Consider the following 56,125-nt stretch of genomic DNA (forward strand, 5'->3'; position numbering starts at 1 on the left):
TCAAATCCGCAGCTGTCCCTGCAACTGTAAGCGGCGAGCGCGATGCACATGTGCGGACGGGAGTACCCGAGCCGCCAACCACTGGGCCGGACGCTAAATCCTGCGAGGCCTGGGAAGGTCGTGCATCAAGCTTTGACCCGTGAGCCAGGAGACCTGCCAGCGCACCGGTCGCTCTTGCCTTGGTCCAGGGGATGGTCACGGCACGGTAATTCTCCGTCTGAGCGACGAACGAGCGGTGGAGGCCGCATCGGTTCGCGTGGTGGTCGCCTCGGGCGTCCGGCTACCGGCGCACGCCGACCATCGTCGATCGTCGGCCAAGGCCTCCGGTCGTCTTTGGGATGTCTCCGCCGGAATGCCGCAGACGCCGGGGGAACGACGATGACATCGAACACACAGACCTTGGCTCTTGGCATGATCATTCTCGCCGTCACGGGCACACCCGTCTTTGCTGCCGACGATGGCGGCGCACCCGCTTCTGGGGAGGGTGCGAACGTCGCAAGCGAGATCGTGGTCTTCGGGCGCGGCGAGGCCAAGATCGGCACCGCCCATGCCGCCAGCGAGGGCAGCGTGGCCGGATCGGATCTGCTGGTGCGTCCGCTGCTACGCGTCGCCGAACTGCTTGAGGCGGTGCCCGGCATGGTTGCGGCCCAGCATTCGGGCAGCGGAAAGGCCAACCAGTATTTCCTGCGCGGTTTTAACCTCGATCACGGGTCGGACTTCACAACCTACATCGACGGCGTGCAGATGAATTTTCGTACCCACGGCCACGGTCAAGGCTACCTCGATCTCAACGGTCTGATTCCGGAGATCATCGCGCGCGAGGATTTCCGGAAGGGGCCTTACCGCGCTGACGGCGGCGACTTTGCTCTGGCCGGCGCGGCTTACATGACCACGATCGACGGGTTCGACCGACCTTGGATCGCTGTAGAAGGCGGCTCCTACGGCGCGCGTCGGGTGGCGGCGGGCGGCACAATCAAAGGCCTAGGAACGGGCGACCTAACCCTTGCTGGGCAGGCGAAACGCTATGATGGTCCGTGGCAGGAGGCCGAACACCTGCGCCATTATTCGGGCTTCGCCAAGTACACAATGCCTGCGGGCGAGGGTATGGTGGAAGCTACGCTTCACGGCTATCGCGCAACCTGGCGGCCGACCGAGCAGATTCCCGAACGCATCATTGGCTCCGCTCAGTGCCCAGACCGCTTCTGCTCGCCCGATCCGTCAGCACGCGGCGAGACGACGCGGTTCGTGGGCAACTTTGCTGTTCGGCAGCCTGACTGGAGCGCCAACCTCTACGCTCAGTACTACGACTGGAACATGTATTCGAACCCTACATATGCCGACCCGGACGGGACGAGCGCCCAGATCGACCAGTATGATCGCCGTTGGATCGTTGGCCTGACCGCCCGTAAGCAATGGGACGTCTCGCCCGCCCTGCAACTGAGCGTGGGCACCGAAAATAGATACGATCACATCGGCAACGTCGGCGTGAAGCGAACCGCCGACCGGCAGGACCTGTCCTCGCTCGGCCGCTATCACGTCGAAGAGCGCTCAGGAGCGCTCTATGGCGAGGCGACATGGAAGCCGGTGCCGGGCCTGCGCCTGACCGGTGGCCTACGCGGCGACTACTATGATTACACGGTCCGCGCCCGCGACGCCGCCGCCGTCCTCTTGGGAGAAGGCAGCGGGCACGATTCCATCGTCTCGCCCAAGGTCTCGGCCGCCTACGAGGTGACTCCGCAGTTCGAGGTCTATGCCAACTGGGGCCGGGGCTTCCACTCCAACGACGTACGTGGCGCAGTGAACGAGGAGACTCCGGTTCCGGTCCTCGTGCGCGGCACGGGCAAGGAACTGGGCGCGCGCCTGCAGGTCGGCAGCTTTTCGCTGACGGGGACTTACTGGTGGCTCGATGTCAGCAGCGAACTGCGCTTCGTGGGCGATTCCAACGCGGTCGAACCCACGGGCGCCAGCAAGAGGCATGGCTACGAGATCGTCGCCTTCTGGCGCCCGCTATCTTGGCTCGCACTCGACGGCAACTACACGGCCAGCCATTCGCGCTACGACGATGGCGACCGTATTCCCAACGCTTTCGAGAACGCCGCCTCGGCAGGCGCCGCGATCGTGCTCGACCCATGGGAAGCAAGCATCCGCCTGCGCCATCTCGGGCCCTATCCGCTAATTGAGGACAACTCGGTACGCGACCATGGCAGCACCGTCGTCAACGCGCGCGCAGCGTGGAAGGGCGACCACATCCAGATCTACGGGGAAGTGCTGAACATCTTTAACAGCCGGGACAAGGACATCGCCTACTACTACGAGTCCTACATCCCGTCCTACGACACCGGCGGTCCCGTCGAGGGCAGGCTGAGCCGCGTGGTCGAACCGCGCACCGTGAAGGTGGGCGCCAAGTTTACGTTTTGATTATGGGCCGCCGCGCGGAATTATTCCCGCGGCGGTTAAAAAGGTGCGACAATCAGGTGTTGGCGTCAGGCCGTGCCGCGAACGCTGGTTCGGCTTCGCCGGTAAGCGACCCTGTTTCTAGCGCAAACAGTTGCATCGCGTAACGCATCGCGATACATTGGCGTCATGATAATTGGATTCCGGCACAAGGGGCTTGAAGCCTTTTATCGCACTGGCACGACGCGGGGTGTTCAGGCATCCCATGTGAAGAAGCTGCGCAACATCCTTGCGCTGCTCGAAGTCGCGATAGGTCCGGACGATATGAATTTACCGTCCTTCAAGCTGCACCCGTTGAAGGGCGATCTGAAAGGCCATTGGTCCGTTTGGGTCAACGGCAATTGGCGTGTCACATTCCGGTTTGTCGGCAACGATGCGGAACTGGTCGATTATCAGGATTACCACTGAGGCTATGATGATGATGCACAATCCCCCCCACCCTGGCGAACTGTTGCGCGATGAAGTCATTTCGGCGTTGGGCTTGTCCGTTACCGAGGCGGCCAATCGGCTTGCCATGTCGCGTGTTGCTCTGTCGCGCGTGCTGAATAGCAAGGCCGCGATCAGTCCCGACCTCGCGGTTCGGCTCGAACAGGCTGGTGCCAGCACGGCGCGGGCCTGGCTCTCGATGCAGGCGAATTACGACCTGTGGTGCGCTATGCAGCACGAGCAGCCACCCGTTCGGCGCTTACAGGACGCAGCGTGAGGATTGACAACAAAACGGTGGTTTAGTTGTCAGGAAGCCCAACCTCATCAAAATAGCCCTGAGCTGACACTCTCAGTTTGATGTCAAAACCGGGTAAATCGGGGTGTCCATGTGTTTAGAATCAAGCGATCTTTTCAGGGCAGTCAGTAGCGTAACTGGAGGATCAGTGGATATCCATAACAGATATCATCACGCAGAACGTCAATAATATAATCAGGAATATATTTTCTCAAATGGTTTGAACTTCTCAGAAACATAATTTGAGAATCCGCAAATATCATTCTTAAATAATTCTTCATAAGAATGTAGTTCGTATCCGAACTTATAGCGCATAATAAAGGAATTATTCTTCGCGGAAAACATAACGTCGGAACCATTATATTCTCCAAAAAAAGACGTAAGTCCATGATTATCTGCTAAAGTCTCTCGCGAAAATTTTTCCATTCTTTTTGAAATTTCTTCAACATTGGAACGCAAATTTTCCGTTTCACCATTCTTCTCGATCGCATTTTCAATTTCATTGTTAAGTGCATTTCGTGAAAAAAGCTCATCAACAAACGATGATTTTATGCAATTCACGTTGATCAAATTGTTGAGCCATAGCTTTCCCTCCGCGTTTTTAAGCCTAAAATTGGCGATTGAAAGCGTTTCATGATAATTTGTTACAAGCTTATGCGCCTTTGCGTCGCTATTAATCTCTTTACTTATAATTATCTGCATTCGCTCTTTGCTGGCTCCAGAAGAAAGCACGGCGCAGATCCGATAGAAATCGTACAAACCAATCCGGTCGGCGTGCTCATAAAATCTATCATGATCCACTGTAGTGCCGGACTGAGCAATATCTAGCAAGGATTCGGACAAACGTTGTACTTCTACCTCGTAAAATATGTCTTTGATGATATCTATAGGAAATCCACATCTAGACAAAATGTAAATTCGCAAATTCCTTTCATAGCATTCGTCAATGTAATTACATATTTCTATTGACTCTTTCCTGATATTCATTCGCTTGCATGAACTGTTATATTTTAGGGAGTAGTATAATATGTTACATATAGAAACATGTAGATTTCTATATTCGCGCCACATCGAGGGCTTGAATGATGCAGGCAGGCCAAAGGTATTCATGCCCGTTACACAGCCCAAATCCATCCAACGGGAATCCAGCGCGATGTTTGAGCCTGTCAATGCGCCATGCATGATCCTTTTTGCGGAAGCTGCGGCAGATTGCATGGCGATTCTCTGACCAATGTTCCGCAGCCCCTCAATAACCGCTTCATTCTGGTCCGAGTAGCTGGAATTCGACGATGCTCCCTTCGTCAATTCGTCAAATAGCATGGCTGACGGCAGAAAATTGATCGCACTTCTCGTACGCTGCACATCTTCGAGTGATGGCTTATTTATGAAACCTTCGTCGGAGTTCCACTTGGGCTTAAAGTAAATAGCGCGCTCAAAACTTGCTAGTCGAAGGGTAGCCGCCCTGATCAATAGGGCGCCCGGATGCCCCTTGCGCGCACCGCCGCGCTCACGCGTCCAACTCATCCTCCCAGTTGCAATTACAGCTGGCGTATCCACCGCGCCGAATGGCAGGGCATGCTTCAGAATTTTGGCCCAGATCGCTTCCGCCACTGCATCCACCAAAGGAAGGGTCCCATGCCCATACCAAAAATCCGAATCGACCCCTAGCAGTTGGTTGGATCCCATTCCCTTTACGAGATACTGACCATCAGTTCCGCACCGAGCCCCCCCGCCATTCGAGCCGATACCGACGCCCCCATAGCGCTCGGCATAGAATGTCTTGCGTGGAGCCGATGATGATAAGCCGTCCAACCCATTCGGGCCCACATAGGCGTAATTTTGGAGAAGAGCCTCTTCGTTCATCTCTGAACCATCATCATCAAAGAATATGACGCATGGATTATTGAGTTTTCTCGCTTCAAACGAATCTAATAAAAACTCAGGAATACTCATCGTCAATACCGCCAAATTTGTTTATTATTTGAATGTCTTGTGGTTCACGATGTGAGTTCGGGCATCGTCATATTGCTCGGTCACGTCCGTCAGTCGGCCATGCGCAAAGGCCAGTATCCGCTTGGCCGCAACGATAGTTTCCAGTCGGTGGGAGATCACGATGCGCGTGATGCCAAGTGCTGCAATGGCGGTGTTGACCATCATTTCGCGTTGCGAATCAAGTTGCGAAGTCCCCTCATCCATCACCAGCACCTTCGGTTGCCGATAAAGGGCGCGGGCCAGCAGCAAACGCTGCTTTTGCCCGCCGGACAGGGTTGAGCCCATGTCGCCAACCAGCGTCTCATAGGCCATAGGCATCGCTGCGATATCCTCGTGCAACGCCGCCGCCTGAGCAGAGACGAAGATGCGGTCCGTATCGGGGGTGTCGTCGAACAGCGCGATATTGTCTGCCAGCGACCCTGCGAAAAGACTATCCTCCTGCAGCACCGCCGCCACCTGCTCCCGATAACTGCGGTAGCCGAAGCGGGCGATCGGTTTGCCGTCAATCAAGACTTCACCTTGGTCAGGCTCGATCAGGCTTAGCAGCACCTTCACCAAGGTGGACTTGCCCCCACCCGACGGCCCGGTGATGGCGATATGCTCGCCAGGTTCGATGGAGAGATCGACGCCATTCAGGACAGGCGGGTCGGTGGGGCTATAGCGATAATGGATGTTGCGCAGTTCGATCCTGCCCAGTAATTGCACCTCTGCGCGGCCCTCTTCGGCAAGGCAGCGATCGGGGTCCGTAAGCGCGATATCGGAAAGGCGCTCGAGGTGTAGGCCAAGCATCCGGAACGCGATCGTCTGATCAACCAATGAGGCGGCGCGCTGCAGAAACTGCGTCTTGTACGCCATATATGCGAATACCATACCCAGGCTGAAGCCGCCGTCGATGACGGACCCGACCGCCAGCCAGATTGATCCAATCGTTTCCAGGCCGAATATCATGGTGTTGGCCGTCGACTGCCAAATGCCGAGGCGCGAGAGTGCGACATTGGCATTGGTAGAGTCGGTCAGGCGCGTTTGCCACTGCGCCAAGCGCGTCGCCTCCCGATTGAACAGACGCAAGGTCACGATGCCACGCAAGGTTTCGATCATCGTCGATTGTTCCTTGCCGCCCGTGATTATGGCATCTTCCTCCGCCATACGCTGAGCGGTGAAGCTTAACGCGCGGGAAGCGCCGTAAAGAGCAAAGGCCAGCAGCGCGAGGAAGGTAAGAAGCGGGGAGTAAAAGAACATTACGGCGAGCGAGAAGATAGCCAGCGTTCCGTCGATGATGCCGCTCACCGCGCCCTGTGTGAGGAAGTTCTGGATCGGTGCCACGGACTGGAAGCGGGAGAGGATGTCGCCGACCTGTCTCTTCTCGAACCACGGCACGGGAAGGCGGAAAAGCCGCCGCGCGACATTGACGACCACGGCATAGCCAAGCGCGGTGCCCGCCGAGAGCAGCACGAAGGAACGCAGCAGCGACGCCCCAGCATTGATCAGAGTGAACAGCCCGAACCCAAGCGCAAGAACGCTCAGTAAGTCGCGATCCAACGCGGGAACGGCACTGTCGATGGCCGTCTGCATGTAAAAGGGCGATGCGAGCACGAACGCTTCCAGCACGACACTGAGTACGAGCGTCTGAACAAGAGCGCGCCGGAGCCCGGTGATTCGCCGCCAAAGCTGCGAAAGGCGCAATCGTTCGCGCTGGTCCGACGATTCGAAATCGTCCGACGGACGAAGCTCCAATGCGATACCCGTGAAATGCGGCGAAACCTCCTCCAGAGTCAACCATCGCGATGTGCCGGCGGGATTGTGAATCAGCGCCTTGCCACCCACCACCCGTTCCATCACCACATAATGGTTCAAATCCCAATGTAGGATCGCGGGGACGTGAAGTCCCTGCAGCTTGGAGAGAGGCAGTTTGACAGCACGTGGCGTCAAGGCGAGCTGGTCCGCCATGGCAATCAGCGATTTGAGTGTCGCGCCGCGCATTGCAGGCTGGAAACGACGACGCAACGTTCCGAGATCGACATCAAGCCCGTGAAAATTGGCAATCATTGCCAATGAGGCCAAGCCGCATTCGGCCACCTCGGTCTGTCGAACCAACCGAACACGCTGTCTGCTCCACAGGCCGAGATCTAACAGCGCGCTCATCGTGCGCGCACCGCAAAGAGCGGTTCGAACAGCCACTCGATCAGGCTGCGCCTTTCCGTCACGATGCGTGCCGAGAGCGTCATGCCAGGAAGCAGCGGTTGCCGGTGCCCAAATGCCATCACCCAAGGGTGGGACAGGCTGGCGGTCACCAGATAGACAGGCAGGGTTCCGCTTGGCGCCAGGCGCGGGATTGCTGCGCGTGAGATGCTGGTAATTCGCGCATGCACCGTTCCGAACGTCTGATAGGGAAAGGCGTCTATTGACAGGCGCACATCCTGCCCCACCGCCATAAAGCCTGACGCGGTGGTTGGCACGTATAGCTCAACCCGTGTCTGCGAATGGCTAGGCACCAGCAACATCAGCTGCTGTTCGAGTGATGCGGGTTGGCCAAGGCGCGCCGTGAGCGCCGTGACCATTCCGCCCACCGGCGCGACAAGCGCGTAGCCGCGCGCGAGATCGGACTGCGCATCCTGTTGCAGGAGGGTGGCGCGGTCGGACTGCGTGCTGGCGACCTGTGCGCGAGCCGCCATGTCAGACTGCGTGATGGCCCGGCGCGCCTGCTCAATTTCGGAACGCTTGCTCGATAGGGACTGTTCCATCTGTGCCAGCTGCTGCCTACGCGTCAGCAGTTCCGCTTCCTGCCGTTCCATGTCGCGCTTGCTGACATAGCCTCGTTTCGCCAGTTGCCTCATGCGGCTTTGATCGGTCATAGCGGCACCAATCAGTTGCTGCTGATCGACGATCTGCGCCTTCAGCGAGAGCAAGGCGGCCAGCCCCCCCTCAATTTGCGCCTTGAGCCGGGCTTGGTCCGCGTGGGCCGCGCCCAGCACCAATTCCGCCTGCTCCATTAGGCGAGCGTCCTGCGTCGCGAGAGCTTCGCGAATGCGCTGCGGCGCGGTGGCGCCTGTTGCCATGTTTTCTTCGGAACGGATGACAGCAAGCCGTTGTCCTGCGGCGACCTGCTGTCCTTCTGTCACGTCAATACCGACGACAATGCCAGCGCGAGAGGGAACGATAGTTGCTACCCCCCGGTCGAGCGCGACCTGCCCCGGCACGGTCTCGACTCGCGCATACGTAGCGGTGGCAAGGAAGGCGATCACGGTAATCAACGCAGCAAATAGCAAAAACCCGATGACCTGCCAGGACATGGGCGTGGCGATGTTGACGTTGCCGTGGAGCCGCTCTGCCCTGTGGGCGAGTGCCTCCTGTCGGAAGAGAGGCGAATGACTCATCCGGCCTGTAGCCCGGCCACAAGCGGTTGCAGGGTAAGCGCCAGCCTTCCATGCAGAGGGATAATGAATGGGGAAAGCGACACCAGAATGGATGTTCCAAAGGCCGATTTATAGATTTCATAGGCCGTACTGCGATAAAGCAAACCGCTGCGCCCCCCCCCGAATATCACAGGCCATTCAGAAGGGCGGTGCGCAATTTACGCCCCAACATTCAATTTACAGCGCCTGCGTGATAACGCCTTCGCTCCACAACTTTTCCATTTCGCCAATAACTTGGATGGGATCCATTCCATCGCCAATGCATTTCTTCGCGATTGACAGAGGCGTATTCGTTCCGACCGATAGATCTGCGCCGACCCTTTCAATGAAGGCGTTCGATATCTCGATCCGTCGAAATCTGACGGCATCTGACCGCACGTCGGGGTCATAATGACCGCCGTCCGAAATCTGCACCGCCTTGCTGCCAACGAGATTTGTCTGCATGCAGTTGGCGGTTATGTCCTTCAACACATCCGCCAGATCCACCGCATCACGATAATCCCGCTCGGCATAGATGATATATCCATCGGGCCACTTGTCAGACGGCATGGTGGGACTGATCAGTTTGACCGTTCGTTCGACCACGTTAATCAGGAAGCCGGTGACACATGCTATGGTGCCTTCGAGCGAAGCCTCCTTTTTCGCCTTACCCTGCACGTTCCGGCCCGCGGCAAATTTTGTGATCGCGCCTTCCGTTGCCATTTGCAGCACGATCTCGACGCCGAACAATTCTTCCGGCGTGAAACGTTGGTGGATTTCCAGCAATTGCCGCTTTGTCATGACTGAAAATCTGTTCGGCGTGGACTTTCGTTTGTCCCACTCAGCCAGAACGCTCTTGGTAAGGTCGATGTTTCGCAGCGGGATGGCGGTCGTCGTTTGCGGAATGACGCCTACAACATCCTCGAAAATCTCAAGAAAGCCGACATATTCAGGATTGTCCAGAGGGTCGGTGGCCCAATAGCAGAACCCGCACTGCATACCGAGACCAACGATGGCCTTTACGGCCTCAAGCGTTTTCCGCCATTCGACATCGCCACCATCCGCAAGGGTCGCATCGCCGGCGAATTTTTTAGCGGATACACCGCAGAACCAGCAGCCAACTGAGCATCCTGATGACAGTTCGAAGGCCACAGGCGGATGAGTGATGCCAGCTGCTGCCGCGTCGAGTTGAAAAGCCGCCCTACCCATATTACGCATCCGCCAAAGATCAAACTCCGGTGTGACGCCTTGGCTGCCGCCGTAGGAAGCAATGGAATCACGAATTTTCAGATGGTTCGCGATATGCTGATCCCAGAGATAGGTGAGCGGCCAGTCGTGACTCGTCGCTGCAGATCTGAACAGGCGATAATCAGGATGAAACACCGGTAGCAAAGTGTGAACGTCGATATCACATCCACAGGAATCTTGCGCATCCTTAAGGGATAACTTCCCATCAATGACCGAATTCTTGAAATCTACATCACCGATCCAGCGTTCCAAAAAACGTTTAGAATGACTTAGTACACGTTGGGTTTCCTGATCTACGGAATATAATGCCCTGTATTTATCCGCAATCGACATGCTTGTTTCATGTGAAAGTAGGCCTAATGTTTCATGAGTCATCTGCGGTACGCCACTTTGCAACTGCAATTGATCGCTCATTGAGCAACCAAATGTGCTTTGATTTCGGCGGATAATTTGCGGGGCTCCTGCGTGCCAAGGTAAACTATCTTCCCCGACGAAAGCGAAAGCTTGAGAGCTTGAGAGCCTCTCATACTATAAATTTTACCGCCTAGCCCATAGCGGATGCCCCAACCTCCGAAATCGGCCATGGGACTATATTCGATCTCCTCTACCTTCCGGATGTCGGTATATTTCAATTGAGCAGCCGGAAAAGGCCATATGCGGACAGTAATCTCGACGTCATCAAGGCTAGTTTTAAGCCGAAGGGACATTATTAGAAATGTAATAGCGATGGGCGCAATTATAACCCAAAACATCCCTGGGGAAAATCGGCCCGCGTGCCACGCGAACACCAATGGAGCGATGAAGACGCTGGTCGACAGTACTATAACCAGTATCAAAAGCGGCAAAGGCAACATCTGATCTTCATTGTACATCGTTAGCGCCTCTTAACTCGAACCACCACCGCCGCCGCCCCATAAAGAAACGGTAGCCCAGACCGCTAGAGACGCTGCGCCTGCAATGACGACCACGACAGCTGCAGCGGCAGTGACAACAACTGCCGCATAGGTAACGACCGCGATAACAGCCGCAGCCACCGGCACTGCCGCAACGCCACCAACGACGTAATCAATCTCGGCCTCCGTCAGATCGGTCATTTCATTGTCGTTACCTGGATGAATGTAACGGACCTTGCTTTTTGACAAATTAATGTCGGTGAAATAGCCACCCCACTCACGATCCGAGATGTCAAACCCATGACTTCTAGAAAGTTGAGCTACAGCAGAAAGGCTGAAATTATCGTTCAAAAGTTCTTGAAAATCATCCCAGGAATTTCGGATAGAATCCTCATAAAGGTCGATTTTTTGGCTATTCATTCAAACCCCCTATTTGCGCCGACGATCGCCTGCTGAGCAGCCGCATGCCGCCCATAAACTGAAAGCGTTTCCCTGCGGGAAGGGTAGCGTCTATAAGTGGCTCTATGCAATGCAAAATTCACGATATGTTCAATCTGGCGTATTCTCTCGCCGTGTCAAATTCGAGATTGCGCGCTTCCCACAGCAACCGAGAGCCAGCGTCGCGTCATCAAGCTGCAAGCGAGGTGCCATCTTGGAAACTCCGTAGCGAAGGTGAAAATATAAACTAATCTACATTTTGCTTTTGAATGAATAATTGAACAAATAAAGTAAATAGGATTGGCAAATTGAATAGGAAAATTGAGCAACTTGGCTTGGCAACAAAGTTAGTTTCTGAATCGGCGTTTCATAGAAACAGACCACCAATTTTTATATTCAATTCTATCATAATGCCGGCAATAGAGCATGGGAATATCCATTTTGCATTTTCAGGAGGAGGTGATCCTATTGCATATTGGATTTGGGCGTATTTGGCACCAGACGTTGAGCAACGTCTACTGAAAAACCCTCACGATGTTTTGCATATCAGCGAATGGAATGAGGGCGAGAATTTGTGGTTTCTCGACTTCTGCGCGCCGCACGGGCACTTGAGCGATATTATTTTGTTCATCCGTTCTGAAATGTTCCGAGGAATTGACCGGGCTCGATCACTAAAATTCGCCAAATTTGGCGGCATCAGGAAGGTTTCAGTTTGGAGGCGGGCATCATCGTTACAAAGAAGATATCCCCGTTCATCGCGGGCTTTACCATTAAATGCGTTCTCGAGTACTCAAACTGAGTACCAGGGTAACTTGGATTTTTGATTTTTACATCTCTTTCGCTTTTGGGTTCTGTTCCGACAAAGGTCTGCCGATCCTAGATCCGACGGCGACGGCAAAGCTGATGTTGCTCTGAGCGCCACCAGGCCCCGGGCTCTATGGTTCGATTTGCGTATACCTTTTAAGGACCGCCGTTAGTCCGGTCTTGTTATTGCCGTTTGACAACGTAAAAAGGACTGCACTAAAACGGATTGCCTAAAAGAGACCAATCATGTTCGTTCGCGCTTATCTTCGTGCCTCAACGTCGCAACAGGACGCTTCTCGGGCGAGAGGTGCCCTTGATGCGTTCGCGGCCGAGCGAGGCTTGCGAATTGCCGCCCGCTACATGGAAAACGAGAGTGGTGCGAAGCTTGATCGGCCAGAGCTGTTTCGTCTTTTGGCAGATTGCGAACCTGGCGACGTTCTTTTGGTGGAGCAGGTCGATCGCCTGTCCCGCCTCACTGCCCCGGACTGGATGAAGCTGCGATCGGAGATCGACGCTAAGCAGGTTCGGATCGTGGCGTTGGATCTGCCCACGTCATGGAGCCTCGCGGCCCCTGGCGACGAGTTCACCGCGCGCATGTTCTCTGCCGTCAACAACATGATGCTCGATGTTCTCGCTGCGGTTGCCCGAAAGGATTATGATGATCGGCGTCGTCGCCAGTCCGAAGGGACGGCGCGTGCCAAAGCTGCGGGCTTGTACAAAGGGCGGCCAGAGAACAAGGCGCGCAATGTCGCTATCGCATCCATGCTTGGTGACGGGCGCACTTGGCGGGAAGTCATTGACGCCACCGGATGCAGTCGAACGCTCTTAGCCAAGATTGCCCGTGAAGTGCGGCAGCGACAGGTCGAACGGCAAGAGGCCCCCTGCCCTACCCCGTGAAATGGTGGTTTAGTTGACTGACAACCACATCGCCGGAAACCCGCAGAAATGCGATGCTGAAATTGGCGATTTTGACCGCTGACAACTTAATATGAAAATAATCCGATTAAGTTGACAGATGGTACTCCCGCGTTAGTGTGAACATAACGGCAACGCGGAGTAGACCATGAAACGAACGAAGGAACCGCCCAGCGCCGTTTCGGCACTTCGTCGCTGGCGCGATCGTCAGCGCCATGAACGCATAGCCCAGGACCAACAGAGGGCGAGCGACACGCGCAAGAGCGGTCTGCGCCGCGAGCGCGCTGCCGAGCGGCAGGCAGAACAAAAGGCTGTGGCGATCAATGAGGCGGCTTCCGACTTGGCACGCGAGGAACGCTATTTCAGCGCGAGCAAAGAAGCGGCTGAATCTCGCCGCATCCTTGGAATAGCATCGGGCAGTTTGATGGCGTTCGCGGCGATCGGCTTGATCGGCGCATCGCTCACAGTCTACCACCTCTCGCACCACCCCATCCCGCGCGACGAGAACGCATTGTTAGTCGCCTTGTCGCTGTTGGCGGCATTCGTGATTGCGTTGGCGGCGCTGTATGGTTGGTTCCTCTTCTGGTGTCAGCCTTGGCTCGAACGCAAGCGCGATGCGGCGGAGGCCGCCAAGCAGCTCGAACGGATCGCAAACAAGCGTCAGGCGCTAGAGAATGGCGCTTTCACCGTCGCCAAGTCCCGCCGTCCCTTCGGCGGACCTTACGAGATCCGTTTCACCGATCATAAGGCGTGATGGTATGAAGATCGGCTATGCCCGCGTCAGCACTGGCGAGCAGAACCTAGCGTTGCAGATCGACGCGCTGCGCGCCGCTGGTGCCGAGCGGATCTTTGAGGACAAGGGCGTAAGCGGCTCCACCGTATTCAAGCCAGCCTACGGCGATATGTTGCGCCACGCGCGAGCTGGTGACGAAATCATGGTTTGGCGGCTCGACCGTCTAGGCCGCTCTCTCCCTGGCCTGATTATCGAACTAGAAATGCTGGGAAGCCTTGGCGTCGGGTTCCGATCACTCACGGAGCAGATCGAAACGGTGACACCGGCAGGCCGGTTGTTTTTCCATATGGTTGGGGCATTTGCCCAATTTGAGCGTGATGTAATCCGCGAGCGCACCAACGCGGGGATTCAAGCGGCGCGCCGCGCTGGTAAGAAGCTGGGGCGGCCTGTGTCGATCAATGAGGATCAATGGAAACAGGCCAAGACGCTGCTGGCTGAACCTCACAAAATGAGCGTGGTGGCAGTCGCGGGCCTGTTGAATGTCACCCGCCAGGCCATCTATAAACGGCTCAGCGCTGAGAAACTGGCCGAACCAGTCGAGGCTTGATCCATGGAATACCCCCCTGCCCTTCCCTTCGATTAGCGCACTCCCCTTAAGCGTCGCCTTTCCTTGGGCAGCTACCTAGGCCGGTGATGATTGTGCGAGCGAGCATATCCCCTCGTGCTCGTCACTGCTGATTGACGCACCTGGGCGGCTCCCCCTGCCTCATGCGGGAACGGACCTTCGGCCCCAAGCAGAAAACCACCGCTACGCGCCTACGGTTTCCGCAAGCGGACCCTCCGTTTTTCAGCTTGCCCGCGTCAGGGGGCCGCCCCTCCAAAGTGCGTCAGCAACGACAGCACGAAGGAACGGACATGCAAAACATCGCTGAATTTCGCATCATCGGTCGCATCGGTAGCACGGAGATCAAGGAAAAGGTGGCGACGCTCGACGTTGCAGCAAACTACGGCCGCAAGGTCGGCAACGAATGGGAGGACGATACCCATTGGAACCGGGTCACCTGTTTCGGCAAGAATATCGAGCGCGCAGCCAAGATGGCCAAGGGCGACTTGGTGCATATCACTGGTCGCATCCGCCAATCCCGCTACGATCGCGAGGGCCAGACCGTTTACGGCGTTGACCTGATTGTTGATCGCTTGGCCGTGATCGCGAAGAATGGCCGCCCCGCCGATGACGATCGCGACGGCGGCGAGGATTGAAGCGTGCGGGCGGCGCTAGGCGCCGCCCATTACATTACATGCAAATCAAATTACATGCATATACATGCAATGCTATGTGCAGGCATGTAAATGGCTTTGCAAGGCTGTCATTGCCATTAAATGGCTTTCCAAGGCTTTCAAGTGTCAGTATGATATGAGAATGCCTTTGCTGTCTTGTGCAGTTTTGGGGCATCCTATGAATGTAAAGGAAAGCAAATGGCAGTCATCGCCTTGGCATCCCCGAAAGGAGGTTGCGGCAAATCCACAACGGCAATCGCGTTGGCCGGTGCATATGCCGAGCAGGGCTATACCGTCAGGATCATAGATGCCGATCCCCGCCAGCGTGTCATGCGCTGGGGCGAGGCGGGGCAAACTGGTCCACAGATCGCGGTCGTAAGCGCAAAGGCAGAAACGATTGTTGCAACGATCCGTGCCGCCGAGAGCGAGGCGCAAATTGTCATCATCGACGTGGAGGGAAGCGCGAACATGGTTGTTCCGTTTGCCATCGCCCACGCCAATTTCGTCATCATCCCGGCTAACCCATCAGCGGCGGACGTTGAGGACGCTATCGCAACCGTGCGCGTCGTTCTGGACACCCCAAGCAAGCACGGACGCAGTGTTCCTTACGGGCTGCTATGGACGCGCGTTTCAACAGGGTTCCAGTCTCGCGAGTTTGCGGCGCTTGCTGGGCAACTCGCAGAGGCAGGGGTGCCGGTGATCGGCCAGTTTGTCGAACGCACCGCCTACAAGTCACTGTTTTCATACTGCACCACATTGGATCAGCTCCCGCGCGACGAAGTGCCGGGCACCGACAAGGCGCGGGCCGAGGGGGCCGCGCTTGCGAACGCAGTGGCCGACGCGATTTTGGCCGATCAGGAGAAAGCCGCATGACCGAGCCGCAAAAGCCTCAGAGGCGCAACCTGGGCCTGCCTCTGGCATCGGTGCGTAGTACGGCAACGGAGACGCCTGCGGCCGACGACAGCGCCAGGGAGACCGCGCTGCGTCACGGGTTCGACAATGTGCCGATCGCGGCGAGCGAGGTAGATCGCCTGAGAGCCAATCAGAACAGCGAACCACCGCGCCGGAAACGTGGGGCAGGGCGGTCGATGCCCTTCTCGGTGAAGCTCTCGCCCGCCACGATGGAATACATATACGAGATGGCAAACTCGCGCGACATTCCCTTGGCACAGGTGATCGAGGAGCTTGTGGAGGCTCATCGAGCGGTCGCAAAGTGATGCGCCGTCGATGACGATCAACGAGAACGGGGAGGGCAGGGCCAACCCCTAAATTGGCGGGCGAGGCCGTTGGCTGGAACCAGCGACCCCGCCCTAATCACAACCGCAAAATTGGAGCTTTGCGAATCATGACTGACACCACCCTACCGAATCCGCATCCTGCGAGCGATGCAGCTTGGACCGTTGTGCCGCAGTTACGAGCTTTCATGCCGAGGTGAGCCGCGCTGCCGCTGCCGGTGACGACATTGACCAGGCCACCGCCGATGCTCACGCATTTGCAGCCGTCGCGCTTATCGGGACGCCGACAACGCATGTCGTGCAGATCGGTCAGAAGATCAGAGCAGCCGACAATCTGGTAAATCTCGGGCAGCTCTATCCCAACCTCGCAGAGATCCTTCTGAGGGACGTGCTTGGCTTGATCGGGATCACGAGCGGGGATGATCGACTATTGCCGTATCCCCTTCACTGAGACGAGGGCGGCCAGCGCGATGTGCTGGCCGCTACGCTGCTCCGGTGAACCTATAGCAAGGCGACTGTGACGCAGAGCCGTTGCAGAAACCAACCAGAAGGATCATGACCGGGGCGCGTGCCAGTGTCATTCGGCTCGCTGATCCTTCCCCGTCATCGCAGCGCCCGTCTGTGGTGAGGGCGAAGGCTGACGGAGAAGAACATGACCGCATCGACCATCATTGCCGACATTCCTACCGGCCTCATCGTCGTTACCGGCCTTGTGATGCTGATCCTGGCTGTTCGCTTCCGTGGCCCTATGTCGATCGCTTTCGCAACCCTCTGCCTGCTCGGAACTTGGAACGCGGGAGAGGCACAGCCCGTCCTAGCGGCTATCATGGGCATTGTGCTTTATGGCGGCCTAGCCATCATCGGAAGCATCTTTGGAGGTCGCGGCGAGCTGGACCACGAAGCCCGATCCGGGGGCTATGACTATGCCGCCGAGCAAGCGCGCCTCGCCAGCGAGTATCATCGCCGCGACCGGGAAAGCCGCTTTTAGTCTCCGGACAATCCGCCCAACGCCGCAGCCACTTTCGCCGCACCATGCTTCGCTATGGCGGCGGCAATGGCGCGTGCGTCCGAGCGATCCAGTTCAGGAATTTTGACACGTTCTAGTGCCGCCAGAAGCACAGGGCGGCCCGCATCGCGCAATGCGTCCTCAGCCTCCTTTTCGCGCTGAACAACGGCCGCCAGCGCAGCCTCAAGTTTGACGCGCTCTTGCTTGATGCTTTCAAGGGCAGGGGACTTTGCCATGAGATAAATTCCTTCGTTGTGGTCGAGCTATAGGGTGGTTTGAGCTGGGATTGTGTCGATGGGATCAGCCATCATCACCAGACTATCAGCCTATCACGGCGACACATGCGGAGGCCGAGTTTGCACCTAGTCCGCCTTCTCTAACTGACATTTCAGGATTGTTCTATTCTTGTCGCGAAGAATGTCCAGACGGTGTGCGATGCGTTGAATCTTGAAATCCTAATTCCAGAAACGCGCGGCGAAGCCGCTCCTTTTCTCTCTGCGACGATCCAGCCAGGCGCTCCGATCGGCTTTGGTCGGATAGCGGCTGCCAAAAAGTGCATCCCCCCCGGTCCACGTCTTTTTGGTTTTGCTTGAGGGAGGGGAATGCGAGTGGTAAGGAAGGGATAGAGGTTGAGGTTCGCAGGATAGCACCATCGACAGCATTGTAACACAATGCGCTCTATGGTGTCCGCTGCACGGGGCTTAAGAATGGCGCATCTGACGTTGCGAGTTGAAGACGACATTGCGGAAGCCATCGACATGCTGGCGAGGGCGGCAGGCATGACACGCAGCAAGTGGATCAACCGTGCTATCCGCGATGCCTTGCCTGCTCGTCCCGACGAGGTGCGAGACGTACCGACAGTTGCAGGCGCCTCTAAAATGCTATCGCTTCGTTTGCCCGCTGACGAGCTGGCGGCCATCGATATGGTCGCGGCCAAGGGGGGCATGACCCGTTCGCAATGGGTCAAACGTACATTGCGTTGGCAACTCTGGACGAAGGCCGGCGAGCTGCGCCTCGCGCCTAGCAGCTATCGTTCGATCATGAAGATCGTCGGCCAGGTGCGCGCTATAGGCTATTCGCTCAATCAGGCCGTGAAGGCGATGAACGCTGCCAACCGTCCAGAAAGTCCGCTCTTGATCGAGCAGGTTGCACCCCATGTCATCGCCATGGAGGGGCGACTTTCGGCAACCATCAAAGAGGCGAATGCTACCCTTACTGCTATCGTGTCAGGGGAGGTTGATTACTGGACGGGGAGGGGCACCACGTCCCCTATCGCCGATGAGGTTCAGCCGTGAACGGTTTTGAGTTTTCCGATCAGACCCTTGAGGATTTGGAGCGGGTGCAGGGTGCGCGCGGGGCTGGGCGTGGCAAGGTTGACCATCGGGGAAACCGTGCTCTCTCTCGCGACTTAGGAAGTCTGATGCGCGCGCCGGGGCAACTCGCTTCTGGTGCCGCCCGTGCCGCTTCGCGCAGCCGTGGAGATCGAAGCGCACGGGCCATTGAACAGCTTGGTCGAACTGCCGAGCGCGCGCCTCAAGTCGTCGTGAAGATCACTAGCCGCATCCATGGCGCGGCCAGCACCGTTGGCGCGTTTACCTACGCCGGTCGCATCGGCATGTCCGATCAGGAGCCTATCGGGATCGAAACCAGCGAGGGCAAGGAGCTGATGAGCGCACAGGATATGATGGTCTTGGCGCGTGAATGGCAACAGTGGGAAACGGCGGACGAAGCGCGCCGCAATGGTGCGACAGCTATCGCCATGGTGTTCTCTATGCCTCCCGGCACTGACCCCGAAAAGGTCCGTGAGGCGGTGCGCGATTTTGCGGAATCCGACCTTTCAAATCGTCGCTGGGTGATGGCCCTCCATACCGACGAGGCGCATCCTCATGTCCACCTTATCATAGCTGGCCGTGATAATGACGGACGCCGGTTCAACCCTAACCGCGAGTTCCTGCAACAGTGCCGTGAACGCTTTGCGGAGAACCTTCGGGATCGTGGTGTTGAAGCCGACGCCACCAAGAGGATGGCTCGTGGCTACCCGCCCAAGCAAGACCCCACGCCCGTTCTAAAGATGCGTGAACGTGGCGCGGAGCCAGTCGCGGATAAGGGGAGATTGGCCGTCATCGGTGGACAGGTGCCCGATGCCGCGCAGCGCCTTGGTGAGCGCGAGAGGGAGCGGAGCAAGACCGTCGCGAACCATGTTTCGGTACGCGAAATCTATGTGCGTGCGGCGGCAGAATTGGAGGCTCATGGCGGTTCTGCCGAGGCAGATCGAGCAAAGGCGCTTCGCGCATTTTTGGAGGCTATGCCGGCGCCCGCCAACGCCCGCGCGGAGATCATCGAGCGCCTGCGTACCGGCAATGCGCTGCCTAGGGACCTCGCGCCCGATCGCGAGCTTGAGCGGCTTAAGGCTCGCGTCCAGCAGCGTGACGCTGAACAGCGAACCGCCGCCCTGGACAGGATTGAGCGGGCAACCGGGAGGATCAAATCTGTTTCTGCCGAGCTGAAAGGGAGCGACAACAAAGCCGGGGCAGGGGAGGGGGAGCCGACCGTATTCGACCGTATTCGTGCCAAGTCGACCGAGCTGAAGAACGACAGCGTACCTCCCAACGCCGCACCCGATCGTGCGCTTGCTAGCGCCCGTGAGCGGCTACAGGCTATGCAGCGCAAGATGGATAAAACCATCAAGGATCGCGCGCAGGATAAGGATCGAGATCGCAGCCAGGACCGCACTCGCGATCCCGATAGGGAAGGGCCGGGCCGGTGAATGACGACGAACTATTGGGCGCTTTGCTTGAGCAGATCGGGACGCTGGCCGAAGGTGTGCAGGCGGTCATGGAGAACCAACAGGCGCTATCCGCGAAGCTGGATGAGCAGGCGTCGAGCTTGGCCGCTATCGGCGTTGCAGTGGGATTGACCTACCTTGCAACGGGGACTGAGGCGCCGCTTCCCGTCGATGTTCTTGAGGATCGCGCCTTCGCGCGTTTCCTCGACAACTACCCGCTTGATGGTCCCCCGATCATGGGCAAGGCGGCGATGGATGAGCACCTGGCGCGATTGGATCAGATCGACCCGACCCGCCTTGCAGCAGGCTTCCGCGACCTTGAGAGGCAGACGCACCTGTCTTTGATTGAGCGCGTCCGCAACAGGCAGATCGAGCGTATAGCGCGCGAGAAGTATGGCGATCTTGAGGCCATAGAAAAGGGGCGTGCCGTCGCCGGCACGCCCCTTCGTGAGACAGATCGCGGGGATCAGGGTTAAGGTTCTTCGATCATGCCCTGGCGTAAATAGATGAGCCGTGGTTTGGCGCTTATGCCGGGGTCGTTACACCAACCCTCCACATGCTCGCATCCCAATGCAGTGTGCAATTGATCCATTATCTTTCGCCAATTGGGATCGGTGTCACGGACCATAACCACCCTTTCACTGTCGATGCCGACACACGCGACCACTACGGGGTTGAAGCCGAATGAAACTCGGCCAACCGTCACTTCATCAATCGCCGCCCATGGCTCGCACCATTGCTCATTGCCGTTGCTCAGCACGATCCCTTTCGTCTCCGCGCTGATGATACGGAGCGGTCCTGAATCGGCATGGTCAGTCGGTCGCATGACTATCGTTCGAGATCTTTTGAGGTCTTATCAGCAGCCGTGCGGTGCTGGTCGCGCGTTTCGTCCCGGCGCTGTTCGACCTCTCGAACACGAGGCGTCCGAATTTCCCCGCCGCGTTCCATCGTTTGAGCAACGGCTTCCCGTGCCGCAACCTTCATCCTCGCCGCCTCTGGCGTGGCCTGGCCGTACTTCTTATCAATGGCCGCATCCATTGCGGCTACCTGTTTGGCGGCAGGATTCAGGCGCTTATCGTCCAATCGCTCCGCTTGCGACATTTGCCTGAAATCGGATGCAACACGCCGATCGCGGTCCTCTCGCGCGGCATCGCGTGACCCATCCAACCTATCAGCAGGCTTGCCGGATGATGCAGCCCTTTCGGTTCTATCGTCGGCCATTATCCCTTAGCTCCTTTCAGAAATGATAGTGCGTCGTTGTCGCCCTCTTCTTCGGCAGGATCGGCGGACCCGACCTGATCGAAGTTCATGCCCGTGAGATCGGCCCGCAATCCCAGCGCCACAAAGAACGCTGTCGCTTTATGCGGATCGCCATCATCGGGAAGTTCATCAATGGGGAAGCCGACCAGGCGCCCGTAATCGACGCCCTGCAACGCTTCCTCGTCCGTCATTTCGGGGGATTCTGCCCGTTCGATCAGGGCGAGCGAACGGCGCGCTATGGAAGGATCGAGAGGCCGCGGCCGAACCGGTGGCGGTGGGACTTTCGACGCTTGCAGCATCCACTTGTCTTTGTAGTAACGGATCTTCCCGCCCTTGAGCGGAGGGATACCGGCGCGAAGCACAATCACCTCTTCCTGAGACAGCAGCAGCAGCTCTTGCGGCAGCATCAGGGGCCGTCGCTGGTCGGAGGTCGATACAGACCCCTCAAACGCATCCCACACCCGCTTGGAGCGGGATTTTGCCTCGTAGGTGTAATTCCCGAGGCGTTCGGATACCTCCTTCGCCACATCGACGTGCTTTGGCGTAAAGACCAACTCGACGCCGCAGTTCTGGACGATTTCGCTGGTCACGTCAGGCCCGTACACGTCGCGGAGCTGGCCGCGTGCCTGAATGACCGGCACAAGACGAATGCCGTAGCCGGCGACGTAGGAGAAGCCCGAGGCGATCACACTGGCGCGACCAAGCCGGGCAAACTCGTCCAAAAGGAGCAGCAGCTTGAGGGGGTGCCTGCCCTTCTCCGGATCGGGCAGCTCGCGCACGTTCAGGTCAATGAGTTGCTGGAACAGCAGATTATACACGTCTGCCATGCGTTCCATGTTGTCCGGTGACACGCCGAGATAGAGCGAAATCGGCTTCGTCCGGAAATCTCTCAGGTCAAAATCGGATTCCGATGTGGCGGCGTCCACATATGGGTTGATCCAAAGATTGATCTTGGCCGAAACGGATTGCCGAATGCCGGTGAAGGTATTGGCCGAGCTGGAAATCCAGTCGTTCAGGGCCGAAATGCAGGCTTCTGACAGGGGATCGCCTGCGGCCTGTCGTTCCTTGATGATCTTCGGAAACCGCTTCTTCGCGTCGCCCCCGCTGAAATTGCGGTATATCTCCCCCATCGTGAAAGGGAGATCCTGTGTTGCTGCGATATACGCCGACACTCCGAGAAACGCGGTGCGGGCGCTGTCCATCCAGAAGCTTTCGCCGTTGGCGGGCGGCGGCCAAAGCATCGCTGCGATCTTTTGCAGCTCGTCAATGACCTCTACCGGATCGGTGCGCTTGATATGCGCGAAAGGATTATAGCGCGCGGTGCGGCCTTGTGGATCGAGCGGATCAAAAAGGAGAACCTGATGGCCGAGGCTTTTGCGCCAACCAGCAGACTTCTCCCAATTCTCCTGCTTCACATCGAGGACGACAACAGAGTCCGCCCAGGTCAGCAGATTGGGAATAACGACGCCTACGCCTTTACCGGCGCGCGTCGGAGCTTCCAGCAAGACATGCTCAGTGCCGCTAAACTGGATGAAATCTCCACCACGCCCGAATAGCGACTGGAAGAAGGTTTTTGGGCTGCGCCCGAGCAGCAACCCTTCATTGGGGTCCATCAAGCCCGCCTCGCGAGCCTCGTTCCTGTTGGCCCAGCGCGCAGCGCCGTGAAGGGATTGCTTATGGTTGAGGAACACCATGAAGGCGACCAGCGCGCCAGCGGCGGCTACACCGCCCATCCCCTTGGCGAGCCATCCCATGACGGCGGGATTATGGCGGTAGAACCAGAAATATTCGGGCATTTTGAAAATGTTCAGATCGGTCCTGAGCTGCCCCAAGCCTATGATCGCTACCAAGCCGCCCAAGGTCAGGACCGTGATGGTGCCGATTAGTACGTAACCGATCAGTTTCCGTCGCTCCATGAGCCACCCTCCTACATGCCGGTCAAATCCGGCTCGAAATAGATTTCAGTGACGCGAAAGCGGCCATCGACCTTTTTGCATTGGACAACGACATCAACGAGCAGGTGCAGCAGATCGAGAATGTCTTTGCGTTCGAGGTCGCGACCGCCTTCCGATTCCTTCACCAGCAGCGACAATTGCTCGAAGGCCAGCGCTGCGGAATCAGCGTGAACGGTCGTGATCGAACCGGGATGGCCGCTGTTGACGTTTCGCAGATAGAAGAACGCGGTCCCGTCGCGCAGCTCTTGCAGCAAGATACGGTCTGGCCGCATTCGCAGGCTCGCTTCTAGGAGGTGCTTCGCGCCGACCTGGGCTTGGCCTTGCCCATCCTTGGAATAGATCATGTGCACCGCATTGCGGTGCGGCACGATCAATTCGCGCGTATCCTCGATCGTCAGCAATCGCTCTTCGGACGGGATAAGCTGGATCAGCGCCTTGGAAAGCGTAGTCTTACCGGACCCGGTTGCGCCGGAGATCAGGATATTCTTGCGGGTTTTGACGGCAAGTTCGAGGAACCCTGCCCATTCCTGCTTTTCCTTGAGCGCCACCAGTTCAGCGTCGGCCGCCGTGGACCTGCCCCGAGCTATCTTCGTATGCTCGAACAGGCCCCCGGCATGAAGCTCACCCAAGCCGAACGTTTTGACCGAGGGCTTGCGGATCGTGATCGAATAATTGCCGAGGTCGCAGGCAGGGGGTGCGACAATCTGGACGCGCTCGCCAGTCGGCAAACTGGTGGAGCATATCGGCGTTTGCGGCCCGACCTTTTGCTTTGTGTAGTTCGCCATCGAGTTCGACAGTGTTTCAAGCCATTGAACGGACAGTCGATCTTCCGTCACCCACTCCCAGCCCTTGCGCCCCTCGATGCCGACTTCACCGGGCTTGTTGATGACGAGTTCCGTAACCGCGTCGGCATCGAGCAATGCGCGCAGCGGCTCAAGGTGATGAGTGAGAATGGCTTGATCGAACATCATCGGCGCAACCTCAAAGAGTAGACGCTGCTGAAATCCACGTCGCGCGCGACCATGATTGTCATTTCCTTGCCTTGAGGAGCGCGAAGGCGTGGACGGATGCGTTGCGAGTCCTGCGCTGCGATGCCCGCCGCAGCATTTGGCGCAGCGATCGTCTGTTCGACGCCCGACACGCTATTGCCGAGAGCGTTGCCGGCGTCCCCGACGATCGACAGCAGCAGCGCGCCGCCGAAGCGCTTCCAGAAGAAGGTTTCCACCTGGCCGCCCATACCGGCGCGGCCGAGCTGATCGGCCGCAGGCGAACCCAGCGTGACCGACACACCCGCAGGCGTGATGGCCCGGTTCCACAGGACAAAAATGCGGTTCTGCCCGGTCGAGAACCCGCCCTGATACTCACCCAGGACGCGCGTTCCCTTCTCCATCAGGATCACGCTGCCATTGGCCGACCATATATCTTGCGGGATCAGGCAGCTCGTCAAACCGGGCTGGGTCGAATCCATCGCAGTTTGGAGGACGCACGGAATCTGCATTCCTGCTGTGATGAGGAAATTGCGGTTGCCAAGCTGACCGGCAGACACTTTGGCTATGTCCATCCCGTTCAGTTTCTGAGCCAGTTCGTTCGGGGCTTTTGCTCCGGCCTCGTCATCGCCAGATCCTCCAACGCGCAAATTGCTGAAAGGCCCTGCATTGGGGTTGCCGCCAACACCCGGAACGCCAGCGGCGGGCGAAACCGCCATGATCGGCGCACGGCGCATAGCGTCCTGGCGCGCTCGCTCGCGCTCGATCGCGGCGAGACGCGCCTGTTCGGCCTTCTCCAAACGCTCTGCTACCGGATCGCGGGGACCACCCTGCACCGCAGGGACCGCCGCACCGGACAAATCCTGGCCGGGAGCCATGATCGGGTTGCCGAATGGATCAGTCCCCACCTGTGCGAGCTTGTTGGGATCGGTCTGACCCACAACAACCGAGGCGGCCTGGCGCGCCGATTTCTCGGCCGACACGTCATCCCCGAGCTGGAACGTGCTATCATCCCGCTTTGGCTGGCCCTTGTCGCTTTGCGAGGCCATTGAGAAAACAATGAACCCGACGAATGCCGCGCCGCAGGCCACGGCTACGCCTGTGCCCTTGCCCATGGACTGCAATCGTCCGCGAGGATTGAACGCCTTGCGATCGACCTCCGGGGTTGTGCTGTTCGCTTCATTGAGCGCTTCCGCATTCACGTCCGTCTCGTCGTAAGTCGGACGCTGGCGCGGCGCGCCATGATCGGCGCTGTTCTCAATCTCACTCATCGGGGGCTGCTCCCGTCCAATTTGCGTTGCACTTCGGGCGATGCCGTTCCCGATGAATTGTCCGGCCCATATCGGTCATAGGCATTGTTCCAGATGCACGCGATCGACAGGCCACGACGCAGCCGGAATTGCTTTGCGACCTGATGAATCACGACAAATTCGCCGCGAACGTCATAGGGTACGACCCCTTCCGATCCGTCAGGGCTGACCGTGAAGATGGCGGGGAGCTGTTGGTTGCGCGGGAACCGCAGGATCGTGAATTGCCCGTTGTCGGTCACTTCCGACGGGGCGAGATCCGATGAACCCGCAATCGAATAGTCAAGGTTGCGCTTCCCTTGGACCGCAGCCGCATCCAGCGCGACCCTGACCCCGCCAGCTTCGACCATGAGCATTTGCATCTGCAACCGCTGCATATCGGCATTCTGGCGAGCCGCCGCTTCCTGTTCAGGATAGCGGAAACGCACGACGAATTGGGCATCGGTGCCGGTTGCTATGTCCCCGCTGCGCGCAGACAGAGCAAAGGTATAGGTACGAACCACCCCAGCTTTGCGCGTTACGACGATCAGATTTGTCGGCGGCGCTTTCTCGCGAGGCTTGATGAAAAGGATATTATCAGCCGGGGCGACTTCCCAACTTACGGTATCGCCTAGCGCGACACTCGAAATCGTCTCCCCGTCCCCGAAAACAATCTGCGATGCAGCACGGAAAACGCCTTTGATCCGCACGACTTCATCAATGTTGTAATTGATATATCGGATGCGGGTATCTTGCTGGCCCGAGCGAGGAATTTCCTCAGCAAAGGCGGGGTTCGTGATGATCGCGGCGACCAGCGCCCCGCTCATGAGGACATTGCGAAGCGCGTTCATCGGCCAATCTCCGGATCGGCGCGGTAGCTGACCACTTGGAAGCCTAGCGGGTTGTCGAGCCTGCCAGCTTCGGTTGTCGGCTTATCCACGTACTTGAAGTTGATCGTGGCAATCCATTGCACCTGTTCGTCAGGGACGTTCCCCGGCTTCGCCACGGACTTGACGAAACGGACCTGCGCCACGCGGTTGTTGATGAAAGTGATGTTGCGGACGGCGGCAGCGACCAGTTCGCCGCCCTGGTACACGTTGACCGGGGCATTGGGGTTGGTCGCGCGGCGGGTGCCTGCAAACTTCTCCTGCTCTTGCGGCACCGACAGAGCCAGCACCTTACGCTCTGTGTCGCGCGAGGATGAGGGGTTCCAAGACTCCCGGTTGCGAACGTAATCGGACAGGAAGTATTTGTTGACCGCTTCGTCGGCGGTGATGTTGCGCGTATTGGTCAGCCGCGTCACCACGTCGATGGCGCCGGTCTGGCGATCGACGCGGATCACATAGGGTTCCACCGATCGCAGCGGTGCCGCAACGTGCCATGCCAACATGGAGAGGCCGAAGATTACCCCGCCAGCGCCCACCATATAAGCAATGCGCTTTTGCTTGTTCGCCTCGCGAACGCGATCAAAATCCCAATCCTTCGCATCCGCGAAATACTGGTCCAGATCGCTCTTTTTCTTGACGCCCAGGGCCATCGTCAGCAGCTCCTATATGCGAGTTGAGGGGTTGCCGGCGCTTGCATCATGGAGAGCGGTTGGCCCGGCGCGGGCTGGTCAGGTGCGGGCGGTGGCGCGGGCACCACTGCGCCGTCAGGGCCATCGGCTTTCCCAGCATCGCCCTCTTTGGGGAACACCATCACATCGCCTTGAGGCGCTGTGCTGACCACCGGGGCGGAGAGGACCGATCCATAGGGATTTGCGGGGCGCGCGTCCGACCGACTGCACGTTGAAGGGGGATTGCGACTCTCCGAAGTCGTCGCACAGGCCACAACACCGCAGCTTGCGACCCCGACACAGAGAATCCTTCCCCAGCGGCGCGCAACCAGCGCACCGTGATTATTCAACCACATTGCCATTACTCCTACCTGTTGCCGGGGCGGGACGATGCACCGGGCATCGAAGTGCGACCCGAAGATGCTTGAGCCTGTTGAACGAATGCGGCCCGGTTGGCGGTCTGCCTGTTGAGCGACCAGCGGGCCGTGTTGCCGACCGCGTTCGCTGCGCCCTTCGGCGCGCGAAGGGTCGAGTTCATGATTTTGCGTTGGAGCATTGACGGGTAGATCGCGGACAGGAAGCCCGCGCCAGATGATCCGCCGCCGCCCGCAAATGAACCGATCGACTGCGCCTGCATGATAATGAAGCCGCCGACCAATACCGCGACAAGTTGCAGCATCATCGCCGCCAGCGCCGTCCACGTATCGCCACCAGCGCCAGCGCCGACAGAACCGGGGATCGCATTCACCAGCGCCACCACGAAAAGTAGCGCGATCGAGACTGCCGCCGTTTGAATGGCGTAGTTCAGCACCGCACCGAGCCAGCTAAAGAACAGGCCCGAGGATGACGGGAAAATCAGAGCGCCGACAAAGATCGGCATCGTGGCGATCGTCACGAAAAGGCCGAACTTTATGAACAGGACGATTGTCATGGCGATAGCCGCGATGATGTAGGCCATCACCATAATGAGAATGACCATCAAGCCGGTCGCAAGGTTCGGGATCGTGTACGGGAAGAATGTGCTTGGCTCGATCCAAGGCTCCATCTGGTTATGGATCGAAAGCGCAGGCTCGACGGCGTTTTTAACGAACGCATCGAACGTCGCATTGAGCGCACCACCGCCCAATGCGTTCGCGAGCTGGTCCGGAGCTTGTTGGGCTGCTGCTGCAATTTGCGGTGCGATCGTGGACGTCGCCGCCAAGATCACGAGGTAACATTTGAGCCAGGTGCCGAGATAATTGCCGAATGGCTCATTGGACACCCCGCGCATGACGGCGAAGCCGACGATCACCAGATTGATTGCCATAGCGGTTTGCAGTGGCGCCGACACCAACCCCATCACGGCAGCGTACTTGCCGGAAAGGGTGCCGGTAATCTGGCCTTCAAGCATGTTATAGATCGCGTCGAGCATGACCTATTTCCCGTTCCAGGTCGGCCAGATCGAACCATTCTTGAGGTTCTTTTCCGTCCGCGCGCGCTCACGCTTGAATTGCTCTTCGGCATTGCGCTTGATGGCTACAGCGGCGTTCCCGCAGTTGACTCCCGCGTCACCATTGCTTTGGCAACGCGCGGTCTTTTCCCGCGCCTCGTCCAGATGCTTCAAATAGTAATCGACGGACTTTTCCGCCTCACCGCAGGCGGCCAGCGGAAGCGCCGCAGCCGCAAGTATTGCAAAGCACTTCCGCATGGCCCGATCCTCCATTTTACTTAGTTGCCGTTCCACGTCGGCCACAGCGCGCCGCTGTCGATGTTTTCCTGCGTCTTGCGCTGTTGATTGGCGAAGTCCGCAGAGGACTTCACCGCCAGCGCACCGCGCGCAGCCTGTTCCGCCGCTTGCATCTGCAAGAGCCGGTTATTGATCGCGGCGTTTTCGATGTTCGCTCGCGCTGCAATGTCCTGCGATTGACGCGCCGTTGTTGCGGACGCGAGGCCGGTGCTGAGCTCCTTAAGGCCGTCACCGCTCGCCGTGGTGGCTTCCAGCATATATTCGCCATAGGCTTGATCGCGCGCGCCTCGCGTGGCTGCGCCGTTCAAGATGCCCTCGGCATCGCCAAAGTCGCCACTCAGTCCGGAAAGCGAAAAATCGCTGGTATCCATGATCCCCTTGGCGCGGTTGCCGAGCGCGCCCAGGTCAGCCAGATTGCCGGAAATCAGATTGATTGAATCCTGCATTCCGTCCGGCAAGGCCGTCTGCAAAATCTCCGCTTTCAGCGATTGAGCGACATTCGAGATTTGCGAAAGGCTGTTCATCGTGTTGTAGAGTTTCTTTGCCTCTTCCAACTGATTGAGCGTGTTTTTGGCCGTTTGCAGGGCTTGCGCGATCGACTTAACATCAACGACCGCCAATTGGGCATGGGCCGATCCGGACATGCCGCCGAGCGACAAAGCCAGTGCTGCGAAGGTGAGAATTTTCTTCATATCAGGCACTCCATTCCTTCTTGCCAACTGAACGCCAGCGGCGCTTGAACTCGGGCAACCAAACATCGGGATCATCCCCGAACTCGGCCCGCAGCTCGTCAAGCAACTGGACCGTCCCTTGGCGGCCCGAGAGCACCGCCAATTCGTCAGCCATGCCGTTGAGGTCCAATTCGACCACAACGGAATCATGACCCTGTTTGATGAGGAAGCGCCGACTTTCCGGCGATAGATCGACCTTGATAAGCCGGAACTCGGCTTCGGTCAGATTGAGGCCATCGATGTAGTCGCGGGCCTGCGCATTCGGGTTCGGCAGAAGGATTTTCGTTGGGCATTGCTCGATGATGGTTTCGGCAATGTCCGAGCGCAGAGCGTCAGCCGGTGACTGCGTTCCGAACATCATCATTGCGTTGCGCTTACGATAGGTTTTCAGACCATCACGGGCGAAATGCCGAAATGCTGGATCGCCCAAGGCTTTCCAGAACTCGTCAATGTCGATGATGACCGGGTTCCCGTCCACGATGTCATCAAGCCTGTGGAACAGGTAGCTCATGAGCGGCGGACGGATCGCGTTGTTTTCGAGAAAGTCCGTCATGTCGAAGCCCATAAGGCGGGCATCGAGCCGCAACGTGTCCTCGTCATTATCGAAAACCCAGCCAAATTCGCCAGATTTGGTCCACCGTTCCAAACGTGCGCCAATGCCTTCCACGCTGGTTTGGTCGAGCTGCGACCGTATCGCCGCGAGGGACCGAAGTTCTTGCGGCAGTCGGGCCACGGCATCGAGCGCCTGATTGATCTGGTAAAGCTCCGGGGGCGTCAGCTCGCCATTGTCAGGGGTGACGAGCTGACGCAGCCACGATGCAAGGAACTCACGGTTGCGGGGGCTGTGATCCAGCGCCTTGAGCGGCGCGAAGCCCGATGGCTGGCCGTTCTTGAGAGCAAGGTAGGTGCCGCCCGAAGCGCGGACGAAAATCTCCGCGCCGCGATCCTTGTCGATGAAGGCCATGCGCGCGCCGGTTTTTTCAGCCTGCGACAGAAAGAAATTCTGGATGACGGTTTTACCGCCGCCAGATGGTCCGAGAATGAGGGTGTGACCTACATCGCCAAAATGGAAGTTGAAGAAATAGGGCGAATTGGCCGTTGTCTTGAGCAGGGCAATTGCATTGCCCCAATGGTTTCCTGTCGGCTGACCGAGCGGATAGGTGTGGATCGGCGCCAGTGCCCCAAAGTTGCGCGATGTGAGCGCCGCAGGCCGCGTCCTCCATGCGAAGTTGCCCGGCAGCATCGACCAGTAGGCCGCTTCCAGAGCCAAATCCTCACGCGCCGCGACAATGCCGCTTTCGGAGAGCGCCGCACGGGCAACGCTCATGTTTTCCGCGAGCTTTTTCGGCGTCTCGCCAAAGACCGACAGTGCCAGATGATGCTCGCCAAGGACGAAGCGATTGGACTGCAAATCGTCCATGGCTTCATCCAGTTGGGATTGCTGGCTGAACGCCACGTCATCGGTGGCACTCAGTTGCGCGCGTTTCCGCCGCGCCGTCTCCATACCCATTTGCTTGCCGAGGAAAGCGAAGCCCTGGCCCAGCACAAACTCAAATTTCGATTCCAACAGCGCGTTGAGCTGGCCGGGGAACGTGCGTGCAGCATGTTCGCGCACCGCCAAAATGCCGCCGTACCGCGAACCTCCCGGCTCCCGAACCTCGAACAGTTCCTGTCCGAAGATGACCCGATCCGAGTAGACCGCACGGCCCAAATGGCCGCGCACCAACGGCACCCGCCGCTTGTCGGCGGTCATAATCCGCTGCATCAATTCCATAGGCTCGCTGAATTGCAGGCCATTGAACTCGTACACGCCCAAGATGCGCGGATTGACGCGACCGAGCAGCTTATCCACGTCACGCAGAATGTCGGTGAACGTCTCGATAATATCCTCTTCGGCTTCCGCAGCGCTGGCCTTGGAGAACATTGAGAATACCGATGACGCGGCCTTGTCGGCTGCGCCCACCGCTGGCCGGTAGAGGACGGTCAGATAATGCTCGTTGACGAACATACGCTTGGCGAGGACGCGATTGCGATAGGCGGCGTCGAGATCGCGCGCGAAGGCAGACCGGAACTCTCCTTCGGGATAGCCGCTGTCGATACGCCGTATCGTGTTGACCATGACCGCGACCCGTTCGTGCGCGATAGTGCGCCAAGCGGTATTCAGCTTCTCGTGCCAATCGTTGATGGTGGACACATCAGCCGTCTCGAACGCGATCCCGTCGAGCGCGAAAACGGCCATATATTCGCCGTTGTCGAGCGCGACGATGTTGTCATTCACATGGCGCGCGTAGGGCAGATACAGCGACGGGTCGCGCTCCAGCTTGATAGGGGGCTTGCGCTTAAACACGATCAAATCCTTTCCGCTTCACGCCCTTGACCGGCAGCGGCGAATAGCTGGACCCGCCCCAAACCGACTTGTTCGGCGCGGGCGCTTTCGTGCGGCCGAAAAGGAAGATGATCTTGAACATATTGTAGTCGGCACGGACGATGAGCCGGGCTGCGCCCAGGAGCGCGCCACCAATTGCCAGCGCCCAAATCGGGTTGCCCACGACCATGAGCGTGAACACCGATGCCATTCCGATTGCCAGCGTTGCCTCAACAGGGACGCCGAACCACAGCGTCGGACGTGTCAGGGCCAGGAACAGCGGATCTTCGGTTAGATATTCTGGCTCAGACACCCGGAACCTCTCTTTTGCCGTCGTGCGGCTTCATGTCAGCAAAGCAACGATGGCCGGGGCACACAGCAGCACGATTAGGCCAGCAGCCCACAACGCGAGCGACTGGCGATCACCGTGACCGGCCATGAAGAAATACCCGGCGATTACGAGCGCGAGCGTCCCGATGGCAGCGCCAGCGGCCATCATCTTGGTTGCCATGGAAGAGGCTTGGGCGGAGGCGGAGGCGACTTGCGCCGCCCCCGGAACCGACCAAGCCACCCCAGCAAGGGTCGCCGCAGAGAGACGAACCCTGCGCATCACGTTCCCGAAATGGTATCGACGAGCCAACCGGCGCCGAAAACGATGAAGCAGCCGACGATGATCGAGCCGAGCAGCCCCTTATTGCCAGCGCCGAAGAAGAACATGATGCCGGCGATGACCAGCGCGATTGCGGCCAGACCCTTTGCGATAGGCCCGGTCAGCAAATTGAGGATGGAGTCGACCATAGACGCCACCTCTGTCTGGTTTGCGGCCTGCGCCCATGCGGGAACAGGCAGCATCGAGAGGACGGCACCGGCGAGCGCGTAGTTGGTCGACCACCGCCCTTTGATGTTGGAAACGAGCTTTTTCATCAGAAGAAACCTCCACTTGCTACGATTGCGATGCCCACGCAGAAAGTAATGAACACAATAAGCGTCCCTCTTCCTGTCATGATGAGAATGCCTAGCCAAATTACGCCAAGCATTATTGCCGGTCCTACGAGAGCTTTTAATTCGTTGAGGACCGTTGTTGCTATCCCGTTCACATCAGCATGAGCGGGAGTTGTAACGAGGCCGAGCACAAGCGCGACCGACAATCTCTTGATGATCTTCTGCAAGATGCTCACAGGCCGCCCTCCGCCGAACCGGAGGACTGGCGTTGCCGCCAACTGGCCTGTGCGAAAACGTCCCACGCGGGGGGAGGGCTTGCGCCCTCCGCACCGTCGCGCGTCTCGGAATTGAGTGAAGCGGACACCTGATAAGCGCCTGCCACCGCCTGTTGCGGCTGATATGTCGCCACCGCCCAAGGCGCTTGAGCATCGCTAGGCCGTTCGAGGGGAGAGCCTGTGTCCGTCCCCCAAGCGACGTGCCAATGATCCGAATGCTTCGGATCACCTGGCCCAAGCAATTCTACGATCCGAACACCATTGGCCGCCATCACGGCGCGAATTTGATCACGGGTGATCGCGCCAACGCCGCCACGCGGAACGAAATCGACCGCACGACCGACCTTATGATAGCTATGGACGGCTCCATAGGTCGCGTTGATTGGGCGCAGCGTATCGGTGATCCTGCCGCCGAATGCCGAAAGCAACAGGTTCCCAACCGTGTCCGCCGACACCGAGCCATAGGAGAGCTGCACCACCGCAGGCCGCAGCGCAGGCGTGCGACCAGTCGCCGCCGCGTAGACCTTACGGACATATCCGTTGGATAAGCCCCTGGCCCGCGAGCCGGTATTATACTCGCTCAGGGCGGCGCGGAGGGGGTCAGCGTGCCCCGCCACACGAGCGCGGCTGTAATTGTCAGCAAGAAGCGCCGCGCCTGCGCGCAGGTTTGTGCAGGGGTCGAAAACCGTGTCGGCCGTCACACCGAGGCGCGCAAAATTCGCGCTGTTGATTTGCATGAGGCCAGCGTCGAAGTTGGCACCTTTGCGCAGGAGGCTCCGGGCAGTGGCGCTTGCATCGGCTCCGTTGGCCGGTTGGCGTTGGAGCGAACCGCCCGAATTGACGCCGATCCGATAGGGATCGCCCTCAGATTCCACCTGTATGATTGCCGTCATCGTTGCAGGCGCGACATTCGCCGCGCATGATTGCAGTAACGCCGCCAAAACCGTAGCATCTAAAGGCATTCAGCGCACCTTTTCGGAGAGTCCGGTTTCTCTGGTACACATATCCGACACTACCGACAACACGCTTTCGGCTTGTGGGATTCCGCGATGCGATGAACGGTTGATCGTCTTTTTGGCCGGAGCTGAACCCGAACGCGCTTGATGGAGACGCCACCTATGGCTTAGCTCTTGCTCCATATTTCGGCTGAATGCTGTTCAGCTTCACCTACGAGCCAAAGCGGAACCGCATTGCCAAAGACGATCCTATTTCTGTCGGAAACGGCTCATTCGCCATCCATTTCGGAGCAGAAGGCTCTCTGCATGGAGGACAGTGATCTAGTCGCGAACGAAGCGCGGATGGATCTCAATGATTTGCCGAACAAGCTCGCGGAGGGCGGCATGCCGCTAGAAAGCGGCGACAGCATCAAAATCTACGATTTCACCTGTCTGCCAATGCACCCGCAGAACCTTCTTCGTTTCATGCGGCAAATGCTGAAAAAGGGTGTCAGCATCCAGCTCGCCGCCCCTGGGATCGTTATCAAACCCGAGGAAGGCAACGACCTATTCAAGCTGGTCGCAGGACTCGACAATCACTGGCGCCTCACCCACGGCGTCAGAACTCGCCCGACCGATTCAAAGCCGGGACGCAAGCCCAAGCTGACCGAAGATCAGCTTCCCGCCATCAGGCGCATGCTTGACGATAGCGGCGCAACGGTGAGCAGCGTTGCGAAAGATTTGGGCATCGGCCGCACCACATTATTTGATTTTTTGCAGCGATATCGGGATTCCGAGGCGGTGACTTCATGAGTCCCCGAGCAATACTGACAGCGACGTTCCTAGGCCGAGGGCTAAACCTGCGATTTCGCGGAGCGTAATCTCCGACGCCTTGCCATCCATTATTGAATGAAGCCGCTCAACATCAATGGCGCTGGCGTGGGCAAGTTGGGCGACTGATATTCCAGATTTCTTGCATTCGCTTGCAGTTTGATTGGCGAGGGTCTGAGTGAGACTTGAACCCTCGCCCCTATTGTTTAGCATGTTCATTGTCTCTGCTGCCGTTGAGAGGCCGATTATCCTAACCCTCCCTCTCCCGGCATGTCCAGCTAACAATAATCATTAGCAGACCTACTTCTTCTTTATCGTATCGCTCAGCAGCTCAATCACGCTGCACTCCAATCCCTTTGCCAGATGTTCGATGACCTCCAGCGTGGGATTCGCCTTCCCGTGCTCGATATACGATAAGTGGGAAGCGGCGATGCCGCTTCGCTCCGACAATTCGGCCTGCGAAATCTTGAGTTTCGCTCGGCGCGCTCGGCAGTTTTCACCCAGCCTTGTGGCCAGCTCAGACGCCGCTTGGTCTAGTTTTAGGTATTGCGGCATTGCGATCCCGATTTCCTTTTCTGGCTGTTAATCATCCGATATGGACACATATAACGCGGTGGCGGCTAACGCGACACTATCTCTGATTAACTACCCGAGGGGCGGTCAAATTTGACAACCCCCCGTATTCGCAATAGCCAAGGCACCATGGGCCAACCCGCTGCACAGAATCGAGTCGTGACTCCCGCCGCTTGTATGAGACGCAAGCGGCAGGCGCTCTATGATGCTGACTTTGTTCAATGTAAGTTGCAAATCCCAATTAGCTTTGCCGAACACCTAAAGGAGCTGAAGGCCCGCCATAAAATGCGCGGCCTTGACCATGTTGTTTCTGCGATGATTAGAAAAGCTATTCTTGCTTACTCTGCGGCTGAGCTGGTTCCACCGCCACCGCCAGACGATCACATGAATATGAAGCAGATCGCCGTGCATATACCGCGCGAGCATCATGCCTTCCTTGAAGCCATCGCACATCGAAATCGTGGCATCCCGCTAGGGGCCGCGCTCGAAACCATTGGTGCCTACGTCAAGGATTTGACGCCGGCACCCGTGCAACTGCCACTGATTGAAGAAGGGGGAGCCGTGAGCGGATAAACGAAGCCCGGCACGAGGCCGGGCATCGGGGTTGCTATCAGGTGGTTGGCGCCACTTAAATCGCAAATCAGTCATTCAAAGCTAGCGATTAGATAGACCTCCCCGAACCCACTGTCAAGAAACAGCGCGTCTCGCGCCACGCTATTGCTTTGCCTGCGAACGGCCTTCCGCACGGGAGGACGAACGATGCTGCTTACCCTTGAAACAAGCCTCGCTGACGTGCCGACAAGCGCAGTCGCGGAGCTGCGCGCCTTCGGCATTGTTGACGCGGACATTGCCGCCGCGTTCGCGCTTCAACAGAAGCAGCGATCATGCGGCGTACCCGTCCTGCCCCTCGCCGTTATATGTGGCGCGCGCCCGCTCGAACGCGGCATGAAAACCGGGCTTAGTCATACGGCCTCGCGCCTGATCGGCACCAAACCCCGCGCCCGATCAAGTCGGGGCGGCACGCACATCACGGGACGGCCCGTTTGGGCGAACAGCGTCAGGACCGGTGATGCGGCCGAGGCCGAATTTGTCCGGCCCGTCTCATTCGATCAACTCAAAGAGCTTCGCCGCGCCATCCATCTGATGTTCGATCGCGCGCGAGATCTAGCCGCCGAGGCAAGGCAGGGCGGCGAGCTGACGCCCGAACAGCATAAGCTGACGCTCTTCACGCGGTCTTGTCGCGATATGCTCCTCCGGATCGTGGACGAGCTGCGCTATCGCAAGGGCTGGTGCGTACCTTCTTACGAAACGCTCATGCGCTGGACGCGGCTTGGCCGCCGCACTGTGAAATACTCTCTCGATCGACTGCGCGAGCTGGGCTTGCTGGAATGGATCAGGCGGTACGACTACACTCGCGACAGCCAGCATGGCGCACGTTCCGAACAGACCTCCAATCTCTACCGCTGCCACGTCCCTAAATGGATCGGCAAGATGGTCGGGCTTTACTCCCCCGTCCCCGAGGATGAGGCGCAGCGCCGGGCTGACAGCCTGGAGGAACACGCCGATATGCTCGCGTCAGTCGGAGCGATTGAGCGCCGTCGCCTCATGCCCGATGACCCAGCCCAGCGCGCCGCACTGATCCTAGCAGCCGAGAGATCCGCTGCACGTCATGCGCCTGATGCTTATCCCCGTGGGTGCAAAAACGGCACTGCTCCTCATACAGTTTTATATTCTATCTCTACGGAGAAGCGGAGTTGCCCTAGTCGGGCAACGATTCAGCCCTGACGGGCCACCGAAACGGCAAGCTCACCGCTTCAATCTCTCCCACAGCGCGTCATTGAAGGGCGGAACCGTCGGCTACGCCGCCGGAATGCTCCCCAGGTGGAGCAAGCGGCTATGGCAGCTTCATTTCGGTGCCCTTCGTGTTTGCTGCACGCTCTGAACGGTTTCTGCGTCGATATTCGGCTCGCCTTGCAAGGAACTCGACCCGATTTTTCAAAGGCTGAAACGAAATCGCAGCCGGTTTGCGATTGTCCGCTTTTGTATAATACGCTATTATCGGACTATGAGATTGACGCCGACCGCCGCTGCTAAAGAGGCTGTAAAGCGCCTCAATGGAACGTGGCATGGGTCATACGGCAAGGCGCGTTGCCCCGCCCATGAGGATCGCAGCCCGTCGCTTTCCGTCACACCTGGGAAAGACGTGGTGTTGTTCCATTGTTTCGCCGGTTGCAACCAGGCCGAGATAATGGCTGCGCTATCCCGGCATGGCGGATATGTCCGCCCTACAGAACGCGACACCACGCCGCCTGTTGCCCGCGACCTCGCACCGCTGGCGCGCGAGCTATGGAGCAAGGCGTTGCCGATCGCCGGCACCCCTGCCCAACGCTATCTTGAAATGCGCAAAATCGGCCATTCGACAATTGGCCGATATGACCCTGCATCGCTTGTCTACGAAGAAGGCAAAAAACTGCGCCTGCCGGCGCTGCTCTTGCCAATCACCGAGCGCCGCCAAGTCGTCGCTCTCAAGCGCATCTTCGTGGACCGGGCAGGAAATAAGAACAGCAGTTTGGTCGACCCCAAACGCACCCTTGCTTTACCGCGCGGCGGCTCAATTCAGATCGGCCGCATCGAGGCCGACCATCTGAATCTGGCCGAGGGCTTTGAAGATGCCGAGTCCGTCATACGCATGTTCGGTTTGCCGGGATGCTGGTCTGCGAACGGCATCGAGCAATATGCCCACCTCGTAATCCCCGATCATGTCCGCACGATCACAGTCTATTCCCAGCACGGATCAGCCGCGACCCGTGGCCTCACCAAAGGTGAGGCAAACCTGACCGCAAACGGGCGCCGTCTATCCGTCGAATTGCCGCCTATCGGCGGCGATTGGAATGACGCATGGCGAGCCGCCGCGTGAAAGCTCAGATAGGTATTTTGCTCGCAGGGGCCGTCATTCTTGGCGCGGTTTTCGTGCAATCTCACCCTGATTTTGTCGCGCATCCTCCCCGTAGCTCGCGCGAGGCCTGCGGCCAGTTCTTCGATCCGGCGAATTGTCAGGCAGCGGCGACCTTCGCCGCAATCAATGCAAAACAGCCGATCCGCCAGATCGTCTTGCCCTCGATCCCCGACCCAGCTCGCACACCTGGCGCGATCAATCCCGCGATCACCCAAGACAATATCGCCGCTACCATCTGCAAAGGCGAGTACCAGGCCGAAAAGTCGCCGCCGCCTTCGTGGCAGGCCGCGGCGACCCGCCGCCTTGTTGAAAGTCTCTATCCCGGCGAAAATCCCAACGATTTTTCACTCGACTATCTGGTGCCAATCTCTCTCGGCGGGGCGGTGGCCGATCCGCGAAATCTATGGTTGCAGACGTGGACCGGGCCTGACCGCGAGCTGAAAGACCATCTCGAAATGCTTCTGACGAAGATGGTCTGCAACCGCCAGATTGCGCTTTCGGTCGCGCAGCAGCGGATCGCTAGCGATTGGCGCGACACGTATCAGCGCGCGATGACGCCGAAAAATCTCGCTCAGTATCAAATGCCTTTGAAATGGGCCGTGTCGCCCGAGCAGTTTCCCCCGTTCACGTCCCCTAATGTCGGCCAGATCGAGGGGCAACGTGTCCAGGTCGCAGGGGAACCGCTGATCTTGCAAGCCGAGCTGGTTGACCCGGAGCCATACGAGGTGCCGGCGATCCCGACCGAGCCACTTTACCCGCAACAGTAGGAGTGCTGGAAATGCCAAGGAATATCGCTGAATTTCGTATTATTGGACAGGTTGGCGGCGTTGATGAGAAGGAAAAGGTCACGTTCGTCAATGTTGCATCGAATTATAATCGGCAGGTTGACGGTGAATGGCAGGAAGAGGTTCATTGGAACCGGGTGACTTGCTTTGGAAAGTGCGCTGAATATGCCCAAAACTCCGCAAAAGGTGACATGGTTCATGTAACGGGACGGGTAAAGCAGACCTCATATGATCGTGATGGACAGACAATTTATAACACTGATCTAGTTGCTGATTCATATTCCGTTCTTGTTCGGAAAGATGCCGGGTAACATGGAGCTGGGGGCGGCCTTCGGCACGGCTCTATCTCCGCTCCGCTCCGACCGAACCCGCAAGCGGTTTCGTCCCATTCGGGTGACGATCCTCGCCTTGAAATCGCCGCAGGATCTCGAACGAGATTCTTGCGGTGTTTTTGTATCTGGCACGCCGGAATACCGGCGCGATCGAACAGGAGGCGGCATTGCCGCCGCGTCACTGATCCAGTTCCGGGGCCTGTTCCGGCCCCCTGGCGCAAGGGCTAGACCGTCTCGGCCGCTGCGCGACCTCGCTTGGCGATCAGGGCGGTATCCCCATCCTTCCTTCGCTGCGCTCTGTGCAGGACGGGCGATCCCCCTCCGCCCTGATCGGCCCTCACTGCGCCATTCCCCGACCCACTTCGCCAGCGGGCAGAAGTCGATGGACGCCATCGCCTTCGGCTCCATTTTAGGAAGGGAACAGCACATGCCACGGAACACTGCCAAGACCCGCAAGACCACCGCTGCGCGTGTCGACGTTTACGAGGAAGTCACCAACCAGATTGTTGCGCTGCTAGAGGCAGGCACCCGCCCATGGTCCCCACGCTGGGCATCGGGCGCGGCATCGCTTCCGCTTCGCCATGAGGGCACCGCCTATCGTGGTATCAATATCCTCCTGTTGTGGTCCGCCGCCATGGCGCACGGCTACACCAACCCGCATTGGATGACCTACCGGCAGGCGCATGAGCTGGGCGGGCAGGTCCGCAAAGGCGAGAAGGGCAATCTTGTCGTTCATGCTGGCACTTTCACCCCCAAGGATGGCGAGACAGGCGAGCCAATCACCAACAGCGAGGGCGAGGAAACGAGCCGCGCCTATCTGAAAAAATATGTCGTGTTCAACGTCGAGCAGATCGAGGGCTTGGACATGAGCAGGTTTCCCGCGCCGCAGATCGAAATCAAGAACCGCGACGAGCGCGACAGCGAGCTTGATGCAGCCTTTGCGCTTTGGCCGGTTCCCTATCAGGAAGGCGGCAGCAGCGCCTATTACGACCCTCGCGCCGACCGTATCCAGATGCCCGCCTTTGCCGACTTTGTGACCGGCAACGCCTTCTATGCCACCCTTGCCCATGAGGCGATTCACAGCAGCGGCAGCGCCCACCGGCTCGACCGTGAAACCCTGCGCGACTATGAAAAAACAAAAGAAATCAGGGCCGCAGAGGAATTGATTGCCGAGATCGGCGCAGCGATGCTTTGCGCGCAGCTTGGCATGGAGCCGACCGAGCGCGAGGACCACGCAGCTTATGTTGCCTCCTGGCTCACCGCCCTTCGCAACGACAAGCGGGCGATCTTCCGCGCCGCCACCGCAGCACAGGCGGGAAGCGAACTGATCCTGTCCCACATGGCAGCGCCCGCCATTGCTCGCGCCGCCTGATCCGAGCGAGGGCGGCCAGCAGCGCCGCCCCCTCTTCCCCGTTCCCGAAGGATGGACCAATGCCCAAGAATCCCCCGGTGATCGAACTTAGCTGGCGTGATGAGAATTATGGTTCCGTCTGCGCCGTCGCGGCCTTCCGCAACTATGCGGGCACGCTCGATTGGAGCGAGCGCACCCACCAGCGCTTTCGCGGATGCCTGAAACGTGCGGCCTTCGATTTCCACCAAGGCCGATGCAGCTATATCGCTACGAAGGGCACGCGTGAGGATCGGCAGCGCGCACTTTGCGACGAGCTGGACCGGGCAGGCTTCCGCATCACGAGCGGCGACGTTCGCGCCAAGGCCGCAGCGGAGGCGGCATGAGCCGCCGCGCGTTTGAAATAGGGAGATTGAACCAATGACGCCCTTACGAGACCTCGACCGCGACACCCGGCGCGCGCGCCTGTTGGCAGCGCGGACCCGGCCCATGGGCGGCATCAACCGCAAAGGCATCCTGCGCGGCGATTGGGATGGCGGCACAGTGGTCCGCCAGTTTCGCGCGGGCGAGGGCCAATGGCGCGGCCTGGCACCCTATGCGACACCGCCGCAGCCCGAGAGCGCGTAAAATTCGCGGCGCGGACCCATCGGCCCGCGCCCCATTTCCACTCATGAAAGGAATCGACCATGGCAACATCATTGGTCGCCGCAGGGCTTTTGTTCGCTTGTACCCCGACGCTCGTTGCTGATGGAGACGGGCCGGTTTGGTGCGCCGAAGGTCCGCGCATTCGCATCGCCGGGATCGCCGCGCGTGAACGCGACAACAGTTGTCGCCCTGGACAGCCCTGCCCGAACTCGTCGGCCGACGCAGCAATGCGCGCGCTGGTCAATGTCCTTGGCGGATCGCGCGGCTCAGTCCGCTTTCGCGGCGCTCGATACGATCATGTCCGCGTCCACGCCCCCACGATGAAATGCTTGTCCACCGGCAGCGCCGGGGGCAGCCGCACCGGAGCATTTTGCCAAATGAGCGACGGTCGCAATCTCAGTTGCGCGATGCTGGCAACCCGCACCGTCCTGAGATGGGATCGGTATTGGCGCCGGGATATGGTTTGTTTCGCGCGAGATCTTCCGTCAGATTCCCAGCGTGGACGGTAGAAGCATGAGGCACGCGAGCTGCCCCGCTACGTTACCCGCCATTTGATAGCTGCTGTCGGAAAAGCCATCGTCCCCGCCATCCATGTCGCGATCAAACCAGCGGCCCAGCCAACTCCTGGCAGAACTAAGACTTTCATCACTGGCTGCGAGATTGCCAATAGCGCGGGCGTTTCAAACAAGCCGCTAAAGCCCGCCAGTGATGAAATCACATGGAGAGAGACCGCCACGCCGACGAAGATCATTTGAGCCAGCATGATATACTGGACCGCCAATAATGACGTTTCATTATAGGCGTACCGGGTTTCCGTCAGCATGATCTACTCCCTTTGCCCCCAGCATATCTTTCTCGCCTTCGAGGGCAAGAGTTACGCGGCCCAACGCGGTACTTGCACCACGCACGGATAGCCAGGTAGGCGTGATTGTGGCGGCAAAGCCGCCGCGCTGTTTGCAAGACCGGGGCCTGTTCCTGCCCCCTGGCGCAAGGGCCTGGCCGTCTCCGCCGCTGCGCGGCTCCGCTTGGTGATCGCGGGGGTTTCCCCGCCCTTCCGTCGCTTCGCTCTGTGCAGGGCGGGTGATCCCCCTCCCCCGCGATCAGCCCGTATTTGCGCCATTCCCCGACCCAGTTCGCCACTTGGCAGAAGTCGATGGGGCCATCGCCTTCGGCTCCATTTTAAGAAGGGAAACAGCACAATGGCTAAGACTTCAAAGCCCACGATCCTGCACCTGACAGTCGATCAACTTCACCGCAGCGAGCAGAATGTTCGCAAGAAACCGTCCAGCGCCGCGAGCGATGCCGAAATCTCCGCTTCCCTGCTGTCCGTTGGTCTTATTCAACCCATGGTCGTGATCCAGCGCGAGGCGGGCGGATATGAGGTAATCGCTGGTGATCGCCGCCGTCGCCTTCTCACCGCGTTGGCCGAGGCCGACGCGACCCGAAAGGCACTGACTTTCCCGTGCATGAAGGTCGAGGACTTGAGCAAGGTCACAGAGATCAGCATGGCCGAAAACCGCGCGCGCGAGGCAATGGCCTTGCCCGATGTGTATATGGGGTTCGCTGCCATACGGGCCGAGCGCCCCGAAGCGACCCTAGAAGAGCTAGGCGCGATGTTCGGCTATGATGTGGCCCGAACGGCGCGGATCATGCGGATTGCGAATCTGCACCCGGAAATCATGGACCTCTACAGTGCGGGCGAAATTGATGATGCCCAGGCACAAGCCTATGCGGCCACCGAGGATCGTTCGCTACAGATCGCCGTCTATCGTCAGTTAGAGAAGGAGGCGACCCGCCCGCACGAGAAGAATGCGAGTGCCATCCGCAAGGCAATGAACTCCGGCAATCACGAACTGACCAAGCTAATGTGCTATGTCGGCGTCGAGGCTTACCGCGAAGCAGGCGGGCAATTTGAGGCTGACCTGTTCGCGCAGGATGGCGCTGGCATCGTCCAAAGTCCCGATGTGCTGCACCAGCTAGTCGAGCAGCGCATGACCGAGGATAAGGATCGGTTCGAGCATAATATCTCCCGCAATGGCCGTGTGCTTGGCGAGAAATGGGGGCTTGCCGACCTACAGTTTTCGTGGGCGGCGACACCTCCGCAGATCAAGCAATACGGCTATCTTTCGACCGACCATGAGCTTCGCATTCGCAATCCGAAGCGGGGCGACCTCCCCAAAGACCTCGCGAAAATCTATGCGTCGATGGAAACGCGCCTCGCTGCGATGATCGGGGAGGATGACGAGCCGCTGGCCGATCAGGAAGAGACTTACGAGAAGTTGGCGAGCGAAATTGCCGAGCTGGACGCGCAGCGCACTATCATCCTGCCCAAGAAGGGCGCGGTCGTTGCCGTCGCGTCCATCGAGAACGATGGCAGTTTTGACGTAGAGCTGTGGTTTGCAGATCGCGCGGCGAAAGGTGCGGAACTGCCCAAGGGCGCGACCGAGCAGCGCGAAACCAAGCCAGCGCCGACACCGGCAGAGGCCGAGCGCGCGCGTTTCGGGCTATCGAAGGACAACATGCAGGTCATGATGTTGATCCGGCGCGACATGATCCGGGCCGAGCTTATGCAGTCCGCATCCGCCGGTTCGTCACTTGCGCTCGACTTCATGCTGTTCACGCAGGCCCGCACGATCCTAACCCCGGCGCAGGGCTATGGGAACACCGTCTATTTTCATGGCGAGCATCAGGGCATCAACGATCTTCCGCACGATGAGGACGGCACCACCAAGATTCACGATCTAGTCGGGAGCCGCCCCGAGCGTGTCGCATGGCGCACCACCAAGGAGGGCTTGGCGTCGGGCGAATGGATGACGGCCCGCGATCCGATTGAGGGTTTTGCGCTGTTTCGCAATCTGCCCGATACGGACAAGAACAAGGTGGCGGCGATGATCGCCGGTCATATGCTCATGGCGACCACTTCGGTTTATTCTGATGGTCGCACCCCGCGCATGGTCCGTGAGCTTGCCAACAGCATCGAGGCCGAGGCCGGTTTCGGACGCTGGCGCGATACCGTCGAGATGGACGAGGCGTTTTTCAACACCTTCTCCAACAAGGCCCGGCTTGCTCTTCTCGAAACGTGGGGTCTGGCAGATCGCGCCAAGGGCATGAAGGGCAACGAAACCGCCGCCCTCTGTGCCCGCATCGCGAATTGCGACGAAGAGGACGCCAAGTTGCTTGGCCTTCATCCCGACGATGTTGCCGAGGCGGTGAACTGGCTCCCCGACTTCATGGAGAGCGCCACCGTTGAACCTCTCCCCGCCAAGGAGGAACCGGAGGCCGATGAAGCCGACGAGCTGGGGGACGAGGATCAGGACGACGAGGCCGCTTGATCCAGAGCGGGGGGCTTCGGTCCCCCGCCCATTCCTACGCAGAAAGAGGGACCACCATGGCCCGCCATTGCATCCGCGAACCCCGTTATATCCCGCCTGTCCACGTCATTGGCGAACAGCCTGACTTGTTCGGAGGGCCTACGATCAGCCACGCAACCGAGCGGAAACCCGTAGGGGCGAAGGCGCTTCGCGCTATCACGAAATGGGCCATCACCCCTTGGCTTGGCGACGTGGACCGGAAAACCGTTCTCGGGGAAGCACCGGCCCCCCTCCCCGTCTATCTCGTCGCTTGCGTTGCCGCAAAGATGGATCACGCCGCCGAGGCGCGCGAGCTTTATATCTCCCCGTGGTTTCGCAAGGCTCGCGCCTATGTCGAGCGCAACGGATCGCCCTGGCTGATCCTTTCGGCAAAGCATGGCCTGATCGCCCCCGGCACGGTTATCGAACCCTATGATGCGACCCTTGGGGCGATGGACGCTCCCGCTCGCCGCCTTTGGGGCGCTCGCGTGCTGGACGAGCTGGCCCGGGTTGTGGACGTGGCCGCCCCCCTGATCGTTCTTGCTGGCCGCAGCTATCGCGATCCGTTGTGGCCGAGCATCGCAGCGCGCGCGACTGGGGGTGACTGCACGAAAGTGACTTTTCCGTACGCCAAGGGAGAACGGATAGGGAACGACGGGAGTAGACGTGCACAGAGGATCAGCCGTCTTTCCGGTTTTTGAAATTCGCTGTGGCAACGGCTGTCCACGAAGCTTCGATCATTTCCGTCAAGCTGCTATCGGGAAGATCTGTCCATAGGAGGCGCGTCCAGCCCGTCCCCATTCTTGTAACGACAGGGGCAGTTTGAGCAGTGCGGTCAGGCCATCGGACGAAAGTTGGGCGAATATCTTTCCACCGACACGGAAGGATGGAGAACCGTGGTGAGGCTGTTCGATCGCACCGGGAAGTGCAATTGTTGCTTCGTCTGGAACCGTCTCGTCGATCAACCGTGGCGGATCATGTCCATCGACCTACGAATTTGGGCAGATGGGTCATGATCCGCCGAACTTGGTATTATTGAGAATGCGGTTGAAGGTCGTGTCGACCTTCCGATCGGGCGTTTCCTTGCAGCGACCAGGCCCCCATTATTCGGACATCATCCATCGCGCGCAATCGATGCCAAGTTCAGCAATCGCACGCTGTTTAAACTTGGCATTAGCCTTGGGCGGGAGCATGTCGATCCACCTTCCGTTTTGTCCCTTGTTGAAGAACGCCTTGCCATCTTCCTTCCACAGGCCCGTTCCATGAGGAACGTACCTGCCAGCATGCGCCCTCATGTAGTCGAGGCCGCAGTTGCGCAAGATCAACGGCAGCCTGTCTTGGGCCAGCGGGATTTCTACAAAGGCTGCGATCCTGCGGACTTGTTCGTCCAAGTCCGCGATCAGATCAGAATAGTGCACGAACAGCACATTGGGCAGCATCCGCGCCTGCCACCAGGACTGCACATTTTCCCAAAAAGGCCAGAACGGATGGCCATCCTTCTCGAGCCAGGTGTCGAAATAATCGAGGATCGAGGGCGGCGGCGGAGCAACCACCCGCAGACGTCCGGAGGAACCCGCGCCCGTCTCCAGGGGCAACCGCGCATCCTGGCTGACCGCGACCTGATGATCGTAAAGGCTCCAGACGATATCCCGGCCGTCACGTCCAACGTAAATATATTTGGCATTCTGCGAGAAGACCAGCGCATCGATGGGCAGGTGTGTCTTGAAAACACGGCGGTGATCTTGCGCCGCGATCAGATCCAGTTTTACTTTCTTTTCCGGATAGACCGAGTCCAGCCACGGCGAAATATTCGAAACAGACACTTCCTCGTCCATGTCAAAAATCAGCTGGGCAAGGATCTGCTGAACTAAGGTCGTTCCGGCCTTGGCGTAGCTTGCAACAACAACGTCATCATCGCGATATCTCAGATCATTCCAGATCGTGGAATCGAAAAAGCGGCTTGTATATTCCTGTTTCTTGCGAGGGCGGTAGCTTGTGTCCATGTCGGCCTCCCCGGGCTCCATGCGTCAACGAAATGTGGATTCGCGAAGGTCGTCGAGATAGTTGCGGACATTGCTTTCAAGCTCGTCGGGCTTCTGCTCCGGCATTGACCGCCTGCGGAACGCCATCCAGCGCGATTTCTTTTCGCGCGCGTGCAGCCAGGGATAAGCGGCATCGGGGCGGGCAATGCCAAGAAACGCGCAGAGCGGATCCCATCCGTCTTTTGCGTCGAACACGAGCAGGCGGTCGGCGGGAGCTTCCTCGATGACCGCCTGATTCCAGCGCCGGAAATAGTCGGTCATGAATGCCCGGTCGCCGATGTGGTCGCCGAAATCCCTGCGCTGAAAATCGCTGAGCGCAAGGCCGTCCCTGCCCAGCAGCGTTCCTTTCCGTTTAACCGGAAAGATCGTTTCGGTGACCGATTCGAACCAACTGTCCGGGTCGCGCGTTGTCAGAATGACTTTCGCCTGCGGATAGTGTGCCATCAATTCGCGCCAGAACAGGCAGCCCGGATAGTCAACGGTCGCGCGGTATCCGGTGAAGATCCGGTTCCAATCCGGCGCGCCCCTGATGGCGTCGTTCCAAAGCGGCAGAGCGGTGCGCACCATCGCGGCGATTTCCATCGTGTGATAGCAGGGGCTGATCCCGAGTTGTTCCAGCGCGAGCTTCAGAGACAAGGTGCCGGTCCGCCCCAACCCGGCACCGATAACGCGAAGGCTCATGTCATTTCCCCTATCTGGTCTATGGTAGCCAACGATGGGCGGTCAGGGTTTCCGATATTCCGAGATCACCGTGCGGCTCGTGGAGACGAAGGCGTCCTCCTGCCAGTTGCTCCATCGCCCCTGCAGCGCGAGCCCTGCCAACCGCGCGAGCAGGTCCAGTTCGCTCGGCCATACGTAGCGGATCCGGTGGTGATACACCTTGGGGCGCTCGCCGATTACGATGATGCGCTGCTCCAGCACCTGGGAAACCAGATCGCCTTTCACGCCCATGAGCTGGACGGATGCCATTTCGTTTTCGCCCGAGGGAAGGTCCCACATGCGATTGAGACGGAAATCCCCGCTGAAGATCGATTCGTTGGGAATAATCGTCTGAATCACCAGCGATCCGCCGCTGGCTAGGCGATTCGCTGCATTGGCGAAGAGGCGCAGCTGGTCGTCCTGCGTTAGAAGATAATTGAAGGACGCCACGCAATAGATGAGGCCGAATGGCCCTTCTAATGGCACGTCCGCCATGTCGCCCAGAACGAGGGACAGCTTCTCTGCCCCCGGCTTTCGCTTCAACCGTTCAAGCATTGCCTCAGAGAGGTCCACACCGGAAACCTCAAGCCCGCGCGCGGAAAGCGGCAAGGCGATGCGCCCCGTTCCGACGGCGAGTTCGAGCGTCGGGCGACCGTCGGCGATTTGCGCGAGCGCATCCACGCAGGGGTTCATGACGCTCTCCGACCAGTGGTCCTGCCAGCTGTCGTAGAATTCGGCATAGCTATCGTAGTGATTGACCGCGCGAACCGTCATCAGCAGTTCCTATCTGTCCCGGCCGTCTGCGGCGCGGTGTGTTAAAATCATGGCTATACCCATGGGGCGTAGAACGAGTGCAGGATAGGGCCGTACCTTGGCACCCGGTGCGGCGTTCAACGCAAAGCGCCTCAAGATGCAGAACAATATCGCCATCATATGCGTCATGCTGAAATGGTCGCCGATGCATCGACGGCTGCCTCCACCAAACGGGAAGAAAGCATAGCGCGGCAATCGCTGCTCCAGCTTGCCGTCCAGCCAGCGTTCCGGCCGATAGTGTCCGGGCAAGTCAAAATGGCGGGCGCTGCGGTGATTGACCCAGGGGCTGATCATCAGCGCGCTGCCCTCCCCGAGGAAGAAGCCCCCCAGCGTCGTATCCTTGGAGACGATCCGACCAGTCAGCCAAGCCGGCGGGAACAATCGCAGGGCTTCCTTCAGTGCGGCCATGGTCTCGGCCATCGCGGCAAGGTCGAGCGAGCCGGCGCCTGAGGATTCCCAAGCGCCCCGCGTCGATGCGACGACATCGACTTCCCCTGTCACCCGTCGCATGGCATCGGGATGCAGCGTTAGCAGGTGCAGGGTCCAGGCAAGCGCCGCAGCCATAGGCTCCAGCCCAGACAGGACCATCGCGCAAAACTCGTCGCACAACCAGTCGTCCGTCCCATCCCGGGCCGCTTCTGAGGATTCGACCAACGGCCGCCCATTGTTTAAGCGCCATTGCTGTGTGCGGGCGAGCGCTGCACGGGCAACGCCGCTCGCATTGTGCCGGGCGGTAGTTAGGCGAGCTTCCGCCCGATCAAATAGCTGGATTGGAAAGCGTTTCCGGTCGCGTGTTTTCACCATGATCGCATCGGCAAGCGTGACAAACGAAGCGCGTTCGTCATCAGCGAGCGTGGTTCCGAAAAGATATTGGCTGCCGACATCCAAACATAAAAGCTGCAGTATTTTTCTGACATCGGTATGCAAAACATCCGTACCCCATTGAGCAAGATGACGCTCCGCGATCTCAACTGTTTTTTCTACGCCTCGCTCGACCCGTTCGAGATGGAAACCCGGCTGCAGCGACTTACGTTTCCGGCGCCAGTTTTCACCAGCACTGTTCATGACCGAAGCGGGAAAATTGACCATTCCCAAATCTTCATCTGGGCGCGATTTGACGAAAACACCGTCCTTTTCGTGAAAAATCGCTTCGATAAGCCCGGGGTCGGTTACAACATATACGTTATCGTCAATCTCAACCAGGCAGCTGCTAAAATAATGGCATTGAGATAAAAAATAAAGTGGGTCTTTTCTAAAGAGGGAAGAGTTATTAGAAAACAATTTACTTTTTATACGAGGAATATCACTCTGGGATTTTTCAGTTGAATACACTGACAACCTCATGAGCTTATTAATGAATATAAGTTCATAGAATAAAAATATCTTAAGTAATTTTAACAGAAACCGATATAAGTTATAGACGATATATTTGATAAGCGCCGCCATTAAGACGTGTCATTTTTACCCATCAATAATGGCGATAGAATAGAAGTCCCGGGCAACGATAAATCGCCGACCGGGACATCGTTAACGAAGTTAGTATGTGTAAATATACCGCAGATTGCGGCTATTTTTCTTGTATGGCTTGATGAATGCGGAGATAAGCTTCTTCATATCTTGCTCCTATTAGCTCGTTGGCGGCCCACCCAATTGATAAAACACCTTGCCGAGTCGTCAATTGGGTGTGTTATCAACAGCTATCATTCGCAGATTGGATGCAATAGGGTATGCGGCACGCCGTTAATCCGATACGACAAATGGAAAAAGACCGCAGGCATGTCTAATATATTTCGTTTTTATGACAGGATCGGTTCCATCGCAATGGAACCATATTTGTCATCCTCTTCGAGAATGTAATTGCTCACCTGGTTGGCAGAAAGGTGTTGCGCAGGTGGGGCGGATTTGATTCACCCTGCACATGTCGATCCCGCCGCGCCTTGGTCTGAGCGAAGCCGAGAAGGATAGCCTGCTGTTTCAGCAGCAGGAGATGATCGAGCGGATGGCAGCACGGATTTCCGAGCTGGAGGCCTTGGTCGGCAAGCCGCGCAAGACATCGACCAATTCCCATATTCCGCCCTCGAAGGACGAGTTTGGCCGCAAGGAGCGCGGCAAAGCGGCGGCAGGCAAGCGCCCGCCACGCGAAGGGAAAGCACGGCCCCTGGCGGATGCGCCAGACAAGACCGAGCGCGTCATCGCCGATGCTTGCGGTCATTGCGGGACCGATGTGTCGACGCAGACCCAGCACTGCCGGCATCGTTACGATCATATTGATCTGCCGCCGATCGCGCCGATCGTGACGCGGATCGAACTCTTTGGTGGTCGCTGCCGCGGCTGCGGGCAACGCTATCGCGCGCAAGCGCCGGCAGGAATGCCGCCCGGCACGCCGTTCGGGCCGGGAATCCGGTCGCTGCTGACGTATCTGCACCACAGCCATCATGTCGGCTTCGAGCGGCTGTCGCGGATCGCGGCCGAACTCTTCGGGATGGTCATCTCCGAAGGCGCCATCGCCGACATCTTCCGTCGCATGGGCCAGGACATGGCCGCTGCCACCAAAGCGATTGGCGACACGCTGCTCTCGGCCCGGATCATCGCTTCGGACGAGACGACGACCCGGACCAATGGCATCACCCAGTGGCAGTGGGTGTTCATCTCGGACAAGGCCGTCCTGCACAAGATCGCCCCACGCCGAGCTCGCAGCGTTGCCGAAGAGGTGCTCGGTGGTCACCAGCCCGACGTCTGGATTTCGGATCGCTATGCCGGACAGCAGGAACTCGGCAAAGCCCACCAGGTCTGCCTCGCCCACGTACTGCGCGATGTTCAATATGCCATCGACTGCGGCGATACGATCTTCGCTCCAAAAATCCGCGATCACCTGCGATGGGCTATCCGGGTCGGCAAGCGACAACACGAACTCAAGTCCTCCACCCTGGCAAGCTATGCCGCCAAGGCTGACACCAAACTCTCCCAGTTGATGCGCGCGCCGGTCGCGCATCCCGCCGGCCGCATCCTGCTCAGGCAGATCAAGGCCTGGAGGACGAAATTCTTCGTGTTCCTCACCAACCGCGAGGTGCCGGCCACCAACAATATCTCCGAGCGTGAAATCCGCCCGTCAGTCGTGTTCCGAAAGGTCACCAACGGCTTCCGCTCGGACTGGGGCGCCCAAATCCACGCCGGCTACCGCTCCGTCACCGGTACCGCCCGTCTCAGCGGAAAATCCGCTCTCGACGCTATCCGGGACCTCGTCGATGGAAACTTCGCCGTCGCCTGATCTGCCTGTCACCAGCCACAACCCGGTGAGCAATTACTCGAGAATGGGGTTTACAACTTGAATTCTATCAAGCTATTCGTCAGCCTGCTTTCGAACCTTCCGAGGAACCATTTTATTTTTTCGCGAGAGGGCGCATGGACGCTAAATCAACGGTATTGCCGACGGCCACGAGCGACATATCGCAAGCTAACGCCGATCTTGATCAATTTGGCTATGCGATCCTAGCCGACGTTGTGACGAGCTCCGGACTGGAAGTTCTTCGCAAGCGGCTGATTGAACAGGCACATGCAGAGCGCCTGGCGGGCATTGCTCTCTTGAATGACGAAAATGACAAGCCGCTGCCGAAGGAAACAATCCAAACTGTCGATCCGGTCCTGATTCCGCGACAGATCGTGATGATGCTCTACAACAAAGGTGAGCCATTCCGCGAAATCGCGCACGACCCCAATCTTCTGGCTTGCGTGCGGCACGTGCTAGGCGGTCGCGAGTTTAATCTTTCCGGTCTTGCGGCTCAGATTACGAACCTTGGAAGGACCGCCCAGAAGTTGCACACGGATCAAGACCAGTTGCCATTTGATCCGTCAAAGGTCTATGTGGCCAATATCCTCGTGATGGTCAGTGATTTCACCGAGGCGAACGGTGCCACGATAGTTGTTCCAGGCTCGCACCGTTGGCCGCGTCCGCCTTGGTCGCGTAGCCCCAATACCGCACCCGACTACCCTTTCCGGAACGGTGGCATGCCGGCTATCGCGATGGATAGCGTGGCGGTGGAGGGCAAGGCAGGCAGCGCGCTCATCTTGGACGGTCGTTTATGGCACGGAGCGGGCGCGCATGTCGCGCCGGGGGTTCCCCGGCATGCTATTTCCTGTTCTTACATACTGCCCTTCCTCAGGCAGTACGAGAATTTGCCGGCGAATGTCATGCCAGAAATATTCAAAGCCCTCTCTGACGAAGAGCGGTGTCTCCTGGGTTATGCGGGTGCTAGAGGATCGATGGGTTATGTTGAGCCAGCCGCCGCCCGGATTGGGGAAAGCACGCCAATCGGGCTGATTTGACGAACGTAACGCAGGCTCAAGTTCAATCTTTGTGCATTTGGGCCAATCGGATAACACTGAGGTTCGGTCAAACAGAAAGTTGCCCCCCGTCATCGTCTGAGCTGCGCGCCTCGACGATACGTTGCACTTTACGCCAAACACCAGCGCCGCAGCCGCCTTATAGTCGCGTGGGTGCACTCCATCTTGTGAGCCAATGCCGGTCAAATTCGCCGTTCGATCTCTATGGCGATATGCGATGCGATACGGGGTTCCCGTAACATTTTTCCCAAAAGTAGCGGTAGCGGGAATGGCGGAAAACAGCCATTTCTGGCAGTTCTAATTTTCTAAGTGATTGAATTTGTGTGGCGTGCAGCTTTTTCGACATTTTGGGACTCCGGTCATGGATGTTTGTAGCCTTTCCTCTGTAAAGCGGCGGGGTTCGAGTCGATGCGGGATTGGCGCGCGCAGTATCTGGGGCTAACGACGTTTCCGGCCACGCGTACTGGGGTCACTGCACGAAAGTGAAGTTTACGTACGCTAGGATCGAACGAACGGCGAACGCTGACGGTGCTAACGTCGGAAGGGTATGACGACAGCCTGGTCGAGGAAGGCGCGCATACCTTCTTCATCGACGGTCTGACGGAAAGCGGCATGCGCGGCATCATCAGTCGCGAACAGGTCGTCCCAGACCGTAGACGTTCCATGCTCGTTTTCGACCTCAAGCGACCAGCCCGGCTCATTTTCCAACCGGATGATGTTCACTCTCACGGTGACGCCCTGCTCGGTGACGAAACCAGACAGGCTCGAGGTGACGATGCTGGGATCGCGTTCGTGCATCACTCTTTCCTCATGCTTTGACTGCGGTTTTAGCAGCGGTGCCTTCGAGCGCCTTGTAGAGCGCGGTTTTGCCGACCTTGAGGCGCGTGGCCGCTTCGCGAACTGTCAGCCCTGCCGCGATATGATCGCGCGCCTTACGCAATTTGTCAGGCGTGATGACCGGACGCCGACCGGCAAGGCTCCCCCGTTCCCGCGCTGCCTTCAGCCCGGCGTTGGTGCGCTCGCGGATCAGGTCGCGCTCGAACTGGGCGAGCGAGCCGAAGATGTTGAACACGAGCATCCCGCCCGACGTGGTGGTGTCGATCTGCTCGGTGAGCGATCGGAAACCGACACCACGCGCGGCCAGTTCGCCGACCTTCTCGATCAGGTGGCTCATCGAACGGCCGAGCCGGTCGAGCTTCCACACGACCAGCGTGTCGCCGGCACGCAGATAGGCAAGCGCTTCGGCCAGCCCCGGCCGATCGGTCTTCGCGCCAGAGGCGTGGTCGTCGAACGTGCGCTCGCATCCGGCCGCGTTCAGCGCATCATGCTGGAGCGCCAGCTTCTGGTCGCCGGTCGAGACCCGCGCATAGCCGATCAGCGCCACGGTCGGTCTCGATCTGTCCGTTTTCCCATCGATTTGCATTCTTGTCCGAATCGCCATCGCGGGTCCAGAGTTGACGGACATATTAATGCTGGCCGCCAGAGGACCGTCTGACGGACAGGGTTGGAAAGGTCGTAGCGCATGGCAAGGCGGCGGTTGCTGACACGCGAGGCGCTCGCCCCGCATTACGATCCCCCGACCGACGAACGGGAAATCGCCCGTCATTTCACCCTCAGCCGCGAAGATCTCGATCTTGTCAGCGAACGGCGCGGAGCGTCGAGCCGGCTCGGGTTCGCGCTACTGCTGCTCTACATGCGTTGGCCGGGCCGCGTGCTGGAGGCCGGCGAGAAACCACCGAGCTCTATCCTCGCCTTTGTCGCCGAGCAGATTGATGTGCCGGCGAAGGCGTTCGACGATTACGCCCGTCGCGATGAAACCCGCCGCGCGCATCTTGCCGATCTCATGCAGCACTTCGGGCATGCGGCTTTCGACCGGAACCGCTTTCGCGCGATCGTGGCGTTCGCGATGCCGGTCGCGCAGACTGTCGCCCAGCCTCTCCTGCTCGCCGGCACCGTGATCGACGAGCTGCGACGACGACGGGTGCTGCTGCCGCCCCCGAATGTCATCGAGGCGATCGTCCGACACGCACGCCAGCAGGCCGAACAACTCACCTATGAAATCCTGACCAAAGGCATCGAGGCCGACAAGCTCGTGGCGTTCGACGCCTTGCTGGCACGGCGGTCAGATCAGGGAACGACATGGCTGGCCTGGCTGCGCAACGCACCGCAGTCGCCAGCAGCGCGCAACATTCTGCGGCTGCTCGAACGGCTCGATCATGTCCGGACGCTTGGCCTCGACCCAGCGCGTGCCGGCATGATCCCATCGGTGGCGTTCGATCGATTGGCGGACGAGGCGGTGCGGATCACGCCGCAACATCTCGGCGAACTGGCGGCCATGCGCCGTCACGCGACGCTTGCGGCCGCAACCATTCGCCTTGAGGAAAGCCTGACCGACGCCGCACTCACCATGTTCGACAAGCTCCTCGGCAGCATGACCCGTCGCGCGGAGAACCGGACGCGCGACAAGGCGATCAGGACGGTGCGCGAGATGCAGGGGCATCTGCGCGCCCTGACCGATAGCTGCCGCGTGCTGATCGACGCTCACGCCAATGGTATCGACTCCCTTGCGCGGATCGGCCCGTTCGACTGGGAACGGTTCGGCTCCGCTGTCGCCCAGGCGGAAGTCCTTGTCCGCCCCGAGACGATCGACCGCACGGCCGAATTGATCGAGCGGCATCGCACGGTGAGGCTGTTCGCCGGGCAATTCCTGCGGGCGTTTGCGTTTCGCGGCGCCGGCCCCGTGCAGGGCATCCTCGATGCGCTTGCCATCATCGCCGATCTCTACCGCACCGGGAAACGGCGCCTGCCCGACAAGGTGCCGCTGCGCTTCGTGCCGGCAGGCTGGCGTCCGTTCGTGATCCGCGACGGTGTCGTCGATCGCGCGGGTTATGAACTCTGTGCGTTGTCCCAGCTTCGCGATCGGTTGCGGGCCGGCGATATCTGGGTGGCGGGCAGCCGGCAGTATCGCGACTTTGACAGCTATCTCATCCCACCTGCCACTTTCGCGGCGTTGCGCGAAAAGGGGCCACTTCCGCTCGCCATCGAAACCGGGTTCGATCGTCATATCGAGGATCGCCGTGGGCGACTGGACCGCGCGATCGAACGGGTGACGGTGCTGGCTCGGCAAGGTGAACTCCCGCAGGTCCGGCTCGACGAAAACGGCTTGATGATCTCGCCGCTGAAGGCGATCACGCCGCCCGCAGCCGAGGTTGCACGCCGCACCGCCTATGACCGTCTTCCGCGCGTGAAGATCACGGACATCCTCCTCGATGTGGATACGTGGACCGGGTTTGGCGACTGTTTCACCCACCGGCGTTCGGGTCGACCGGCAGATGACCGTAACGCGCTGCTGACCGTCATCCTTGCCGACGGCATCAATCTCGGCCTGACCCGCATGGCGGACAGTTGCCGGGGCGCCAGCCTGCGCCAGCTCGCCCATCTGCATGACTGGCACATCAGCGAAGCCGCCTATGGCGAAGCGCTGGGGCGGTTGATCGACG

General features: G+C 58.8%; 61 protein-coding genes, 1 pseudogene and 1 riboswitch (1 of these 63 cut by a window edge). Of the genes and pseudogenes, 30 read left to right on the forward strand and 32 right to left on the reverse strand.

What is annotated here, in order from left to right:
• A riboswitch (cobalamin riboswitch) is annotated at positions 1–175 on the forward strand. This riboswitch is flagged as partial in the annotation.
• Between the two features lie 236 nt (positions 176–411).
• The 3 genes from AAC640_RS14820 to AAC640_RS14830 all read left to right on the forward strand — a co-directional run bounded on the left by AAC640_RS14820 (position 412) and on the right by AAC640_RS14830 (position 3,157).
• On the forward strand, positions 412–2,418 hold the full coding sequence (locus tag AAC640_RS14820) for a TonB-dependent receptor (protein ID WP_340267606.1): 2,007 nt from the start codon (positions 412–414) through the stop codon (positions 2,416–2,418).
• A 165-nt stretch (positions 2,419–2,583) separates the two neighbouring features.
• Positions 2,584–2,862, forward strand: a complete 279-nt coding sequence (locus AAC640_RS14825) for a type II toxin-antitoxin system RelE/ParE family toxin (RefSeq protein WP_340267608.1) — start codon at positions 2,584–2,586, stop codon at positions 2,860–2,862.
• A 10-nt stretch (positions 2,863–2,872) separates the two neighbouring features.
• Entirely contained in the window at positions 2,873–3,157 is a 285-nt protein-coding gene (locus AAC640_RS14830) for a HigA family addiction module antitoxin (protein WP_340267610.1), read from the forward strand.
• Between the two features lie 213 nt (positions 3,158–3,370).
• On the opposite strand, the gene AAC640_RS14835 is transcribed toward AAC640_RS14830, so the two are convergent.
• The 6 genes from AAC640_RS14835 to AAC640_RS14860 form a co-directional block, all read right to left on the reverse strand.
• Complete coding sequence (locus AAC640_RS14835; protein ID WP_340267612.1) at positions 3,371–5,128, reverse strand: hypothetical protein; 1,758 nt, start codon at positions 5,126–5,128, stop codon at positions 3,371–3,373.
• Between the two features lie 24 nt (positions 5,129–5,152).
• A complete protein-coding gene (locus tag AAC640_RS14840) occupies positions 5,153–7,309 on the reverse strand; it encodes a peptidase domain-containing ABC transporter (protein WP_340267614.1) in 2,157 nt (718 codons plus the stop codon).
• A complete protein-coding gene (locus AAC640_RS14845) occupies positions 7,306–8,541 on the reverse strand; it encodes an HlyD family secretion protein (protein ID WP_340267616.1) in 1,236 nt (411 codons plus the stop codon). The genes AAC640_RS14840 and AAC640_RS14845 overlap by 4 nt, the downstream gene beginning before the upstream one ends.
• 216 nt (positions 8,542–8,757) lie before the next feature.
• Positions 8,758–10,221: a radical SAM family RiPP maturation amino acid epimerase gene (locus tag AAC640_RS14850; protein ID WP_340267618.1), complete on the reverse strand. Its 1,464-nt coding sequence runs from the start codon at positions 10,219–10,221 to the stop codon at positions 8,758–8,760.
• Positions 10,218–10,679, reverse strand: a complete 462-nt coding sequence (locus AAC640_RS14855; RefSeq protein WP_340267620.1) for a hypothetical protein — start codon at positions 10,677–10,679, stop codon at positions 10,218–10,220. The genes AAC640_RS14850 and AAC640_RS14855 overlap by 4 nt, the downstream gene beginning before the upstream one ends.
• A gap of 12 nt (positions 10,680–10,691) precedes the next feature.
• Complete coding sequence (locus AAC640_RS14860) at positions 10,692–11,120, reverse strand: hypothetical protein (RefSeq protein ID WP_340267622.1); 429 nt, start codon at positions 11,118–11,120, stop codon at positions 10,692–10,694.
• Positions 11,121–11,446: 326 nt separating this feature from the next.
• Here AAC640_RS14860 and AAC640_RS14865 point away from each other — a divergent pair, with 326 nt between their 5' ends.
• The 9 genes from AAC640_RS14865 to AAC640_RS14905 all read left to right on the forward strand — a co-directional run bounded on the left by AAC640_RS14865 (position 11,447) and on the right by AAC640_RS14905 (position 17,091).
• A complete protein-coding gene (locus AAC640_RS14865; RefSeq protein ID WP_340267624.1) occupies positions 11,447–11,962 on the forward strand; it encodes a toxin-activating lysine-acyltransferase in 516 nt (171 codons plus the stop codon).
• Between the two features lie 226 nt (positions 11,963–12,188).
• On the forward strand, positions 12,189–12,839 hold the full coding sequence (locus AAC640_RS14870) for a recombinase family protein (protein WP_340267626.1): 651 nt from the start codon (positions 12,189–12,191) through the stop codon (positions 12,837–12,839).
• A gap of 166 nt (positions 12,840–13,005) precedes the next feature.
• Complete coding sequence (locus AAC640_RS14875; protein WP_340267628.1) at positions 13,006–13,611, forward strand: hypothetical protein; 606 nt, start codon at positions 13,006–13,008, stop codon at positions 13,609–13,611.
• 4 nt (positions 13,612–13,615) lie between these two features.
• Positions 13,616–14,197 carry a recombinase family protein gene (locus AAC640_RS14880; protein WP_010408953.1) on the forward strand — a complete coding sequence of 194 codons (582 nt, stop codon included), beginning with the start codon at positions 13,616–13,618 and terminating at the stop codon, positions 14,195–14,197.
• 308 nt (positions 14,198–14,505) lie between these two features.
• The gene (locus AAC640_RS14885; protein ID WP_340267630.1) at positions 14,506–14,850 is read left to right on the forward strand and encodes a single-stranded DNA-binding protein; all 345 of its coding nucleotides are present in this window, start codon (positions 14,506–14,508) and stop codon (positions 14,848–14,850) included.
• 216 nt (positions 14,851–15,066) lie between these two features.
• Entirely contained in the window at positions 15,067–15,741 is a 675-nt protein-coding gene (locus AAC640_RS14890) for a ParA family protein (RefSeq protein WP_010408950.1), read from the forward strand.
• Positions 15,738–16,085 (forward strand): hypothetical protein, encoded by a 348-nt coding sequence (locus tag AAC640_RS14895; protein ID WP_340267633.1) that lies wholly within the window; start codon positions 15,738–15,740, stop codon positions 16,083–16,085. Before AAC640_RS14890 ends, AAC640_RS14895 begins: the two co-directional genes overlap by 4 nt.
• A gap of 214 nt (positions 16,086–16,299) precedes the next feature.
• Positions 16,300–16,554 carry a hypothetical protein gene (locus AAC640_RS14900; RefSeq protein ID WP_340267635.1) on the forward strand — a complete coding sequence of 85 codons (255 nt, stop codon included), beginning with the start codon at positions 16,300–16,302 and terminating at the stop codon, positions 16,552–16,554.
• Between the two features lie 201 nt (positions 16,555–16,755).
• Entirely contained in the window at positions 16,756–17,091 is a 336-nt protein-coding gene (locus AAC640_RS14905) for a hypothetical protein (protein WP_340267637.1), read from the forward strand.
• Here the strand turns inward: AAC640_RS14905 and AAC640_RS14910 are convergent.
• Positions 17,088–17,345 (reverse strand): hypothetical protein, encoded by a 258-nt coding sequence (locus tag AAC640_RS14910; RefSeq protein ID WP_340267639.1) that lies wholly within the window; start codon positions 17,343–17,345, stop codon positions 17,088–17,090. The genes AAC640_RS14905 and AAC640_RS14910 overlap by 4 nt on opposite strands.
• 471 nt (positions 17,346–17,816) lie before the next feature.
• Here AAC640_RS14910 and AAC640_RS14915 point away from each other — a divergent pair, with 471 nt between their 5' ends.
• The 3 genes and pseudogenes from AAC640_RS14915 to AAC640_RS14925 all read left to right on the forward strand — a co-directional run bounded on the left by AAC640_RS14915 (position 17,817) and on the right by AAC640_RS14925 (position 20,370).
• Complete coding sequence (locus tag AAC640_RS14915; protein ID WP_340267641.1) at positions 17,817–18,404, forward strand: ribbon-helix-helix domain-containing protein; 588 nt, start codon at positions 17,817–17,819, stop codon at positions 18,402–18,404.
• Positions 18,405–18,793: 389 nt separating this feature from the next.
• A pseudogene (locus AAC640_RS18395) lies at positions 18,794–19,078 on the forward strand (relaxase/mobilization nuclease domain-containing protein); the annotation flags it as partial.
• Between the two features lie 794 nt (positions 19,079–19,872).
• On the forward strand, positions 19,873–20,370 hold the full coding sequence (locus tag AAC640_RS14925; protein WP_340267645.1) for a hypothetical protein: 498 nt from the start codon (positions 19,873–19,875) through the stop codon (positions 20,368–20,370).
• On the opposite strand, the gene AAC640_RS14930 is transcribed toward AAC640_RS14925, so the two are convergent.
• From AAC640_RS14930 to AAC640_RS15005, 16 genes are all read right to left on the reverse strand, one after another.
• Positions 20,367–20,720 carry a hypothetical protein gene (locus AAC640_RS14930; RefSeq protein WP_340267646.1) on the reverse strand — a complete coding sequence of 118 codons (354 nt, stop codon included), beginning with the start codon at positions 20,718–20,720 and terminating at the stop codon, positions 20,367–20,369. The genes AAC640_RS14925 and AAC640_RS14930 overlap by 4 nt on opposite strands.
• 2 nt (positions 20,721–20,722) lie before the next feature.
• The gene (locus tag AAC640_RS14935) at positions 20,723–21,115 is read right to left on the reverse strand and encodes a hypothetical protein (protein WP_148648495.1); all 393 of its coding nucleotides are present in this window, start codon (positions 21,113–21,115) and stop codon (positions 20,723–20,725) included.
• A complete protein-coding gene (locus tag AAC640_RS14940) occupies positions 21,115–23,070 on the reverse strand; it encodes a type IV secretory system conjugative DNA transfer family protein (protein ID WP_340267649.1) in 1,956 nt (651 codons plus the stop codon). The genes AAC640_RS14935 and AAC640_RS14940 overlap by 1 nt, the downstream gene beginning before the upstream one ends.
• 11 nt (positions 23,071–23,081) lie before the next feature.
• Positions 23,082–24,077 (reverse strand): P-type DNA transfer ATPase VirB11, encoded by a 996-nt coding sequence (gene virB11, locus AAC640_RS14945; RefSeq protein WP_340267730.1) that lies wholly within the window; start codon positions 24,075–24,077, stop codon positions 23,082–23,084.
• Positions 24,077–25,297 carry a type IV secretion system protein VirB10 gene (virB10, locus tag AAC640_RS14950; RefSeq protein ID WP_340267651.1) on the reverse strand — a complete coding sequence of 407 codons (1,221 nt, stop codon included), beginning with the start codon at positions 25,295–25,297 and terminating at the stop codon, positions 24,077–24,079. The genes virB11 and virB10 overlap by 1 nt, the downstream gene beginning before the upstream one ends.
• Before the next feature lie 65 nt (positions 25,298–25,362).
• Complete coding sequence (virB9, locus tag AAC640_RS14955; RefSeq protein ID WP_340267653.1) at positions 25,363–26,232, reverse strand: P-type conjugative transfer protein VirB9; 870 nt, start codon at positions 26,230–26,232, stop codon at positions 25,363–25,365.
• Complete coding sequence (locus AAC640_RS14960; RefSeq protein WP_188065893.1) at positions 26,229–26,918, reverse strand: VirB8 family type IV secretion system protein; 690 nt, start codon at positions 26,916–26,918, stop codon at positions 26,229–26,231. The genes virB9 and AAC640_RS14960 overlap by 4 nt, the downstream gene beginning before the upstream one ends.
• 385 nt (positions 26,919–27,303) lie before the next feature.
• Positions 27,304–28,347 (reverse strand): type IV secretion system protein, encoded by a 1,044-nt coding sequence (locus AAC640_RS14965; RefSeq protein ID WP_066609294.1) that lies wholly within the window; start codon positions 28,345–28,347, stop codon positions 27,304–27,306.
• A gap of 3 nt (positions 28,348–28,350) precedes the next feature.
• Positions 28,351–28,668 (reverse strand): EexN family lipoprotein, encoded by a 318-nt coding sequence (locus tag AAC640_RS14970; RefSeq protein ID WP_148648496.1) that lies wholly within the window; start codon positions 28,666–28,668, stop codon positions 28,351–28,353.
• Positions 28,644–29,429 carry a type IV secretion system protein gene (locus AAC640_RS14975; protein ID WP_340267661.1) on the reverse strand — a complete coding sequence of 262 codons (786 nt, stop codon included), beginning with the start codon at positions 29,427–29,429 and terminating at the stop codon, positions 28,644–28,646. Before AAC640_RS14975 ends, AAC640_RS14970 begins: the two co-directional genes overlap by 25 nt.
• Entirely contained in the window at positions 29,356–31,740 is a 2,385-nt protein-coding gene (locus AAC640_RS14980) for a VirB4 family type IV secretion/conjugal transfer ATPase (protein WP_244884596.1), read from the reverse strand. Before AAC640_RS14980 ends, AAC640_RS14975 begins: the two co-directional genes overlap by 74 nt.
• Positions 31,733–32,071 carry a VirB3 family type IV secretion system protein gene (locus AAC640_RS14985; protein ID WP_066609298.1) on the reverse strand — a complete coding sequence of 113 codons (339 nt, stop codon included), beginning with the start codon at positions 32,069–32,071 and terminating at the stop codon, positions 31,733–31,735. The genes AAC640_RS14980 and AAC640_RS14985 overlap by 8 nt, the downstream gene beginning before the upstream one ends.
• A gap of 30 nt (positions 32,072–32,101) precedes the next feature.
• Entirely contained in the window at positions 32,102–32,269 is a 168-nt protein-coding gene (locus tag AAC640_RS14990; RefSeq protein WP_169574839.1) for a hypothetical protein, read from the reverse strand.
• Between the two features lie 98 nt (positions 32,270–32,367).
• Entirely contained in the window at positions 32,368–32,682 is a 315-nt protein-coding gene (locus AAC640_RS14995; RefSeq protein ID WP_066609300.1) for a TrbC/VirB2 family protein, read from the reverse strand.
• On the reverse strand, positions 32,682–32,927 hold the full coding sequence (locus tag AAC640_RS15000; RefSeq protein WP_340267666.1) for a TrbC/VirB2 family protein: 246 nt from the start codon (positions 32,925–32,927) through the stop codon (positions 32,682–32,684). Before AAC640_RS15000 ends, AAC640_RS14995 begins: the two co-directional genes overlap by 1 nt.
• A gap of 5 nt (positions 32,928–32,932) precedes the next feature.
• The gene (locus tag AAC640_RS15005; protein WP_340267668.1) at positions 32,933–33,937 is read right to left on the reverse strand and encodes a lytic transglycosylase domain-containing protein; all 1,005 of its coding nucleotides are present in this window, start codon (positions 33,935–33,937) and stop codon (positions 32,933–32,935) included.
• A 300-nt stretch (positions 33,938–34,237) separates the two neighbouring features.
• Here AAC640_RS15005 and AAC640_RS15010 point away from each other — a divergent pair, with 300 nt between their 5' ends.
• Positions 34,238–34,723 (forward strand): helix-turn-helix domain-containing protein, encoded by a 486-nt coding sequence (locus AAC640_RS15010; RefSeq protein WP_340267670.1) that lies wholly within the window; start codon positions 34,238–34,240, stop codon positions 34,721–34,723.
• A 318-nt stretch (positions 34,724–35,041) separates the two neighbouring features.
• Here AAC640_RS15010 and AAC640_RS15015 read toward each other — a convergent pair whose 3' ends face one another.
• Positions 35,042–35,296, reverse strand: a complete 255-nt coding sequence (locus AAC640_RS15015; RefSeq protein WP_188065898.1) for a helix-turn-helix domain-containing protein — start codon at positions 35,294–35,296, stop codon at positions 35,042–35,044.
• Positions 35,297–35,473: 177 nt separating this feature from the next.
• Between AAC640_RS15015 and AAC640_RS15020 the strand changes: the two genes are divergently transcribed.
• From AAC640_RS15020 to AAC640_RS18400, 9 genes are all read left to right on the forward strand, one after another.
• Entirely contained in the window at positions 35,474–35,887 is a 414-nt protein-coding gene (locus AAC640_RS15020) for a hypothetical protein (protein WP_262504469.1), read from the forward strand.
• A gap of 372 nt (positions 35,888–36,259) precedes the next feature.
• Positions 36,260–37,099, forward strand: coding sequence for a helix-turn-helix domain-containing protein (locus AAC640_RS15025; RefSeq protein WP_340267676.1), 840 nt, complete (start codon positions 36,260–36,262; stop codon positions 37,097–37,099).
• A 280-nt stretch (positions 37,100–37,379) separates the two neighbouring features.
• Positions 37,380–38,231, forward strand: a complete 852-nt coding sequence (locus tag AAC640_RS15030) for a DUF7146 domain-containing protein (protein ID WP_340267678.1) — start codon at positions 37,380–37,382, stop codon at positions 38,229–38,231.
• Entirely contained in the window at positions 38,213–39,037 is an 825-nt protein-coding gene (locus tag AAC640_RS15035) for a hypothetical protein (RefSeq protein ID WP_340267680.1), read from the forward strand. The genes AAC640_RS15030 and AAC640_RS15035 overlap by 19 nt, the downstream gene beginning before the upstream one ends.
• 11 nt (positions 39,038–39,048) lie before the next feature.
• On the forward strand, positions 39,049–39,366 hold the full coding sequence (locus AAC640_RS15040) for a single-stranded DNA-binding protein (protein ID WP_217673123.1): 318 nt from the start codon (positions 39,049–39,051) through the stop codon (positions 39,364–39,366).
• Between the two features lie 448 nt (positions 39,367–39,814).
• On the forward strand, positions 39,815–40,759 hold the full coding sequence (locus tag AAC640_RS15045; protein ID WP_340267685.1) for an ArdC family protein: 945 nt from the start codon (positions 39,815–39,817) through the stop codon (positions 40,757–40,759).
• 59 nt (positions 40,760–40,818) lie between these two features.
• On the forward strand, positions 40,819–41,121 hold the full coding sequence (locus AAC640_RS15050) for a hypothetical protein (RefSeq protein ID WP_340267687.1): 303 nt from the start codon (positions 40,819–40,821) through the stop codon (positions 41,119–41,121).
• A gap of 34 nt (positions 41,122–41,155) precedes the next feature.
• Positions 41,156–41,362 (forward strand): hypothetical protein, encoded by a 207-nt coding sequence (locus AAC640_RS15055; protein ID WP_340267689.1) that lies wholly within the window; start codon positions 41,156–41,158, stop codon positions 41,360–41,362.
• A gap of 59 nt (positions 41,363–41,421) precedes the next feature.
• Entirely contained in the window at positions 41,422–41,889 is a 468-nt protein-coding gene (locus tag AAC640_RS18400; protein WP_422795004.1) for a hypothetical protein, read from the forward strand.
• Positions 41,890–41,915: 26 nt separating this feature from the next.
• Here AAC640_RS18400 and AAC640_RS15060 read toward each other — a convergent pair whose 3' ends face one another.
• Positions 41,916–42,203, reverse strand: coding sequence for a hypothetical protein (locus tag AAC640_RS15060; protein ID WP_340267691.1), 288 nt, complete (start codon positions 42,201–42,203; stop codon positions 41,916–41,918).
• A 376-nt stretch (positions 42,204–42,579) separates the two neighbouring features.
• Between AAC640_RS15060 and AAC640_RS15065 the strand changes: the two genes are divergently transcribed.
• Positions 42,580–44,712, forward strand: coding sequence for a ParB/RepB/Spo0J family partition protein (locus AAC640_RS15065; RefSeq protein WP_340267693.1), 2,133 nt, complete (start codon positions 42,580–42,582; stop codon positions 44,710–44,712).
• 56 nt (positions 44,713–44,768) lie between these two features.
• On the forward strand, positions 44,769–45,431 hold the full coding sequence (locus AAC640_RS15070) for a DUF6884 domain-containing protein (protein WP_340267695.1): 663 nt from the start codon (positions 44,769–44,771) through the stop codon (positions 45,429–45,431).
• A gap of 45 nt (positions 45,432–45,476) precedes the next feature.
• On the opposite strand, the gene AAC640_RS15075 is transcribed toward AAC640_RS15070, so the two are convergent.
• The 5 genes from AAC640_RS15075 to AAC640_RS15095 form a co-directional block, all read right to left on the reverse strand.
• The gene (locus AAC640_RS15075; protein ID WP_340267697.1) at positions 45,477–45,695 is read right to left on the reverse strand and encodes an MmcQ/YjbR family DNA-binding protein; all 219 of its coding nucleotides are present in this window, start codon (positions 45,693–45,695) and stop codon (positions 45,477–45,479) included.
• A 138-nt stretch (positions 45,696–45,833) separates the two neighbouring features.
• Complete coding sequence (locus AAC640_RS15080; RefSeq protein ID WP_340267699.1) at positions 45,834–46,733, reverse strand: sulfotransferase domain-containing protein; 900 nt, start codon at positions 46,731–46,733, stop codon at positions 45,834–45,836.
• A gap of 24 nt (positions 46,734–46,757) precedes the next feature.
• Positions 46,758–47,453 (reverse strand): sulfotransferase family protein, encoded by a 696-nt coding sequence (locus tag AAC640_RS15085; protein ID WP_184477549.1) that lies wholly within the window; start codon positions 47,451–47,453, stop codon positions 46,758–46,760.
• A 42-nt stretch (positions 47,454–47,495) separates the two neighbouring features.
• Entirely contained in the window at positions 47,496–48,245 is a 750-nt protein-coding gene (locus AAC640_RS15090) for a class I SAM-dependent DNA methyltransferase (RefSeq protein ID WP_184477547.1), read from the reverse strand.
• A gap of 9 nt (positions 48,246–48,254) precedes the next feature.
• Positions 48,255–49,730: a cytochrome P450 gene (locus tag AAC640_RS15095; RefSeq protein WP_221232741.1), complete on the reverse strand. Its 1,476-nt coding sequence runs from the start codon at positions 49,728–49,730 to the stop codon at positions 48,255–48,257.
• Between the two features lie 472 nt (positions 49,731–50,202).
• Between AAC640_RS15095 and tnpC the strand changes: the two genes are divergently transcribed.
• A complete protein-coding gene (tnpC, locus tag AAC640_RS15100) occupies positions 50,203–51,552 on the forward strand; it encodes an IS66 family transposase (protein WP_184477546.1) in 1,350 nt (449 codons plus the stop codon).
• Between the two features lie 134 nt (positions 51,553–51,686).
• Positions 51,687–52,607 (forward strand): phytanoyl-CoA dioxygenase family protein, encoded by a 921-nt coding sequence (locus AAC640_RS15105; RefSeq protein ID WP_184477544.1) that lies wholly within the window; start codon positions 51,687–51,689, stop codon positions 52,605–52,607.
• A 549-nt stretch (positions 52,608–53,156) separates the two neighbouring features.
• Here the strand turns inward: AAC640_RS15105 and AAC640_RS15110 are convergent.
• Positions 53,157–53,423 (reverse strand): hypothetical protein, encoded by a 267-nt coding sequence (locus AAC640_RS15110; protein ID WP_184477543.1) that lies wholly within the window; start codon positions 53,421–53,423, stop codon positions 53,157–53,159.
• Positions 53,424–53,433: 10 nt separating this feature from the next.
• Positions 53,434–54,009, reverse strand: coding sequence for a recombinase family protein (locus tag AAC640_RS15115; RefSeq protein WP_322790393.1), 576 nt, complete (start codon positions 54,007–54,009; stop codon positions 53,434–53,436).
• 138 nt (positions 54,010–54,147) lie between these two features.
• Between AAC640_RS15115 and AAC640_RS15120 the strand changes: the two genes are divergently transcribed.
• A protein-coding gene (locus tag AAC640_RS15120) for a Tn3 family transposase (RefSeq protein WP_184477539.1) crosses the window boundary here: on the forward strand, positions 54,148–56,125 show its 5' portion. The gene runs 980 nt beyond the window's last position; the window shows 1,978 of its 2,958 coding nt (coding positions 1–1,978); it begins with the start codon at positions 54,148–54,150; its stop codon lies beyond the right edge, outside the window.

Origin of the sequence: Sphingobium mellinum, from assembly GCF_037860795.1 — a bacterium.
Taxonomy (GTDB): Bacteria; Pseudomonadota; Alphaproteobacteria; order Sphingomonadales; family Sphingomonadaceae; genus Sphingobium; species Sphingobium mellinum.

Bases quoted from the DNA above. Each gene is read 5' to 3' on its own strand.
- AAC640_RS14820 (WP_340267606.1), top strand. From the start codon at position 412: ATGATCATTCTCGCCGTCACGGGCACACCCGTCTTTGCTGCCGACGAT.
- AAC640_RS14825 (WP_340267608.1), top strand. From the start codon at position 2,584: ATGATAATTGGATTCCGGCACAAGGGGCTTGAAGCCTTTTATCGCACT.
- AAC640_RS14830 (WP_340267610.1), top strand. From the start codon at position 2,873: ATGATGCACAATCCCCCCCACCCTGGCGAACTGTTGCGCGATGAAGTC.
- AAC640_RS14835 (WP_340267612.1), bottom strand. From the start codon at position 5,128: ATGAGTATTCCTGAGTTTTTATTAGATTCGTTTGAAGCGAGAAAACTC.
- AAC640_RS14840 (WP_340267614.1), bottom strand. From the start codon at position 7,309: ATGAGCGCGCTGTTAGATCTCGGCCTGTGGAGCAGACAGCGTGTTCGG.
- AAC640_RS14845 (WP_340267616.1), bottom strand. From the start codon at position 8,541: ATGAGTCATTCGCCTCTCTTCCGACAGGAGGCACTCGCCCACAGGGCA.
- AAC640_RS14850 (WP_340267618.1), bottom strand. From the start codon at position 10,221: ATGAGCGATCAATTGCAGTTGCAAAGTGGCGTACCGCAGATGACTCAT.
- AAC640_RS14855 (WP_340267620.1), bottom strand. From the start codon at position 10,679: ATGTACAATGAAGATCAGATGTTGCCTTTGCCGCTTTTGATACTGGTT.
- AAC640_RS14860 (WP_340267622.1), bottom strand. From the start codon at position 11,120: ATGAATAGCCAAAAAATCGACCTTTATGAGGATTCTATCCGAAATTCC.
- AAC640_RS14870 (WP_340267626.1), top strand. From the start codon at position 12,189: ATGTTCGTTCGCGCTTATCTTCGTGCCTCAACGTCGCAACAGGACGCT.
- AAC640_RS14875 (WP_340267628.1), top strand. From the start codon at position 13,006: ATGAAACGAACGAAGGAACCGCCCAGCGCCGTTTCGGCACTTCGTCGC.
- AAC640_RS14880 (WP_010408953.1), top strand. From the start codon at position 13,616: ATGAAGATCGGCTATGCCCGCGTCAGCACTGGCGAGCAGAACCTAGCG.
- AAC640_RS14885 (WP_340267630.1), top strand. From the start codon at position 14,506: ATGCAAAACATCGCTGAATTTCGCATCATCGGTCGCATCGGTAGCACG.
- AAC640_RS14890 (WP_010408950.1), top strand. From the start codon at position 15,067: ATGGCAGTCATCGCCTTGGCATCCCCGAAAGGAGGTTGCGGCAAATCC.
- AAC640_RS14895 (WP_340267633.1), top strand. From the start codon at position 15,738: ATGACCGAGCCGCAAAAGCCTCAGAGGCGCAACCTGGGCCTGCCTCTG.
- AAC640_RS14905 (WP_340267637.1), top strand. From the start codon at position 16,756: ATGACCGCATCGACCATCATTGCCGACATTCCTACCGGCCTCATCGTC.
- AAC640_RS14910 (WP_340267639.1), bottom strand. From the start codon at position 17,345: ATGGCAAAGTCCCCTGCCCTTGAAAGCATCAAGCAAGAGCGCGTCAAA.
- AAC640_RS14915 (WP_340267641.1), top strand. From the start codon at position 17,817: ATGGCGCATCTGACGTTGCGAGTTGAAGACGACATTGCGGAAGCCATC.
- AAC640_RS14930 (WP_340267646.1), bottom strand. From the start codon at position 20,720: ATGCGACCGACTGACCATGCCGATTCAGGACCGCTCCGTATCATCAGC.
- AAC640_RS14935 (WP_148648495.1), bottom strand. From the start codon at position 21,115: ATGGCCGACGATAGAACCGAAAGGGCTGCATCATCCGGCAAGCCTGCT.
- AAC640_RS14940 (WP_340267649.1), bottom strand. From the start codon at position 23,070: ATGGAGCGACGGAAACTGATCGGTTACGTACTAATCGGCACCATCACG.
- virB11 (WP_340267730.1), bottom strand. From the start codon at position 24,077: ATGTTCGATCAAGCCATTCTCACTCATCACCTTGAGCCGCTGCGCGCA.
- virB9 (WP_340267653.1), bottom strand. From the start codon at position 26,232: ATGAACGCGCTTCGCAATGTCCTCATGAGCGGGGCGCTGGTCGCCGCG.
- AAC640_RS14960 (WP_188065893.1), bottom strand. From the start codon at position 26,918: ATGGCCCTGGGCGTCAAGAAAAAGAGCGATCTGGACCAGTATTTCGCG.
- AAC640_RS14965 (WP_066609294.1), bottom strand. From the start codon at position 28,347: ATGCTCGACGCGATCTATAACATGCTTGAAGGCCAGATTACCGGCACC.
- AAC640_RS14975 (WP_340267661.1), bottom strand. From the start codon at position 29,429: ATGATCCCGATGTTTGGTTGCCCGAGTTCAAGCGCCGCTGGCGTTCAG.
- AAC640_RS14990 (WP_169574839.1), bottom strand. From the start codon at position 32,269: ATGGCAACCAAGATGATGGCCGCTGGCGCTGCCATCGGGACGCTCGCG.
- AAC640_RS14995 (WP_066609300.1), bottom strand. From the start codon at position 32,682: ATGAAAAAGCTCGTTTCCAACATCAAAGGGCGGTGGTCGACCAACTAC.
- AAC640_RS15005 (WP_340267668.1), bottom strand. From the start codon at position 33,937: ATGCCTTTAGATGCTACGGTTTTGGCGGCGTTACTGCAATCATGCGCG.
- AAC640_RS15010 (WP_340267670.1), top strand. From the start codon at position 34,238: ATGGAGGACAGTGATCTAGTCGCGAACGAAGCGCGGATGGATCTCAAT.
- AAC640_RS15015 (WP_188065898.1), bottom strand. From the start codon at position 35,296: ATGCCGCAATACCTAAAACTAGACCAAGCGGCGTCTGAGCTGGCCACA.
- AAC640_RS15025 (WP_340267676.1), top strand. From the start codon at position 36,260: ATGAAAACCGGGCTTAGTCATACGGCCTCGCGCCTGATCGGCACCAAA.
- AAC640_RS15030 (WP_340267678.1), top strand. From the start codon at position 37,380: ATGAGATTGACGCCGACCGCCGCTGCTAAAGAGGCTGTAAAGCGCCTC.
- AAC640_RS15035 (WP_340267680.1), top strand. From the start codon at position 38,213: ATGGCGAGCCGCCGCGTGAAAGCTCAGATAGGTATTTTGCTCGCAGGG.
- AAC640_RS15040 (WP_217673123.1), top strand. From the start codon at position 39,049: ATGCCAAGGAATATCGCTGAATTTCGTATTATTGGACAGGTTGGCGGC.
- AAC640_RS15045 (WP_340267685.1), top strand. From the start codon at position 39,815: ATGCCACGGAACACTGCCAAGACCCGCAAGACCACCGCTGCGCGTGTC.
- AAC640_RS15050 (WP_340267687.1), top strand. From the start codon at position 40,819: ATGCCCAAGAATCCCCCGGTGATCGAACTTAGCTGGCGTGATGAGAAT.
- AAC640_RS15055 (WP_340267689.1), top strand. From the start codon at position 41,156: ATGACGCCCTTACGAGACCTCGACCGCGACACCCGGCGCGCGCGCCTG.
- AAC640_RS18400 (WP_422795004.1), top strand. From the start codon at position 41,422: ATGGCAACATCATTGGTCGCCGCAGGGCTTTTGTTCGCTTGTACCCCG.
- AAC640_RS15060 (WP_340267691.1), bottom strand. From the start codon at position 42,203: ATGCTGACGGAAACCCGGTACGCCTATAATGAAACGTCATTATTGGCG.
- AAC640_RS15065 (WP_340267693.1), top strand. From the start codon at position 42,580: ATGGCTAAGACTTCAAAGCCCACGATCCTGCACCTGACAGTCGATCAA.
- AAC640_RS15070 (WP_340267695.1), top strand. From the start codon at position 44,769: ATGGCCCGCCATTGCATCCGCGAACCCCGTTATATCCCGCCTGTCCAC.
- AAC640_RS15080 (WP_340267699.1), bottom strand. From the start codon at position 46,733: ATGGACACAAGCTACCGCCCTCGCAAGAAACAGGAATATACAAGCCGC.
- AAC640_RS15085 (WP_184477549.1), bottom strand. From the start codon at position 47,453: ATGAGCCTTCGCGTTATCGGTGCCGGGTTGGGGCGGACCGGCACCTTG.
- AAC640_RS15090 (WP_184477547.1), bottom strand. From the start codon at position 48,245: ATGACGGTTCGCGCGGTCAATCACTACGATAGCTATGCCGAATTCTAC.
- AAC640_RS15095 (WP_221232741.1), bottom strand. From the start codon at position 49,730: ATGGCGGCGCTTATCAAATATATCGTCTATAACTTATATCGGTTTCTG.
- tnpC (WP_184477546.1), top strand. From the start codon at position 50,203: ATGTCGATCCCGCCGCGCCTTGGTCTGAGCGAAGCCGAGAAGGATAGC.
- AAC640_RS15105 (WP_184477544.1), top strand. From the start codon at position 51,687: ATGGACGCTAAATCAACGGTATTGCCGACGGCCACGAGCGACATATCG.
- AAC640_RS15110 (WP_184477543.1), bottom strand. From the start codon at position 53,423: ATGCACGAACGCGATCCCAGCATCGTCACCTCGAGCCTGTCTGGTTTC.